Origin of the sequence: Chryseobacterium sp. BIGb0232 (assembly GCF_024810195.1) — a bacterium.
GTDB classification, from domain to species: Bacteria; Bacteroidota; Bacteroidia; order Flavobacteriales; family Weeksellaceae; genus Chryseobacterium; species Chryseobacterium pennae.
Genome location: NZ_JANUEH010000006.1, coordinates 1 through 57,671 on the forward strand (window position 1 = coordinate 1; position 57,671 = coordinate 57,671).

Annotated in this window: 47 protein-coding genes, 2 tRNA genes and 1 riboswitch (1 of these 50 running past the window's edge); of the genes, 34 read left to right on the forward strand and 15 right to left on the reverse strand. The window is 36.1% G+C overall.

Annotated elements, in window-relative coordinates:
- Positions 1 to 183 (forward strand): hypothetical protein (locus tag M2372_RS14685; RefSeq protein ID WP_228455783.1); only part of this gene is annotated, 183 nt, incomplete at its 5' end.
- A gap of 891 nt (positions 184 to 1,074) precedes the next feature.
- Here M2372_RS14685 and M2372_RS14690 read toward each other — a convergent pair.
- The 4 genes from M2372_RS14690 to M2372_RS14705 form a co-directional block, all read right to left on the reverse strand.
- Positions 1,075 to 1,148: transfer RNA gene (locus tag M2372_RS14690), tRNA-Asn, on the reverse strand.
- A gap of 965 nt (positions 1,149 to 2,113) precedes the next feature.
- Positions 2,114 to 2,187, reverse strand: a tRNA-Asn gene (locus M2372_RS14695).
- 80 nt (positions 2,188 to 2,267) lie between these two features.
- Positions 2,268 to 3,749, reverse strand: coding sequence for an RIP metalloprotease RseP (rseP, locus tag M2372_RS14700; protein ID WP_123321004.1), 1,482 nt, complete (start codon positions 3,747 to 3,749; stop codon positions 2,268 to 2,270).
- Between the two features lie 106 nt (positions 3,750 to 3,855).
- Positions 3,856 to 4,296, reverse strand: a complete 441-nt coding sequence (locus M2372_RS14705; protein ID WP_115969672.1) for a DUF6646 family protein — start codon at positions 4,294 to 4,296, stop codon at positions 3,856 to 3,858.
- A gap of 185 nt (positions 4,297 to 4,481) precedes the next feature.
- On the opposite strand from M2372_RS14705, the gene M2372_RS14710 reads away from it, so the two are divergent.
- On the forward strand, positions 4,482 to 5,234 hold the full coding sequence (locus M2372_RS14710) for a nitrilase-related carbon-nitrogen hydrolase (RefSeq protein WP_123321005.1): 753 nt from the start codon (positions 4,482 to 4,484) through the stop codon (positions 5,232 to 5,234).
- Between the two features lie 42 nt (positions 5,235 to 5,276).
- Here the strand turns inward: M2372_RS14710 and M2372_RS14715 are convergent, their stop codons facing one another.
- The 5 genes from M2372_RS14715 to M2372_RS14735 form a co-directional block, all read right to left on the reverse strand.
- Complete coding sequence (locus M2372_RS14715) at positions 5,277 to 5,576, reverse strand: co-chaperone YbbN (protein ID WP_115969676.1); 300 nt, start codon at positions 5,574 to 5,576, stop codon at positions 5,277 to 5,279.
- A gap of 17 nt (positions 5,577 to 5,593) precedes the next feature.
- Positions 5,594 to 5,965, reverse strand: coding sequence for a rhodanese-like domain-containing protein (locus M2372_RS14720; RefSeq protein ID WP_123321006.1), 372 nt, complete (start codon positions 5,963 to 5,965; stop codon positions 5,594 to 5,596).
- 4 nt (positions 5,966 to 5,969) lie between these two features.
- A complete protein-coding gene (locus tag M2372_RS14725) occupies positions 5,970 to 7,379 on the reverse strand; it encodes a rhodanese-like domain-containing protein (protein ID WP_115969680.1) in 1,410 nt (469 codons plus the stop codon).
- A gap of 645 nt (positions 7,380 to 8,024) precedes the next feature.
- Positions 8,025 to 8,504, reverse strand: coding sequence for a hypothetical protein (locus M2372_RS14730; protein WP_115969682.1), 480 nt, complete (start codon positions 8,502 to 8,504; stop codon positions 8,025 to 8,027).
- Between the two features lie 28 nt (positions 8,505 to 8,532).
- Positions 8,533 to 9,717 (reverse strand): hypothetical protein, encoded by a 1,185-nt coding sequence (locus tag M2372_RS14735; protein ID WP_123321007.1) that lies wholly within the window; start codon positions 9,715 to 9,717, stop codon positions 8,533 to 8,535.
- 1,686 nt (positions 9,718 to 11,403) lie between these two features.
- Here M2372_RS14735 and M2372_RS14740 point away from each other — a divergent pair.
- The 15 genes from M2372_RS14740 to M2372_RS14810 all read left to right on the forward strand — a co-directional run bounded on the left by M2372_RS14740 (position 11,404) and on the right by M2372_RS14810 (position 30,535).
- On the forward strand, positions 11,404 to 12,930 hold the full coding sequence (locus M2372_RS14740) for a helicase HerA-like domain-containing protein (RefSeq protein ID WP_123321008.1): 1,527 nt from the start codon (positions 11,404 to 11,406) through the stop codon (positions 12,928 to 12,930).
- A 72-nt stretch (positions 12,931 to 13,002) separates the two neighbouring features.
- A complete protein-coding gene (locus tag M2372_RS14745) occupies positions 13,003 to 14,541 on the forward strand; it encodes a T9SS type A sorting domain-containing protein (protein ID WP_123321009.1) in 1,539 nt (512 codons plus the stop codon).
- Between the two features lie 6 nt (positions 14,542 to 14,547).
- Positions 14,548 to 16,983, forward strand: coding sequence for a delta-60 repeat domain-containing protein (locus M2372_RS14750; protein WP_123321010.1), 2,436 nt, complete (start codon positions 14,548 to 14,550; stop codon positions 16,981 to 16,983).
- A gap of 156 nt (positions 16,984 to 17,139) precedes the next feature.
- Complete coding sequence (locus M2372_RS14755) at positions 17,140 to 18,363, forward strand: PolC-type DNA polymerase III (RefSeq protein WP_123321011.1); 1,224 nt, start codon at positions 17,140 to 17,142, stop codon at positions 18,361 to 18,363.
- 261 nt (positions 18,364 to 18,624) lie between these two features.
- The gene (gene lysA, locus M2372_RS14760; RefSeq protein ID WP_185018915.1) at positions 18,625 to 19,827 is read left to right on the forward strand and encodes a diaminopimelate decarboxylase; all 1,203 of its coding nucleotides are present in this window, start codon (positions 18,625 to 18,627) and stop codon (positions 19,825 to 19,827) included.
- A gap of 335 nt (positions 19,828 to 20,162) precedes the next feature.
- On the forward strand, positions 20,163 to 21,896 hold the full coding sequence (locus M2372_RS14765) for a thiamine pyrophosphate-dependent enzyme (RefSeq protein WP_123321013.1): 1,734 nt from the start codon (positions 20,163 to 20,165) through the stop codon (positions 21,894 to 21,896).
- Between the two features lie 136 nt (positions 21,897 to 22,032).
- Complete coding sequence (locus M2372_RS14770) at positions 22,033 to 22,512, forward strand: energy transducer TonB (protein WP_123321014.1); 480 nt, start codon at positions 22,033 to 22,035, stop codon at positions 22,510 to 22,512.
- Between the two features lie 109 nt (positions 22,513 to 22,621).
- The gene (locus M2372_RS14775; protein WP_123321015.1) at positions 22,622 to 23,035 is read left to right on the forward strand and encodes an energy transducer TonB; all 414 of its coding nucleotides are present in this window, start codon (positions 22,622 to 22,624) and stop codon (positions 23,033 to 23,035) included.
- Positions 23,036 to 23,204: 169 nt separating this feature from the next.
- The gene (gene miaB, locus M2372_RS14780; RefSeq protein ID WP_123321016.1) at positions 23,205 to 24,641 is read left to right on the forward strand and encodes a tRNA (N6-isopentenyl adenosine(37)-C2)-methylthiotransferase MiaB; all 1,437 of its coding nucleotides are present in this window, start codon (positions 23,205 to 23,207) and stop codon (positions 24,639 to 24,641) included.
- A gap of 76 nt (positions 24,642 to 24,717) precedes the next feature.
- Positions 24,718 to 25,167: a hypothetical protein gene (locus tag M2372_RS14785; protein WP_123321017.1), complete on the forward strand. Its 450-nt coding sequence runs from the start codon at positions 24,718 to 24,720 to the stop codon at positions 25,165 to 25,167.
- The gene (locus tag M2372_RS14790) at positions 25,139 to 25,936 is read left to right on the forward strand and encodes a tetratricopeptide repeat protein (RefSeq protein ID WP_123321018.1); all 798 of its coding nucleotides are present in this window, start codon (positions 25,139 to 25,141) and stop codon (positions 25,934 to 25,936) included. The genes M2372_RS14785 and M2372_RS14790 overlap by 29 nt, the downstream gene beginning before the upstream one ends.
- Before the next feature lie 36 nt (positions 25,937 to 25,972).
- Positions 25,973 to 27,259 (forward strand): sigma-54-dependent Fis family transcriptional regulator, encoded by a 1,287-nt coding sequence (locus tag M2372_RS14795; protein WP_123321019.1) that lies wholly within the window; start codon positions 25,973 to 25,975, stop codon positions 27,257 to 27,259.
- Positions 27,260 to 27,275: 16 nt separating this feature from the next.
- Entirely contained in the window at positions 27,276 to 27,983 is a 708-nt protein-coding gene (locus M2372_RS14800) for a hypothetical protein (protein ID WP_123321020.1), read from the forward strand.
- Entirely contained in the window at positions 27,973 to 28,524 is a 552-nt protein-coding gene (locus M2372_RS14805) for an LptE family protein (protein WP_123321160.1), read from the forward strand. The genes M2372_RS14800 and M2372_RS14805 overlap by 11 nt, the downstream gene beginning before the upstream one ends.
- Before the next feature lies 1 nt (position 28,525).
- On the forward strand, positions 28,526 to 30,535 hold the full coding sequence (locus M2372_RS14810) for a hypothetical protein (protein ID WP_123321021.1): 2,010 nt from the start codon (positions 28,526 to 28,528) through the stop codon (positions 30,533 to 30,535).
- Positions 30,536 to 30,579: 44 nt separating this feature from the next.
- Here M2372_RS14810 and M2372_RS14815 read toward each other — a convergent pair whose 3' ends face one another.
- The 4 genes from M2372_RS14815 to M2372_RS14830 all read right to left on the reverse strand — a co-directional run bounded on the left by M2372_RS14815 (position 30,580) and on the right by M2372_RS14830 (position 33,216).
- Positions 30,580 to 31,182 (reverse strand): DUF4126 domain-containing protein, encoded by a 603-nt coding sequence (locus M2372_RS14815; RefSeq protein ID WP_115969710.1) that lies wholly within the window; start codon positions 31,180 to 31,182, stop codon positions 30,580 to 30,582.
- A gap of 318 nt (positions 31,183 to 31,500) precedes the next feature.
- Positions 31,501 to 31,872 carry a ribonuclease P protein component gene (gene rnpA / locus M2372_RS14820; protein ID WP_115969711.1) on the reverse strand — a complete coding sequence of 124 codons (372 nt, stop codon included), beginning with the start codon at positions 31,870 to 31,872 and terminating at the stop codon, positions 31,501 to 31,503.
- Complete coding sequence (locus tag M2372_RS14825; RefSeq protein WP_115969712.1) at positions 31,872 to 32,597, reverse strand: ThiF family adenylyltransferase; 726 nt, start codon at positions 32,595 to 32,597, stop codon at positions 31,872 to 31,874. The genes rnpA and M2372_RS14825 overlap by 1 nt, the downstream gene beginning before the upstream one ends.
- The gene (locus tag M2372_RS14830) at positions 32,590 to 33,216 is read right to left on the reverse strand and encodes a TatD family hydrolase (RefSeq protein ID WP_123321022.1); all 627 of its coding nucleotides are present in this window, start codon (positions 33,214 to 33,216) and stop codon (positions 32,590 to 32,592) included. The genes M2372_RS14825 and M2372_RS14830 overlap by 8 nt, the downstream gene beginning before the upstream one ends.
- 96 nt (positions 33,217 to 33,312) lie before the next feature.
- Here M2372_RS14830 and M2372_RS14835 point away from each other — a divergent pair, with 96 nt between their 5' ends.
- From M2372_RS14835 to M2372_RS14865, 7 genes are all read left to right on the forward strand, one after another.
- Complete coding sequence (locus M2372_RS14835; RefSeq protein ID WP_066693165.1) at positions 33,313 to 33,942, forward strand: TetR/AcrR family transcriptional regulator; 630 nt, start codon at positions 33,313 to 33,315, stop codon at positions 33,940 to 33,942.
- Positions 33,943 to 34,045: 103 nt separating this feature from the next.
- Positions 34,046 to 35,041, forward strand: a complete 996-nt coding sequence (locus M2372_RS14840) for an outer membrane protein assembly factor BamD (protein WP_115969714.1) — start codon at positions 34,046 to 34,048, stop codon at positions 35,039 to 35,041.
- A 42-nt stretch (positions 35,042 to 35,083) separates the two neighbouring features.
- Entirely contained in the window at positions 35,084 to 35,407 is a 324-nt protein-coding gene (locus M2372_RS14845) for a DNA-directed RNA polymerase subunit omega (protein ID WP_034681463.1), read from the forward strand.
- A 126-nt stretch (positions 35,408 to 35,533) separates the two neighbouring features.
- The gene (coaBC, locus tag M2372_RS14850; RefSeq protein ID WP_123321023.1) at positions 35,534 to 36,739 is read left to right on the forward strand and encodes a bifunctional phosphopantothenoylcysteine decarboxylase/phosphopantothenate--cysteine ligase CoaBC; all 1,206 of its coding nucleotides are present in this window, start codon (positions 35,534 to 35,536) and stop codon (positions 36,737 to 36,739) included.
- Positions 36,740 to 36,775: 36 nt separating this feature from the next.
- Positions 36,776 to 37,681 carry a DUF4835 family protein gene (locus M2372_RS14855; RefSeq protein WP_123321024.1) on the forward strand — a complete coding sequence of 302 codons (906 nt, stop codon included), beginning with the start codon at positions 36,776 to 36,778 and terminating at the stop codon, positions 37,679 to 37,681.
- Positions 37,682 to 37,821: 140 nt separating this feature from the next.
- Positions 37,822 to 37,995, forward strand: coding sequence for a hypothetical protein (locus M2372_RS14860; RefSeq protein WP_165852180.1), 174 nt, complete (start codon positions 37,822 to 37,824; stop codon positions 37,993 to 37,995).
- A gap of 476 nt (positions 37,996 to 38,471) precedes the next feature.
- Positions 38,472 to 40,121 carry a DNA repair protein RecN gene (locus M2372_RS14865; protein WP_123321025.1) on the forward strand — a complete coding sequence of 550 codons (1,650 nt, stop codon included), beginning with the start codon at positions 38,472 to 38,474 and terminating at the stop codon, positions 40,119 to 40,121.
- 71 nt (positions 40,122 to 40,192) lie between these two features.
- Here M2372_RS14865 and fumC read toward each other — a convergent pair whose 3' ends face one another.
- Positions 40,193 to 41,587 carry a class II fumarate hydratase gene (gene fumC, locus M2372_RS14870; protein ID WP_123321026.1) on the reverse strand — a complete coding sequence of 465 codons (1,395 nt, stop codon included), beginning with the start codon at positions 41,585 to 41,587 and terminating at the stop codon, positions 40,193 to 40,195.
- Positions 41,588 to 41,782: 195 nt separating this feature from the next.
- On the opposite strand from fumC, the gene M2372_RS14875 reads away from it, so the two are divergent.
- Together M2372_RS14875 and M2372_RS14880 are read left to right on the forward strand one after the other, a co-directional pair.
- A complete protein-coding gene (locus tag M2372_RS14875) occupies positions 41,783 to 43,390 on the forward strand; it encodes a fumarate hydratase (RefSeq protein ID WP_123321027.1) in 1,608 nt (535 codons plus the stop codon).
- Between the two features lie 170 nt (positions 43,391 to 43,560).
- Positions 43,561 to 43,845, forward strand: coding sequence for a hypothetical protein (locus M2372_RS14880; protein ID WP_181575077.1), 285 nt, complete (start codon positions 43,561 to 43,563; stop codon positions 43,843 to 43,845).
- A gap of 93 nt (positions 43,846 to 43,938) precedes the next feature.
- Here the strand turns inward: M2372_RS14880 and M2372_RS14885 are convergent, their stop codons facing one another.
- Complete coding sequence (locus tag M2372_RS14885) at positions 43,939 to 44,856, reverse strand: AraC family transcriptional regulator (RefSeq protein ID WP_123321028.1); 918 nt, start codon at positions 44,854 to 44,856, stop codon at positions 43,939 to 43,941.
- 99 nt (positions 44,857 to 44,955) lie between these two features.
- Between M2372_RS14885 and M2372_RS14890 the strand changes: the two genes are divergently transcribed.
- The 8 genes from M2372_RS14890 to M2372_RS14925 form a co-directional block, all read left to right on the forward strand.
- On the forward strand, positions 44,956 to 45,984 hold the full coding sequence (locus M2372_RS14890) for a T9SS type A sorting domain-containing protein (RefSeq protein WP_123321029.1): 1,029 nt from the start codon (positions 44,956 to 44,958) through the stop codon (positions 45,982 to 45,984).
- A gap of 197 nt (positions 45,985 to 46,181) precedes the next feature.
- Positions 46,182 to 49,016: an alpha-amylase family glycosyl hydrolase gene (locus M2372_RS14895; protein ID WP_123321030.1), complete on the forward strand. Its 2,835-nt coding sequence runs from the start codon at positions 46,182 to 46,184 to the stop codon at positions 49,014 to 49,016.
- Positions 49,017 to 49,114: 98 nt separating this feature from the next.
- Positions 49,115 to 49,219, forward strand: a riboswitch (SAM riboswitch).
- 93 nt (positions 49,220 to 49,312) lie between these two features.
- Positions 49,313 to 51,757, forward strand: a complete 2,445-nt coding sequence (locus tag M2372_RS14900; protein WP_123321031.1) for a TonB-dependent siderophore receptor — start codon at positions 49,313 to 49,315, stop codon at positions 51,755 to 51,757.
- Between the two features lie 7 nt (positions 51,758 to 51,764).
- Positions 51,765 to 53,063, forward strand: coding sequence for an APC family permease (locus tag M2372_RS14905; RefSeq protein WP_123321032.1), 1,299 nt, complete (start codon positions 51,765 to 51,767; stop codon positions 53,061 to 53,063).
- Positions 53,064 to 53,210: 147 nt separating this feature from the next.
- Positions 53,211 to 54,296, forward strand: a complete 1,086-nt coding sequence (gene prfA / locus M2372_RS14910; RefSeq protein ID WP_115969735.1) for a peptide chain release factor 1 — start codon at positions 53,211 to 53,213, stop codon at positions 54,294 to 54,296.
- An 82-nt stretch (positions 54,297 to 54,378) separates the two neighbouring features.
- Entirely contained in the window at positions 54,379 to 55,044 is a 666-nt protein-coding gene (locus M2372_RS14915; RefSeq protein ID WP_123321033.1) for a hypothetical protein, read from the forward strand.
- A 106-nt stretch (positions 55,045 to 55,150) separates the two neighbouring features.
- Positions 55,151 to 57,253, forward strand: a complete 2,103-nt coding sequence (locus M2372_RS14920) for a prolyl oligopeptidase family protein (protein WP_115969739.1) — start codon at positions 55,151 to 55,153, stop codon at positions 57,251 to 57,253.
- Between the two features lie 138 nt (positions 57,254 to 57,391).
- Positions 57,392 to 57,671: the 5' end (the start) of a reprolysin-like metallopeptidase gene (locus M2372_RS14925; RefSeq protein ID WP_123321034.1), read on the forward strand. Its footprint extends 2,780 nt past the window's final position; only the first 280 of its 3,060 coding nucleotides appear in the window; it begins with the start codon at positions 57,392 to 57,394; the stop codon falls past the right edge of the window.

Below are 57,671 nucleotides of genomic sequence, written 5' to 3' on the forward strand. Positions count from 1 at the left end.
GCCGCCGCCAGTTTTTATTTTATTTTTAAAAATCCTTTATCGAAAGATAAAGGATTTTTTTTTGCTCTATACTCAGGGATCAAAATACTCAGAGATCCCAATACAACCCCAACCCAAAATCTAAGCTACAACTCCAACTCTCCAAGTATTCAAATACCCCAATACAATGGTGATAAGCAATAAGTATTGAATATTATCTATTATCTATGTTTTGGCTAAAGCCCATTTCTATTGAATGCTGAGCCTGTAGAATCCCAGCTGCTTATTTTCTCTTTACCGTGTCTTTACTTTTATCCCCCCATCCTTTATTTTATCAAGTTATTTCCTGGTATCATTGGACTCGTTTGTCTTACCGTATTCTGTCATCCTGAAAGATCCAGGTTATGCCATAAAAAGTATCTCTAATGAATGCTGGAGAAATGAAACTATGAAGAAATAGCAAGTAACCTTTCAGTCGACAACAGCCATGATGACAAAGCTAATGAATAAGTGACCGTTAAGGTTTGCAATATGATTATTCGTTAGTCAATCATTCATTCATTCATTATAAAAGCAAATAAATCTCATTAGACAAACATTGATTATCTGTCTGCCGCTCAACTAGGTGCTAATAAAGATTGGAATGAAAGCTAAATTTATACTAGACAAAGAACATGTTATTAGCTTTATTACTAATCTATTTATTATTTACGCTTATTTAGCCTTAAAATTAGATTACCAATACCAATTTGTATCGGAGCTGTAATTATGGCAAAAAATAGCTTATTTGAGGCTGTAGCGAAATGACTATATAGGTTGCCATGCTACAGTACTTTATAGGGATGAAATTTTAGAATATGATTTAGACACACTTGGAAGAATTACTGGCTATATATCTTTTAAAAGTAATAAGATTGTTTGAATTCGATTATAGTTCATGTTTGATGATTAAAGGTATACAATGTGCAGAGCTGTGATCTGAATGAAAAAATAATTTTATCCAAATTGTGAATTAGATCCTATAAGATTGCTGGTTGTTTTTATCTTGGAATGAATGGAAATAAAAAAAGACCTACATTTCTGTAAGTCTTTTTGCTCCTCCTGCTGGGCTCGAACCAGCGACCCTCTGATTAACAGTCAGATGCTCTAACCAACTGAGCTAAGGAGGAATGTCCTTTGTTTTAAGTGGTGCAAATATAATATGAATATCTGTACTAAGCAAGTTTTTATTCCTTAATATTTAACGAAAATTGCTATCGTTTTATTTTTCAATAAATTAAAATTACATAAAATAGTTAGAATTAAAAATGTACATGAGAAAAACGGTCTTTAGGGGGGCTTTTTTCATAAAAAAATCTTTTATATCAGTAGACGGAGGCATTGGATTGGATCATGAATAGTAAGTAATCAATATCTTTTGATATGTTTTTAGGAAAAACTGCTTGAGTGATTTCTTTTCCCAGCTGACCTTATCAATCTTCCCCCATATGTGGTGAAGCCATTAATATGATTATTACGGTTCAGAGAATGAATTTGTGTGGCTTTAACCAATAGAATATTTTCAATCATAAACTTACTCTTGGGGAAACCATTTAATTCTGTAAAAGAATAATGTTTCTTTTATCTCTGAAATTAGCTAATAATTAGCTTAATTCGTCTGGTTTTATAACATTGAAAGGGAATGTCTTCAAATAATTTTTTAAGCTCCCTGATGGGCTTATAAAAGTCCTGCATATCAAATACGGTAAAAAGAATTTTGGTATTGTTTCAGTTCTGACTAAGAAAATAATAAAGCTACAGCACAAGGAATGATATCAAAAAGTATTATTGATGTTACTTTAAATTCTACATAAAGCTTTAGTAGATGTCTAAAGGTCAAATGAATGAAATTTATTCTTTCCAGGCAGATAGATAAGACTATCGTTTCATCAATATGTTATCGTGATTCTTAGGATTCCTAAAATAAAGCGGTTGAATATTTGTTCTTTGATTGGGGAGCATAAATTTTTGTATATCCCCAAGTTTTGTATCTGATCCAAATAATTTAGCCTTGTATCTTATAAAATTTCTCAGTGTTCTAATTTTGGAATAAGTAGAAATAAAAAAAGACCTACATTTCTGTAAGTCTTTTTTGCTCCTCCTGCTGGGCTCGAACCAGCGACCCTCTGATTAACAGTCAGATGCTCTAACCAACTGAGCTAAGGAGGAATGTCCTTTGTTTTAAGTGGTGCAAATATAGGACGAATATTTATACCCTGCAAATATTTTTAAGAAAAATTTTCAAAAAATTATAAAGTTCCCGTAATGGCTTTAATAATATCGCTTCCAAAGATCAGTGCCATCAATCCTAAAAGGAAGATAACTCCCACCATCTGAGCATTTTCCAATACTTTTTGAGGAACCGGTTTTCCTACGATCATTTCATATAGCGTAAATAAAACATGTCCGCCATCAAGTCCCGGAATAGGAATAAGATTCAGGAATGCCAACCATACAGAGAACATTGCTGTAAAGCCCCAGAATGCAGACCAGTCTATGGAAACTCCACCTTTTGCATCTTTACTTACTGGCATATTCTTAACAATAGCAAGTGGCCCACCTACTTTTTTATATCCCTGAACTTTTTTGTTGAAAATTAATTTAAACTGCTTGATCTGATACGTTAAACTTTCAATGGTAAGGGTAAACCCTCTTTTTATAGAACCAAAGAAGTTGTATTCGTTATGAACCATAAATTTCTCAGCTTCCTTGAAAGAAAGAATTCCAATAGTTCCTTCTTTAGATACCGGGATTTTAAGGTCTTCAGTCTGATTGTTTCTTACTACCTGGAAATCTACTACTTTTCCTGCATTAGGAACTACCAAAGGCTTTACTTCATCATAATAGGAAACAGGAGTTCCATTGATGGCAACAATTTTATCACCTAGTTTTAAACCTGCGTCAATTGTAGATTGAGTAACAATGGTATCAATAATAGGATTCATTCTTGGGGTTAAGAATGATCTTGGTTCCGGATCATGAAATGCCATTACTTTTCCATCATCATTCGTTGGGAAAGTAACGTCTTTTCCATTTCTGGAAACAGTTATTTCATCACTTAATAAAACATCTAATGCCAGTTTTTTGAAGTCTTTCTGGACCTTTCCGTCTACTTTCAATATTTTATCTCCATCCTGGAATCCCATTTTCTTAGCCGCAGCAGTATAATGAAGAGGAGTTGTGATTTTATCAGCGTCAAAAATCGTTTCCCCATTTTTTCCAACTAAGGCTGAGAATATTAACCAGGCTAAGAAGAAGTTTACCGTAACTCCACCCAACATGATGATAAGTCTCTGCCAAGCCGGTTTAGATCTGAATTCCCATGATTCTGCCGGTTTTTTCATCTGAGCAGTATCCATACTTTCATCTACCATTCCGGCAATTTTTACATATCCACCGAAAGGAAGCCATCCGATACCATATTTGGTTTGCTCCGGATATTTTCTCCAATCATGATCAGAAAGTTTTGATATATCGATAGGAACTTCTTCCTTTTTTCCGTTTACCTCAGTTACTTCCGTATCAGGCAGATTCTGTGAGAAGAATTTATACTTCCATTTTCCGTTAATTTTCTTCATCGAGAATATGGAGAAGTAAGGATCAAAGAACAGGAAGAATTTTTCTGCTCTGGTCTTGAACCATATTGCCGGTAAGAAGTGCCCAAGCTCATGAAGAACTACAAGTATAGAGATACTCAGAATGAACTGGAAGAGTTTGATTGCTATTTCCATTAATAAATTTTAGATTTTAATTTGCAAAGGTAACAATTATCAAAACTATGCCAAATAAAAAAGCCCCTCGAAACGAGAAGCTTTGTCATATTTCAGGACTATTTGATTATAAATTGAAAGAAACTCCCAGACTTCCGTTATTACCTACCTCTGCAAATACCCCAATTCTTTCTGTAAAGAAGTAGCGTGCTCCGATATGAGCTCCTATTCCAAAGTCTTTTCCAACAACTCCTACGTCAACGCCAGGATAAATATCCAACTTTGGCGGAAGGCTTAAAGCTTCCTGAAGGTGGAAATTCAATCTGCCAAAAACAAACACCCGGTTATCCTTATCGTTGTTCTTATAATTACTGAAGTAACCATTAAGACCTGCTCCAACGGATATGAGTTTGTTCAGTCCGTAGTCGTAAGTTCCTGTTACCCCGGTTCCATATCCCCAGGCGCTCAGACCCAGTTGGATTTTTTGATCTCCTTTTCCAGTCCATGCCTGAGCATTAGCTGTGATTCCGAAAAAGAACATCATCACCATAAAAACCAATTTCTTCATAAGTTTTATAATTTTTAATGATATTAATAAAAATTACCTGCATCAAAAATGAAACCGAAAGATGTTGAATAGTACAAAAACAGAAGACTTTAATAAATATTAAGAATTATAGGCCTCCTTTCTTTATTCAACATAAAAGGCGTATTTTTATCCTTTAGATATTGAATTAATTTAAAATAAAAAAGATGAAGATTGTAGGGCTCAATTTGGATATCATCTGGAAAAATAAAGCTGAAAACTTTAAAACAATAGAGAACGAACTTGAAAACCTGGAAGCAGATCTGTTTTTACTTCCTGAAATGTTTTCAACAGGCTTTTGTATGGATGCATCAGAAGTTTCTGACAGAAATGAAGAATCTCTGAAGTTTTTAAAAAAGATCTCGAAGGAGAAAAATGCAGCATTCTGTGGAAGTGCTCCGGTAGAGGAACAGGGTAGTTTTTACAACAGAATGTATTTTGTACAACCGGATGGAGAAGTTGCTTTTTATGATAAAAGGCATTTGTTTTCTTTCTCAGGAGAAGATAAAGTGTATACTCCAGGGAAAAATAGGGTCATCGTAGAATATCAGGGGATACGGTTTTTGCTCCAGGTATGCTATGATCTTCGTTTCCCGGTGTTTGCACGGAATAATGATGATTATGATGCTGTTTTATATGTTGCGAATTGGCCTGAAAAAAGAGTAGGAGCCTGGGAGCATTTACTAAAAGCAAGGGCTATCGAAAATCTTTCTTTTGTATTTGGTTTAAACAGAATAGGAACGGATGGAAACAATCTGTTGTATCAGGAGAGCTCACATTGTTTCTTCGCTGATGGAAAAGAAATTTCAGATAAAAAAGGAAATATTGTCTCAGCAGAACTGGATATGAATGAATTGAAGGATTTCAGAACACACTTCCAGTTTTTAAATGACCGCGATCATTTTTCAATGGATTTATAAAAATAAGGCTGAGTTTTAGTGAACTCAGCCTTATTTTTAGTCTTAACTATATTGTTGCAGAAGATTGGTCAATGTATTGACATCATGCACTCCGCTTTCTTTCCAGAGAAGCTCTCCGTTTTTGAAAACAGCTAAAGTAGGCACACCTCTTACCCCATATTGTGCTGCTAGAGCAGGGTATTGGTCTACATCTACTTTGATGATTCTGGCTCCTTCGCCTATATTTTCTTTTACTGTATTTAAAACCGAAGACTGAACTTTGCATGGTTGGCACCAGGTGGCAAAAAAGTCAATAAGTACCGGTCTTTCGGAATTGATGATTTCCTGAAATTTTTGTGACATAGTTTGAGTTTTATGAATTACTTTTTATCAGCTTCGTTCTGGATGCCTTTCACATTTTTCCAGCTCGTTCCATCATAGGCTTCCACTCCGTTTTTCTTTAAAATTTCCATAGCCTGATCAGCCTGTACTCCTTTATTACAGAAAACAACCACTTTTTTACCCTTCAGGGTTTCAATATTGTTCTGAATTTCTGCCAAAGGAATATTGATAGCATTCTTTGCTGTTCCTGCAGCGTATTGCTCAGGAATTCTTACGTCTACCAATGTTACATCCGAACTGGTCACAACTTCCTTAATGTTAGCCTTGGGAGCTTCCGCATAATGAGTTGTTTTACAGCTGCTTAATGCTAAAAATGAAACTAAGGCAATTCCAAAAAAATTAACTTTCATGAGGTTATGATGTTTTGGATTGGCATACAAAGTCTGTTGTAGGAAGTTTTTCTGTTTTTTTAATACCGTTAAAACCTCCTTCTATTTCAGTGAAGTTTCTGATTCCGTGCGAATTAAGTATGCTTGCTGCAATCATGCTTCTATATCCTCCTGCACAATGAAGGAAGAAATGTTCCGAGCTGTCAAGATTTCGGGCCCAGTCGCTGATGGAATCCAAAGGTCTGTTATAAGCATTATCAATATGCTCAGCAGAATATTCCGTTAGTTTTCTGACATCAATTACTTTTGCATCAGTTGTAAACTGTTCTGCAAATTCAGAAGGGGAGATTCTTTTCACTTCGTCGATTTCTTGGCCCGCATTTTTCCAGGCTTCAAAACCTCCTTTCAGATATCCTACAACATTATCAAATCCCACTCTGCTTAATCTGATGATCACTTCCTCTTCAGTTCCTTCCTCCGTTATCAATAATAGAGGATGTTTTACATCTACGATTAATGTTCCTACCCAAGGGGCAAAATCACCTTTTAATCCTATATTAATGGAATTGGGCACAAAACCTTTATGGAAATCTGCAGCTCCTCTTGTATCCAGAATCAAAGCTCCCGTTTCTTCAGCCAATGCTTCGAAATCTTCAGGAGACACAGGTTGCAGTCCTTTGTCCATTATTGTATCCAGACTTTCATAACCTCCTTTGTTCATCGCTACATTCATTCCAAAATATTTTGGTGGTGCAGTCAGTCCGTCAAGTACTTCTCTGATAAAAGAAGCTTTATCCGGTTGATTAAGAGCGTAATTTGTTCTCTTTTGGTTCCCTAAAATATCAACTGTTTCCTTCTGCATATTTTTTCCACATGCGGAACCTGCTCCATGAGCCGGATAAACAGTTATGCTGTCATCCAATGGCATAATTTTGTTCTGAAGACTGTCATACAGAATACCTGCAAGATCTTCCTGAGTAAGATTGGTTGCTTTCTGTGCAAGATCTGGTCTTCCCACATCTCCTAAAAACAGAGTATCCCCTGTGAAGATTGCTGTCTCCTTACCATCTTCATCAATTAAAAGATAAGTAGTACTCTCCATAGTATGGCCTGGAGTATGAAGTACTTTTATTTTTATTTTTCCAATTTCAAAAACCTGGTTGTCTTCTGCGATAATGGCTTCAAATTCAGGAGCAGCAGTGGGGCCGTACACAATAGGAGCTCCGGTTTTTTTACTCAGATCCAGATGCCCTGAAACAAAGTCAGCATGGAAATGAGTTTCAAAAATATATTTTAAAGTGACATTATCTTTTTCCAGACGATCCAGATAAGGTTTTACCTCTCTTAATGGATCAATAATGACAGCTTCGTTTTCTGATACAATATAATAGGCACCCTGAGCCAGACAGCCCGTATATATTTGTTCAATTTTCATTGGGGTATTTTTTTAATAGTTAAAGATACAAAGTATTAGATAAATTCTAAATCAAATGTTAAATTCCATTGATAGTTTCTTTCAATACTTGTTAAACAAATGTTTAAGTTTCTTTGTTTTTTTCAGCAAAAAGAATGCCTTATATAAGGTTGAGTGATAAATGCTGTTTTTTATCATGTTCTTTCTGTGGTTAAAGGTTTGTATATGACTGTTTTATATTATAATACTACAGGATGTAATCACTCAGTTTTCAATTTTCACTATAATGTTTATACAATATTGAAATCCGGAGTATTCAATCAGCCCATACCGTAAAGCTACAAATAATATAAATTATTCTTGTTGATAGGTTTATTTGTCTAGTAATGAGAAGGTTTTTTCTAAACACACTGCGAGGTAAGATATTAATTTTCAAGAAAGAGTTATTTTAGATGAAAAGCTTAATCATATTATTAAAAATATTGAAATATCTGACAGTTCTCAAGTTGTTTATATCAAATTTTAAAACTAGATGCATAAAAAAACCAAAGCAATAATTTTATTGCTTTGGTCTAATTAATATTTTTAATTAAAAGTCTATTATAGACTTTTAGGACTTATCAGTGTTTTTTATTACAAACATCTGATTACGTGTTGCTTATTGCTTTATTTTTCTTTAAAGTCTTTAGGATTTGCGGGATCTTTAGGTTCCTTTGTTTCTGTTTCGTCATCCCATCCACCTGGTTTATCATTTTTAGGTTTAGGAGGAGGAGTAACGTCTGTATAAGAAGCTGGAGTATCATCCTTAACCTTATCAGAAGTTTCTCTCGCTTTACCCATAACCCCTGCTGCTGGACCGGTTACTGTTGCTGGGTTACCCATTGATGTCTCTACACTGTCATTAGATCCTTTAATATCAGAAGTCACAGATTTGATAAAATTGAATATAATATTGGACTGTGGTGATGTTTCTCTCACAATTTTTGGGTCTTGTTGTACTTTTTCTTGAGGCTTAAACGGATCATGAGGAGGAGTACTGATTGATTCATTTTCTTCTTTTGGTATGAATCCAGAAAGTTCCTGCTCTGATTTGCTACCTCCCGCAGCCGTACTGCGGCCAAAATTAAATATATCTTGAAATGCCATATTTTTGTTTATTAATAAGTTACTGAATTTATAAATTATGAGGACGAACCACAGAGAAAGTCTCTTTACTACTATCAATGTTAGGAATTTGCTTAGTCTCGAAAATAGTATGGTTGACATCCAGAGCGGATACTTTTTCTGCCATTCCTTTTGCTCTGTATTTATCATTCGCTGCCAACAGCTCTAAAGCGGATATATGAACAGGGAATGTTTTAATTCCAATATCCTTAGTAAACATAGGATGACGAGGTGGACTAGATTTCTTATATGGATTAACTAATTCCTCAAAATTCAATCCAATATATCCGTCAAATGTAATAGGTATTTCGTAAGTAAATTGTTTTACCTGACGTCTTTGTGTTGCTAAAGTTTCAACACGAGAGTTTTTCGGAATAGATCCTGAAACATTAGAATTTGATTTCCATGCTGTTGTTAGGGTACCAGAAATCGTTCCTGTTAAAGAAAGTCCTAAGTCTGCACTTAATTCTCCACGACCGATAGCCGTACCTGTTCCTGTATAACTTAATCTGTTTGAATTGGTGAAAGTAAAATTAGTTGTTTTAGTCGTTGCTGATTGAGCTGCAGCAGAAATTACGCTTTGGGTACCTTGGTTGTCTTTATGATTGTGCAAATGCTTGGTTTTCGTGATGGTATTGCTATCATATTTTGCTAAACTATTAGATAAGCTCTCTGTTAAAATGGTCTCTATAGTTTTTGAAATTTGTCCTTGTAACTCTCCAGCAATCAATCCTCCAAAGGTAGAGCTTCCCATACCTGCCAAAGTCCAATTGATGGTATTTCCTACGGTAAATTCAATATTGTCAGAAAATTGACGGTCGAGATCCGATCTGTTTTCATAGCTTCTCGTAGATAATATATCTGCCACGGGCTGAATAATGTTTGACCTTTCTTCAAACAAAGGAGCTCCAATCTCAAAAAAAGCCATCCATCCTCGTTTTGCCGCGTTTGGATCAGGAAAATTACCAAATTTTCTATCATTGATAGATATTCCTATTGGTGATAATTCGACAACCTTATCATTTACTTTAACCTCCTGTCCATTCTCATTTACTTGATTATAGGTTAAACCAATTAGTTTTTTATTCATGATTCCCTTAATCAATTCATCAGTTATTCCTAACTCTTCCATATTTTCAACCGTAAGGATGCGGCGTTTCGCAGGATCCACAGTATATGTTGGTATTTTTGCCATATTTTTTAAATTATAATTTGATATTCTAATAACCCTTGAAAGCGGGGAATTAGTTGTTAATGATTTGTTTTGTCGTATGCTCCCGACATAGAGTTTTATAATCAATTTATTTATATTCTGTACTGCGCACATACAAAATATAATATTGATGTATTGACTAATTTTTAAATGAAAAGACCAGCCTGGGATATCTTTTTAACTACTATTACGAAAATAGAGGTGGCTGGCATCAAAACTTGTAGTATAAAATAAAATTTCTGAATAAAATTTTAAGTGACGTTTCGCAAGAGTCAACAGTCTATATCGCTTGTAGTACTCTATTTTTATAATCAATTTATTCATATATGTTCTGTACTGCGCACATACAAAATATAATATTGATGTATTGACTAATTTTTAAATGGATAAGAACAGCCTAGGATCTCCTTTTAATTACTATTACAAACATAGAGGTGACTGTCATCAAAACTTGTAGTATAAAATAAAATTTCTGAATAAAATTTTAAGTGACGTTTCGCAAGAGCCAACAGTCTATATTGCTTGTTGTACTCTATTTTTATAATCAATTTATTTATATATATTCTGTACTGCGCACATACAAAATATAATATTGACGTATTGACTAATTTTTAAATGAAAAGACCAGCCTGGGATATCTTTTTAACTACTATTACGAAAATAGAGGTGGCTGGCATCAAAACTTGTAGTATAAAATAAAATTTCTGAATAAAATTTTAAGTGACGTTTCGCAAGAGTCAACAGTCTATATTGCTTGTTGTACTCTATTTTTACAATCAATTTATTTATATTCTGTACTGCGCACATACAAAATATAATATTGACGTATTGACTAATTTTTAAATGAAAAGACCAGCCTGGGATATCTTTTTAACTACTATTACGAAAATAGAGGTGGCTGGCATCAAAACTTGTAGTATAAAATAAAATTTCTGAATAAAATTTTAAGTGACGTTTCGCAAGAGTCAACAGTCTATATTGCTTGTTGTACTCTATTTTTACAATCAATTTATTTATATTCTGTACTGCGCACATACAAAATATAATATTGATGTATTGACTAATTTTTTAAATAAAAAGGACAGCCTAGGATCTCTTTTTAATTACTATTACAAACATAGAGGTGGCTGGCGTCAAAACTTGTCGTATTAAAAAAAAATCTGAATAAAATTTTAAGCGACGTTTCGCAAGAGTCGACAGTCTATATTGCTTGTTGTACTCTATTTTACAATCAATTTATTCATATATATTCTGTACTGCGCACATACAAAGTATAATATTGATGTATTAACTAATTTTTTAAATAAAAAGACCAGCCTAGGATCTCTTTTTAATTACTATTACAAACATAGAGGTGGCTGGCGTCAAAAATTGTCGTATAAAATAAAATTTTTAAATGCCGGTAGATTATTTAATGAATACAAGTTTTTAAAGTGCTAATATTTCTATTGTCCAACTTGTTAATATATTTTTTAATAGTTGTTTTCATGGTGTTGGATCATGTTTTGTTCTTGAATGCCTCAAAGAATTTAGCATAATTTCTCCTAATCATAAACTGATCATACGATTGCGAAAATAAGACATCGATACGCTTTCTGGATTTTCCGAAAATAATTATTCGAAAATTATCCAAAAAAAATTATATTTTTAAGCTTTAAAAGCGATCAAATGGCAGACAAAGCACAATTTATTGAAGAATTAAATGCTAGATACACTCCTAAGGGAGATCACATCATATTAGGAAAAGGAATGTTGGACGGAGAAGTAGTACCGGAAGTGAATGTAACGATTCCTCTAAAAACAATCAACCGTCACGGCCTTATTGCCGGAGCAACCGGAACTGGAAAGACCAAAACGTTACAGGTATTTGCAGAACAGCTTTCTCATCAGGGAATCCCATCACTGGTGCTGGATATTAAAGGTGATTTTTCAGGAATTGCAGAAGCTGGGCAGATGAATTCCATTATTGAAGAGAGATATGCAAAAACTCAGTTGCCTTATACACCACAAGGATTCCCGGTAGAATTGATGAGCATTTCCGGAGGAGAAGGGGTAAAGCTGAGAGCAACCGTAACGGAGTTCGGACCTGTTTTATTAAGTAAAATTCTTCAGCTTAATGATACCCAGCAAAGTATCATGTCTATTGTCTTTAAATATTGTGATGACAAAGGACTTCCTTTGATCGACCTTAAAGATTTAAAGAAAGTTCTGCAGTATGTTACAGATAATGCACAGGGAAAAGCTGAGCTTGCCGCTAACTACGGATCAATAGCACCAGCTTCTTTGGGGGCTATTCTAAGATCTATTGTAGCTTTAGAGCAGCAGGGAGCGGGAGATTTCTTTGGAGAATTAAGCTTTGATGTTCAGGATTTGCTGGAAACCAGAGATGGAAAAGGAGTTGTAAATATTTTAAGAGTATCAGATATTCAGAATAAGCCACAGCTGTTCTCTACCTTCATGCTTTCACTTTTTGCAGAGATCTATATGACTTTCCCTGAGGAAGGTGATAGCGGAAAGCCGAAACTGGTGCTCTTTATTGATGAAGCACACTTGCTTTTTGATGAAGCTTCAAAGACTCTCCTTTCACAGATTGAAACAATGGTAAAACTTATCCGTTCAAAAGGAGTGGGAATTTATTTTATTACCCAGATTCCTGGTGATGTACCGGAAAGTGTTTTGTCTCAATTAGGATTGAAGATACAGCATGCTTTGAGAGGCTTTACAGCAAAAGATAAAAAGGAAATTTCAAAAGCAGTTGAAAATTATCCAACCACAGAATTTTATAACGCTTCCAATCTGATTCAGAATATGGGAATTGGAGAAGCATTTGTAACCGCTTTAGATGAGAAAGGAATTCCTACACCATTAGTTCATACCTATCTTATTTCCCCGGAATCAAGAATGGATGTTCTGAGTGGAGCAGAAATTACAGAATTAACGTCCAGCTCAGCTATGGTAGCCAAATATGAACAGGCAATAGACCGGGAATCTGCTTATGAAATGCTAACCAACAGAATGGAGCAGGCCGCTCAGAATCCAGCACCAAATCAACGAACAAAGCCGGTAAAAGAAGAGCCGGGAATGTTTGAACAGGTACTGCAAAGCCAGGCAGGCAGAACATTCACCAATACATTAATGAGGGAGGGCGCAAAAGCTATTCTCGGGATGTTTGGTTTAGGAGGAAGGAAAAGATGACAAAAAATAAAATAGGGAAAAGAAATTTTCCCTATTTTTATATAAACTATAATAACACAAATTAAAACACATATGAGAATACAATTATTTATTGTGCTTATGTCGCTATCCCTATCAAAAGCGCATGGGCAGAACCAGTACCTGGACTCCAATTTTAACGGAGCAGGTTTTTTACAAACCGATTATAAATCTAAAAGTTACGACGAACTATCCAATATTAAGCTTTCCAATAATGGCTTGTATGCATTCGGGAGAGTAACAATAGAAGATTACAAGTCCTATGAAAGTGGTTTTGGAGTTCTGAAACACAACCTTACTTCAGGGTTGAATCCTACATTTGGCAACCAGGGAAAAGCAAATTATTATTTTGATTCCTATCACTATGCCGATTCCACAAGGGATGTATATCCTTATGCTGACGGATCATTTTTAATTCTTTCCGATTTGGGCTTAACTAAAATAGACCAAAACGGAGTACTGGACCCCAATTTTGCTTTTAATGGAAAACAGGAATTTGAATATGGACAAAAAACCTACACCAGGCTGTTGGTTCTACCCAACAATAAAATTTATGTTTTCGGGCAAAAAGGAGATGATCTGTATATTGAAAGATATAATCCGGATGGATTTTTTGATTTCTCGTTCGGAAATCAGGGAACCCTTACGATAGATGTAGGCTCACTAGATATCATTAACGATGCTAAATTGCTGAATGACGGCAGGATTTTGATTACAGGCTACAGCCAAAAACAGGTTAATAGTAACTCTTCAGGAAATACAAGGTACAATTTTATAAAAAAAATAAATCAGGACGGAACACTTGATCCCACTTTCAATTATGATGATATTCCAAGCATCTACGATAATCCGGGATATTTCAAAAAAATGCTTGTAGACGATTCTAATACTTACGCATATATTATCAATAAAGTAAGTGAATGTGACCATAGAGTTTTAAAAGTTAATTTACAGACATTAGCATCTTCTAAACTTTTTGTAAACCTTAGCGGAACCCCTTGGCTGTGTAGTAATTTAAATCCTAAATATATTGTAAATGATATTATTCTTGATGGAGATAGAATGTATATTGCCGGAACAGAAAAAGTAAACGCAAACAACTCTATGTGGGTGACCCGCTACAATTTAGACGGATTTATGGACACAACCTTTGCCAATCAGGGGAAGTTCAATTATTTTACTTATTCTGGTAATCCGAATTCTCCGGTAGATGACGTGGTAAATCTGGAAAGCATACAGCTGGCTCCAGACGGAAGCCTTTATGGCGGCGGAAGATTGAATAATGATTTTCTGGTTTTTAAAATTTTAAAGACTCTTACGTTGGAGGTAAATGAATCGAAATCAGATAAAACTCATATTTTGAACGTATATCCCAATCCTGTAAAAGATTTTTTATTTGCTGAAAATAAGAATCTTACAGGGAATATTCAGATTTCGGTTTATGATATGTCTGGAAAATTGGTGAAAAAACAAAATTCAGATTCCCGCAATGAAAAAGTTTCAATTGATCTTTCTGACCTGATGTCAGGAAATTATGTAATAAAATATGAGGCTAAAAACTTTTCTCAGTCTGTAAGGATTATAAAAAAATAACACAAAATGAAAAAAAATATACTATTACTTCTTTTTTCAGGGGTCTTTCAGCTGGGTTTTTCTCAACAGGGAGTTCTTGAAACTAATTTTGGTCTTGGAAAGTTCAGCTATGTTGAAAATGATAACGAAAAACAGATTCTGAATGCTATTGAATATACTAATGATACCGTTTTTGCCGCAGGATATTCGGGCCCTGTAACGGATGTATCTCTTCCTAATGCAGAAGGTCGTTTTGTATATAAAGACCGTTTCTTTTACTATAACAACAAAAATCATAATAAGGTAGCGGTCTCTATTGGTGATGAAGGCTCAAGAGCCAATGCCATTAAGTATAGTAAGGGTTATGTTTATCTGGCGGGCTATTCAAAGGATAAAAACAGGAAAAGCTTTGCAGTGGTAAAAATTCATGCAAGAACTGGAGCTTTAGTTGTTTCTCCAAGCTTTAACAGGGATTCTAAAGTTATTACAGATTTTACAGGAAATGATGAAGCCAATACCATTGATATCAAGAATAATAAAATCTGGGTGGCAGGTAAAGCCGGAGTCAATGCCGTAATTGTTCGGTATAATCTCACCAACGGTTACGTAGATAAAACTTTTAACCAAAAGGGATTCATGCTGTACCCGATTGGAACACAATCTGAAATTAAAAGTCTCAAAATTCTTCCTGATGATAAAATGCTGATTGCAGGAACTACAAACAATGGAGCGCAATCAGATTTTTTTATTGCAAGACTGAATCCTGACGGAACTTATGATTCTTCTTTTGGAACGAACGGGATTAAAACGATAGATTTTTTTGGCGGGAATGACCAGCTCAACGTGATGAAGATTTTATACAATGGCAAAATCATGCTGGGAGGCTCTTGTACAAGGATGGTTAACAATATTGATGCAGCATTGGTAAAGCTTAATGCTGACGGAAGTTATGATACTTCTTTTGGCGGAGCTGGAAAAGTTACTTATGATGAGGGAACTAAAGAAGATGTAGTGAATGATGTAGATGCTAAGGTAAATGCCAGTAGCCAGGAAATTATTTATGCTATAGGGTATAAAAAGCCAGGAGTATACAAAGATGTTTTATACAGGGAGTTCGATGCTGACGGAAGTACATTTGCCAGTGGACCAGCCGTTAATAACTTGAGTAACTACGATGATTATCTGGTTGCAGGAGCATTTGATGTTTTGCCTGTAGGGAATTTTACAAGTCCAATGACAATGTATGGTAATCTGTTTTGTAGGGAAGCTACGGGGAATTATATTCAATTTAATAAGCTTGGCAGTAGTATGACCATGTTACCTGTAGAATGTGGATCTTCTTATGCTACAGAAATCAATAATATTAAAGTAAGACAGGATGGTAAAATATATGTACTGTATCAGAATCAGCTGAAAAGATATCTGGACAACGGAACCCCGGATCTGTCTTTCGGAAATAATGGAACCTTTACCGGAATGGCTGCCAGTGAATTCGACCTGTTACCCAATAATAAAGTGGTAGCTAATGTTTTTATCTATGGAACCAATACGCAACGGTATAGTGTTATTTTAGACGATAATGGAAAAATTATAGATAATTTCGAGTTTAAAAACTTACCGGGAGCAGATCAGAGATATATTAATAAAATCATTTATTCTGCTACCAAGAATAAAATGTATGCGTATTATTCCTCATATGGTACTCAATTTTCAAGCCCTGTGATGTGCAGATATAATTTAGATGGCACTATTGATGATTCTTTTGCCAATAATAACAAATATATCCCTGTTATCCAGAAATATGGTTCATATGACGCTGATTTGACCAAATCAGATGTAAACAGCCAGAGAATTGTAACCATTGATTTTAAAACAGATAAAAAAATTATTAAACAATATGATCTTGATGGCAATCCTTCAGGAAGTTTCGGAACTATAGGGACTATGGAAATCCCTTATACTCCTGACACTAATTTTATATTTAAAAAAGTAGCTCTGGATAATTTGAATAATGTTTATATCATTACAGAGAAAACAGAAAACTTCAATACGACTCTGCTTGTAGAAAAATATAATTCAACAGGGACTTTGGATACATCTTATGGAAATGGAGGGATTTTCGAATATGCTTACAATTCTGCTGATTCAAATGCTCATTTTTATAACATTAATGTTCAGGGTGATAATAAATTGCTGATGGCTGGAAAACGCGGAAAGTTATTTGTAGATAATGACGGATATACAATAAGGGTAAATACTAATGGTACTTTAGATACCAGTTTCAGTATCCAGAATGATGGCGTGTTTTCTGATAGGGAAGATGGTAATCCCAATGACTTCTTTGAAAATATCAGTGCTATGGGAATCACTCCAAATAACGAGATAATTATAGGAGGACTTAATAAGAATAGAAGTACTGGAAATGCAATAACTTATACCGCAAAAATCAAAAAATTGAAATAATTTTATATATTAGTGAATAAGTGGTAAGCTTTTTGGGTAACTTATTTTGATATATTTTTTACTATTTTAGCAGGTTATCTTCACTGACGGTAAAAGAATATCAGATGAAAGAGTTAAAATTTTTAATAATAAACACAGCAGTTAAAGGGAAAATCAATGTATTCAATTATAGACATAGAAAGTAATGGTGCAGGTTATAGAAATGAATGCATTATAGATATTGCCATCTACAGATATGATGGGCAGAAAATTACAGATCAGTTTATATCGCTTGTCAACCCGGAAGGAGATATTACTCCTTTTGTTCAGAAGCTGACCAGTATTACACCAAAAATGGTGAAGACAGCGCCGAAATTCCATGAAATAGCCAAAAGAGTTATTGAAATTACCCAAAATACAACATTGGTGGGGCACAATATTGATTTCGATTACAGAATGCTTCGTCAATCATTTAAAAGGCTTGGTTATGATTTTAAAATCAATACTTTAGATACTATTCCATTAGCGAAAAAACTGATTCCTGATGAAGTGAGCTATTCTCTCGGTAAGCTGGTAAAGTCACTGGGAATCCCCTTGACTAATCATCACAGAGCTGATGGAGATGCCAGAGCAACCCTGGAACTGTTTAAACTTTTAGTATCAAAGGATACTGAAAATGAAATTATTCAGAAGCAACATGATGAAACCAATGCCAAGACCTATATCAATAGGATTAAGGTGCTTACACAGGATCTTCCGAATGAAAAAGGATTTGTTTATTTTCAGGATGAATCCGGAAGAATTATTTTTTCCGATTATGTTCAGGATATCAATAAATTTTCAAAAAAGTTATTCAATTCCAAATCAAAAAAATGGGAACAGGTTCAAAAGGATGCTGAACAGATTAATTTTGAGCTTACCGGAACAGATATTATTGCCAAATTAATCCTGAACTCTAAAAATAGTAAGAAAAAAGAAGTTCTGCCATTCGGACTTTATTTCAGAAACAAGAAATATGTTGTTGAAAAAAATACGCTCAATAAAACAGAAAAAGCAATTCTGAAATTCAGGTCATTTACTCAGGGTACAAAAGCCGTTCAGTTTATTGGTGCTCAGGAAGAATACAATGATGTAGCAGTGTTAAAGCAGAAGATAGAGTTTAGAAAAAGAAACGAGCTTTGGCTGGGTACCGGAAGAAAATTAGGTGAGAAGCTATTTTTAATTATTGAAAACGGAAAAGTAATATCCTTTGGTTTTTATGAGCTGTTTACACAGATACAGACATTAAGTAAGCTTGCCAAATTGAAAATTGATCTTCAGTTGTCTTCAGCAGATTTGAATAATGAACTGCAGCTTGCCCTTTTGCGTGGTGATTTTGAGACATTACCCTTGCCTAAATAATTAAAAAAATTAGATGTTAAATTTTGATTAGGAAGAAGATACTTTTTAAATCAATTATCTTAAAATAAAAAATAAATAGTATTTTTGCAAAAAATAAATCGAAGCAATGCAAAATTTTAAACAAATAAAAACTGGAAAAAAGGGAGCTGTTAAGTTCTCTAAGGTTTGGAATATTTAAAAGAGTTGTCTTGCATAAAAAATAATCAATGTGGCAGACTCTTTTTTTGAAGAATCTGCCTTTTTTTATGTTAAAATCAAATTATGAATTCACAAGAATTATTAAAGATTGCCAATGAGTTTGGCACACCAGTGTATGTTTATGATGCTGAATCCATCAAAGTTCAATACGAGAAGCTTACGTCTTCCTTTTTAAAACATACTAAGTTCTTCTATGCGGCGAAGGCGTTGACGAATATCAATATCCTTAAATATGTCAAGAAACTGGGTGCATCTTTGGATTGTGTATCTATTAATGAAGTCAAACTAGGGCTAAAAGCAGGATTTCCAAAAGAGAAAATATTGTTTACTCCCAATTGTGTTGACTTGGCGGAAATAGAAGAAGCAATGTCTTTCGGAGTTCATATTAACATTGATAACATTTCCATTCTTGAACAATTTGGGAATAAATACGGAAACTCTTACCCTATCTTTGTAAGAATCAACCCACATATCTTTGCCGGAGGGAACTACAAAATTTCAACAGGTCACATCGACAGCAAGTTTGGGATCTCTATCCATCAGCTTCGTCACATTGAAAGAGTGATGAAAAGTACCAACCTTAACGTTGAAGGACTTCACATGCACACAGGAAGTGAGATCAAAGATCCTGAAGTTTTCCTTCAGGCACTGGATATCATGCTTGAACTTTCTGAGCATTTCCCTAATCTGAAATATCTGGATATGGGAAGTGGCTTCAAAATCCCTTATCAGGACAATGAAGAAGAAACAGATGTTAAAACATTAGGGAGAAAAGTAGAAAAAGTTTTAGGCGAATTCTCAAAAACAACCGGAAGGAAATTCGAATTATGGTTTGAACCGGGTAAGTTCTTAGTAGGAAAAAGCGGATACCTTTTAGTGAAAGCAAATGTCATCAAGCAAACTACTGCTACTGTTTTCGTTGGAGTAAACTCTGGATTTAACCACCTGATTCGTCCAATGTTTTACGATTCTTACCACGCTATTGAAAACTTGTCTAATCCAAAAGGTGCAGAAAGAATTTATACGGTAGTAGGAAACATCTGCGAAACAGATACTTTTGCATGGGACAGAAAATTGCACGAAGTAAGAGAAGGTGATATTCTTGCATTCCACAACGCAGGAGCTTACGGTTTTGAAATGAGTTCAAATTTCAATTCAAGATTAAAACCTGCTGAGGTGTTATTCCTTGACGGGAAAGCCCACCTGATCCGTAAAAGAGATGAATTTGAAGATTTATTGAGAAACCAGATTGAAGTGGTGATATAAGTTAATAGAAAATAATAAATAAACGGCTGTCCTTTGGGATGGCCGTTTTGTTTTTATGCTAAGCCTCCGGATAAATAATATGAAACCTATATTCTACGTTTGCAAAGGTGCTGAGTAAAATATATTTACAACTTAAAAATCATCATACTTAAATTACAGACCTTAGCGACCGCTACGTTAAAATAAAAGTCATTGAGTTAAGATTTAAAGAAAAATTTACAAGTTTTTTAATATTTATGATGGCTGGGTTTATCAATTAATTAGCTAAATTTGATAGGCTTAGGTTCTTTTTATCCTAATCACACTACAGAAAAACAATACCAAATCTATTAATTATGGCCAAAAATATTGCAGAGCAAATTGTTGAAATGCTCGAAAATGCCAATGTGAAAAGAATTTATGCAGTTACCGGGGACAGTCTCAATCACCTAAATGTTGCGGTAAAGAAAAGCAGCATTCAATGGATTCATGTAAGACATGAAGAAGTTGGAGCTTATGCCGCCGCCGCAGAAGCTGAACTTGATGGGCTCGCAGTATGCGCAGGAAGCTGTGGTCCCGGCCATGTTCATCTGATTAACGGGGTATATGAAGCGCATAGATCTCATGTTCCGATGCTGGTAATTGCCTCTACGATTCCCAGTGATGAAATGGGCATGGATTATTTTCAGGAAACTAATACCATAAAGCTTTTTGACGATTGCAGCTATTATAATCAAATGATCACAAGGCCTGAACAGGTGCAGCGAACATTTCAGACCGCTATTCAACATGCAATTTCCAAAAAGGGAGTTGCGGTGATAGGCCTTCCGGGTGATGTTTCAGAATTGGAGGCACAGGAAACAACAACTTCCACCCAGATATTTAAGACCAATCCATTAATCAGACCATCGGATGATGAGTTGAAAAATTTGGCTACTCTCATCAATGAAAGTAAAAAAGTTACCCTTTATTGTGGAATCGGTGCTGCTGAAGCCAATGCTGAGGTTGTACAGTTGTCTCAAGTCTTAAAAGCACCTGTAGGATATTCATTTCGGGGAAAAATGGCTATTCAGCCTAATAATCCTAATGAAATCGGACTGACAGGGCTGTTGGGATTTCCTTCAGCTTATCATGCCATGCACGATGCAGATCTTGTTATTCTTCTCGGAACCGATTTCCCATATCAGAAGTTTATGCCTGTGAAAAATAAAATTGTTCAGATTGATGAAAGCCCGGAAAGGCTGGGAAGAAGAGCAAAGCTTGAATTGGGGCTTACAGGAGATGTTAAACAAACTATTATGGCCTTACTTCCAATGCTGAATGAGAAAAAAGATGTCGACTTTCTCAATGAGCAGTTAGCGTTTTATGATAAAGTAAAAGAGAACCAACTTGAATATGTAAGAGATTCAGGAAAAGAAGATGCCATTCAGCCGGAATATGTTGCCCATACATTAGATCAGTTAGCTAAAAAAGATGCCATTTTTACGGTAGATACAGGAATGTGCTGTGTTTGGGGAGCAAGATTCATTACAGGAACCGGAGAACGGAAGATGTTGGGATCATTTAATCATGGATCAATGGCTAATGCAATGCCTATGGCTATTGGAGCATCCTTGTCACATCCAGAAAAACAGGTGATTGCGATGTGTGGGGACGGAGGATTATCTATGCTGCTGGGAGATATGGCCACTATTTTCCAGTATAAACTTCCGGTAAAGCTGATCGTATTCAATAACAGAACCCTGGGGATGGTAAAACTGGAAATGGAAGTGGGTGGAATGCCGGATAATGAAACAGATATGATCAACCCGGATTTTGCATTAGTTGCTCAGGCGATGGGGTATCCCGGGAAAAATGTTCATAAGCCTGAAGAAGTAGAAAATGCTATTAAGGAATGTCTTGATCATGACGGACCCTATCTTCTTAATATCTTTACAAATCCTAATGCATTGGCACTACCACCGAAAATTGAACTGGATCAGGTGTTGGGGATGACCAAATCTATGGCTCAGCTAATGTTGGGTGGGAAAATGGATGAGGTGCTTGAAACAGTGAAAAGTAATTATAAACATATTAAAGGGCTGTTATAGAGATTATTTTAAATGTTTTAAACAAATACTATAGAAAACATTTTTTTAGAACTTCACACATTGTGTGAAGTTTTTCTTTTTTGTAAGACATTTAAATATTTACCTTTGTTTATTAATTTAATGAATAGATCAGGCTATGAGAACGATACTTTTATTTTTTGCTCTTTGTTTTACAAACTTAGTTTTTGCCCAGGAGCTTGAAGATAGAGATGAGTCTTTTATTATAGAAAATAATAAAAATCTTTTTAAAATAGACATCAAAGAACCTTTTATGCAGGTTGCTGTAAAGTGTAATGATTTTAAACCGGCTGCTTTCGAAGGAGGAGCTTCAGCATACAAAGATATCCTGAGCAAATATATGTATACCTATCTGAATGCAGATTTTTATACGCTGAGCGGGGACTTTACATTTACTTTGATTATAGATGAAACAGGGAAAGTAATTGATGCCGTTGGTAATCCAAAAGTTCTGCATAGCGAAGCTTTTTTTGATGATATGCAGTATGTAGTAAGAAGAATCAAAAGAAGTTGGAAGCCTGCAACCTGTAACGGACAACCCGTAAAATCTCAGATGAAAGTGAAAATGAATTTCTCTTCCTTATCAATAGACATGTAAATTCCACATGGATAAATATCAATCATTTTTCTTACTGTTTTAAGGTAAAATCAGGGATGATAGATTGTTCTCTGGGCAAGCTACCTTTTATTATTGGCAAACTATAACTATGAAACAAACCATTTTAATTGTACTTCTGTTTTTCGGATTTATGGGATATTCCCAGGAATCACAAGCTCCCAAAGAAAAAGTAATGACTTCACAAAATGTAGAATTTCCGGGAGGAGATGATGCTTTTGCTAAAGAGTTTTTGCAAATGGTTCATTCTTATATTGATTTGGGGAAATATGCAGTAAACGGACAGTTTGTTTTTGTTTTTGATGTGAATACAAGTGGTAAGATAGAGAACCTTGATGTGTTGCCAAAAGTAAAAAACAGCGAAATGTTTATTGATGATATGAAATTTGCGATTAAAAAAGTAAAGAAAAAATGGAAACCGGCAGTTAAAGATGGACAGCCTGTAGTTTCTAAGAAAATCATCAAAATTAACTTTACATCAGATCATTTTGATCACGGAGATTAATACTCATAAAGCAGAGGAAAATCACATCTTTTATGAGTTTAACAGATCATAATAATCCTCCTGCCATTCTGTCACAATATTTTGTATCTTTGCAGACTCATCTGTTCGTAGTTTAAAATTCACGGAACAAATCCCTGTGTTTTAATCCCGAACCTTTAAATTGATTATCGTGCAGGAAAAATATATAGACGAGACAAAACAGGGTGAAGCATTTGCTATTGCCGAAAGACCTGAAAACTCTAAAAAACTGTTTTTAGAAAGCTATGGCTGTCAGATGAACTTCTCTGATTCAGAAATTGTTGCCTCCATTCTTAACGAACAGGGATATAATACAACAATGAAAGTTGAAGAAGCTGACCTGATCCTGTTGAATACATGCTCTATCCGTGAAAAAGCTGAGCAGACGGTAAGAATGCGTCTTGCCCAGTTCAAAAAACTTAAGAAAGAAAAACCAAATATGACGGTAGGTGTTCTTGGGTGTATGGCGGAAAGATTGAAAACTAAATTTTTAGAAGAAGAACAGCTGGTTGACCTTGTAGTAGGACCGGATGCCTATAGAGATTTACCTAATCTATTGAAGGAAACTGATGATGGTAGAGATGCTATCAATGTAATTCTTTCCAAAGAGGAAACTTATGCAGATATCAATCCGGTTCGTTTAGGCGGAAACGGAGTAACAGCTTTTGTTACCATTACCAGAGGTTGTGATAATATGTGTACATTCTGCGTTGTTCCTTTTACAAGAGGTAGAGAAAGAAGCCGTGATCCACATTCCATTATTGAGGAATGTAAAGACCTAGCCAATAGCGGGTATAAAGAAATTACCCTTTTAGGACAGAATGTAGACTCTTACTTATGGTACGGGGGTGGTCCTAAAAAAGACTTTGCAAAAGCATCTGAAATGCAGAAGGCAACTGCAGTAAACTTCGCTCAATTACTTGATTTAGTAGCGAAAGCAGTTCCTGAAATGAGAATCAGATTCTCTACATCAAATCCTCAGGATATGAGCCTTGATGTATTCAGAACGATGGCAAAACACGATAACATCTGTAAATATGTACACCTTCCTGTTCAGAGTGGAAGCAATAATATGCTTGAAGCAATGAACAGACAGCATACCCGTGAAGAATATCTTGAACTGATCAGAAAAGCTAAGGAAATTGTTCCGGAAGTAGCCTTTTCTCAGGATATGATCGTAGGATTCTGTAATGAAACAGAAGAAGATCATCAGGATACATTAAGCCTGATGAAGGAAGTGGAATATGACTATGGGTATATGTTCGCTTATTCGGAAAGACCGGGAACCCCTGCCCACAAGAAAATGGAAGACAATATTCCTGCTGATGTGAAACAGAGACGTCTTGCAGAGATTATTGCCCTTCAGGGAGAGCTTTCCAGAATGAGAATGAAGTCTTATGTAGGAAGAATGCATAAGGTTCTGATTGAAGGAACTTCCAGAAAAAATGAAAACCAATGGAAAGGAAGAAATTCCCAGAATGCCGTTTGTGTCTTTGATAAACTTGAAGAACAGAAAATAGGTGACATTGTGGAAGTTTTTGTGTATGATAACACTCAGGGCACACTTTTAGGAAGAATCACAGAATAAATTTAAGTTTTTGAAAGCGGCTTTTCTTTTTACTCTGTTTTCTTTTGCATTGTTTTCCTGCCAGGCAGAGAAAACCATGAGCAAATATCCTGATATTGTAGGTGATATTACCTTTGATGAAAAACTGGATGAAACCGATTTTAAGAAATGTGGAGCAGGAAAGGACAAACCTTTCAGTTTTCAATATTATAATGTATCCCAGCAGTTCGATTATAAGGGAGAAAAGATTGCTATTGAAGAAAGGCTTAAAAAAGAAAATATTTCCTCAGAAAAAAAGATCAAGGGATATATTACCGTGAGATTTTTAGTAAATTGTGAAGGAAAGGCAGGATTGTTCAGAGTAAAGCATCTGGATTCAGATTTGAAAGATATTGCTTTGGATGGAGAATTTGAAAATAAGCTGCTAAAGTTTACAAAATCATTGAATGGCTGGAGGCCAAAAAAGATAGAAGGTTTAAAAATAGATTACTATCAGTATTTAACCTATAAAATTGAAGATGGACAAGTTTCAGAGGTATTACCTTAGCTTTTTGTTACTTATCGTGTACACCAATACTATTGCACAGGTCAACTGTAGTGCAATAGAGGGTGAGGACTGTAAAAAAGCTTGTGAACTTTATAATCAGGCTTCAGGTTTACAGGGGTTCAGAGCATCTCAGGAAGGTTTTGACAGAGCGATTGAGCTTTGTCCGGACTTCTCCAATGCTTATATGGAGAAAGCAGTGCCTTATCTCAAAAATGGAGATTTTGCATCCTGGAAAATATTGATCGATAAAGCCGTTGCTTTAGATCCTAAAAAACATTTGGGGTATAGAGGATGGTGTAAATTTCAGTTTTTAAGAGACTATAAAGGAGCTGTTCTGGATCTGGAAGAGCTTAAAAAATATTATCCCGAAGATCTAGGAAGATCACAAAACGGAGATTATAATCTGGATGTAGTGAAAGCTATGTCCTACAGTGCTTTAGGACAGAAGGGAAAGGCCGTCGGAATTATTGAAAAACTGCTGGTTACAAGAGGGTATGTAAAGGGAATGTTTGACCATTACCAGCTTGGAGTAACCTATTTTGAACAGGGAAAATATGATAAAGCCCTGGAAAATTTTGAAAAACAAAGCAAAGAATACGACTTTGCCGAGAATATATACTTTAAAAGTAAAGTTTCTAAAATCAGAAACAAAGATTATTTGGATTTAAAAATGTTAGCCTTAAAAACGTATGATGAGGGAAAGACCATGAAAGATGGCTATACACATCATTTTAACAAAGTCTACAGAAAGCAGATTGAAGAGCTGTAGAACAATAACATTAAATCAATAATCAAAAATTTACTTATGAGCAACGAGCTACAAAACATAAAAAACCGCTTCGGAATTATCGGGAATTTTCCGGCACTCAACAGAGCCCTGGAAAAATCGATACAGGTTGCACCTACAGACATTTCCGTCCTTGTTATCGGAGAAAGTGGAGTAGGAAAAGAATTTATTCCGAAGATCATTCATTCAGAATCCAGAAGAAAACACCAGCCTTATATTGTAGTCAACTGTGGAGCTATTCCTGAAGGAACCATAGATTCAGAACTTTTTGGACACGAAAAAGGAGCTTTTACAGGAGCTACAGCTACCAGAAAAGGATATTTTGAGGTGGCAGATGGCGGAACAATCTTTTTGGATGAGGTAGGTGAGCTTCCTTTGCAGACCCAGGTTCGTCTTTTAAGAGTCCTGGAAAGCGGTGAATTTATGAAGGTAGGATCTTCACAGGTACAAAAGACCAATGTAAGAATTGTAGCAGCTACCAATGTCAACATGATGAAGGCTATTCATGATGGAAGGTTCCGTGAGGATCTCTATTACCGTTTGAATACCGTTCAGATTGATATGCCGCCTTTAAGAGAAAGAAAAGGAGATACTCATCTGTTGTTCAGGAAATTTGCCATCGATTTTGCAGAAAAATACAGAATGCCTGAACTGGAACTGGAGCAAAGTGCCGTTCATTATATAGAAAATTACTCTTTCCCAGGGAATATCCGTCAGTTAAGAAACCTTGTTGAACAGATGACCGTTGTGGAAAGGAACAGAAATATCACTGCAGAAAAACTTGCAGAATATATTCCGATGGAAACCCATCTTCCAATGGTGGTCAGCAATCAGAGTACACCAAAACCAAATGATTTTGGAAGTGAAAGAGAAATCATGTATAAAATTCTCTTTGATATGCGGAATGATATTAATGATTTAAAATCCTTAACTTCGGAATTAATAAAGAACAGAGGAACAGCAGATCTCAGCAATCATGAAAAAAATCTGATTAACAGAATTTATACCCCTGAAGCTCAGCCACAAATCAACTCAGGATCATTGCTGTATTTTGAGAATAATGAGGCGCCGACAGTACAAAACCCGACCATTATTTCAAGCCCGGATGATAGTTACGAAGATATCGAGGACATTGAAGTAGAGGAAAACAGACCAGAATCCCTTTCTCTTCAAAATAACGAAAAAGATTTGATTATCAAAGCGTTGGAAAAACATAAAGGAAGAAGGAACAGGGCAGCGGATGAGCTGGGTATTTCACAAAGAACTTTATATAGAAAAATAAAACAGTATAATCTGGAAGATTAGAAAAGCGCAATCAATCATGGATATAAATTTAAAACCAAAGCCGATTAATTTTAAATTCGGGGAATATATTAACAAAGGATTCGAACTTTTGAAGAAAGATTTCGGAAACGTATTTACCGCATTTTTAGTGTGCGTTGTGATGTCGATTATTCCTTTTTGCGGGTTATTAGGAATGGGTAATATGTATAGATATCTTCATAAAATCAATAAAAATCAGCCAGCAAGCCCGGGAGATATTTTTGATTTTAAAGACTTTATGCCTTACTTTATTCTACAGTTAATTGTTTTTGGAGGAGTTTTACTCATTTACATTCCATTGGTGATTGTATTGGCTTTAACAGGAGCATTGTCTAATAATGGGAATGATGCTGGGCTACTTGCAATGATTTTTATAATTCCTTATGTAGTTTTTATTATGGTAGCGGTCTACTATTTTGCACTGAAAGCATTCTACATCGTTCCATTAATCAGCCTTAAAGGAATTAAAGATATCAAAACAGCCTGGAATATTTCAAAAGTAATGACTAAAGGGAATCTTATAGCAATTCTTCTTTTTTCATTTGTAGTAAGCCTTTTGGCTCAGATTGGGTTTCTTGCTTGTGGGATTGGGATTTTTCTTACCATTCCATTAGCATATACTGCTAATTATTTTGCTTACGAAGATGCTATTCAACAGATTGAGTATGATGAAATCACTGAAATTGGATCTAAAAATGAATTTTAAAATTAAAAACATCCGTCTGAAACAGCCATTTTTGGTAGTGATGCTCTTTGCTCTGCTGGGAGTATTAAAGTCATGCTACAGCTTTACCGGATCATCTCTTACAGACGAGAAAACCGTCCAGATCAATGAGTTTCCAAACAATGCACCTCTTGTAAACCCTGCATTGTCACAACAGTTCTCTACAGATATTCAGAACAGGTTTTTACAGAGAACCACATTGAAAGGAACAAAATCAAATCCTGATATTCTGATAGAAGGTGAGATTACAGATTACTCTATTTCGCCTACTACGATCAGTTCCAATACCCAGACCAATCCGTCTGGCGGAGTAATACAACAGGCTCAGAATAGACTTACAATTACTGTAAAAGTACACTATGAAAATAAAGTACACCCGGATTCCAGTTTTGACAGAACCTATACGGATGAGGCTGCTTTTAACAGTAACTTATCTCAGAGTGATATCGAAAGTCAGCAAGTAAAAATTGTGACTGAGAGAATTATTAACAAGATTTTTAACGACATTGTAGCGAATTGGTAAGATGAATCCCAGAGTTTTAGAATTAATAAAAAATCCAAAAAATATTCAGTCAGAAGACCTTGGCCTTTTGAAGGAAGAGATTCATGCATTTCCCTATATTCAAAATATCAGGGCGCTTCATCTGTATGGAGTACACCTGTATGAGAAAGAAAATTATCAGAAAGAACTTTCTATTACAGCGGCTTATACCACTGATAAAAAAATTCTTTATCAACTGATAAACGGGAAGATTCAGCAGGAAGTAACTGAAGAGAAACCCTCTGTAATAGTGGCTGATAAGCCTGTTAAATATAATTATAATGTCAAGGGTTTCCCAATAAAAAGAGAAGAAACGGAGCCTTCTGTAAAAGCAGCAGCAGAAAAGGAAACATGCATATTGCCAACAAACCAGGAGGTTCAGCATATCTATGTAAACGGAGAAAGAAACAGAATTCTGTTTGAAGGTGAGGAAAACTTCCTTGATGAGAAAAATGCTGAAATAATTGATCTTGAATCTACATTAGAGTCAGGAACATTGGTCACTCAAAAATCCGAACCTGAAGTAAAAGAGGCAATTCAACAGGAAGTAGAAGAGGTACAGCAGGGAGCAGAAGAGAATGCAGGAGAAAACTTTACACCGGAAACGGTTGTTGAGGAAAACGAGATTACCTCAGAAGCTATAGAAGAAAAAGTAGAAGAAGACAAGAGCCTAAGCTTTGAGGAGACAAAATCCTTATTGACCGAAGCAGAGGTTAAAGAAAATATAGCTGAAGTTTCAGAAGAGGACGCTGAAGCTGTTGCGGATGAAGAAATTCCAGTTTCTAAAACTGAAAAAGAAGAGCCGGATGCCGAATTAAGTTTCCACGGAACAGATGCATTCCTGCCGGATGTTAAGATCCAGGGCACTAATGATAACATCACTGAAACAGTTGAAGTTCCTTTGTCTAATGTAAATAAGCATGAGGAGGAAATGAGACGTCTGATTGAGGAGGTTGAGAAAAAGATGAAGGAAACCAAATCTGCTCCTCAGGAAGAAGAAACAGAACCGAAAGCTGCTGAAGATCACGGGATAAGTTTTGCGGAAACTCAAAATTTCCACTTCTGGTCAACAGGAGAAGACAGTCCTGAACAGGCAGAGGTTAAAGAAGAAGAAGAACCACATGAAGAAGCGATTGAACAGCCGGAACCGGAAATAGAAGCTGCAAGAGAAGTTGCAGAAGAGTCCGTTCCTGAAGTTCAGACAGCCTGGAAGCCTATGAGCCTGGAATCTCATATACCTGATTCTTTGATTAATAAACCGGTAGTAGCCGTTGTTCCTGCCACAGCTATCCCTGTAGCAGCAGAAGCCCCTGTGGTAGAGCCAGAAGCAAAAAATATAGAGTCTGTTGAAGAAACGGAAGAAATAATAGAGCCTTCTGCTGAAGATATTTTGCCGGCTGTAGAAGAAGCTCAGGAATTATCGGAAGAAAAATCTGAGGATAGTTCAGAGGAGGTACAGGAAGCTCCTGAAACGGTTTCGCAGGAAAAGAAAGAAGAAGTTCCGGTGATGAATGTTTCATTCTTTGGTACGGATATTTCGAGCCTGAAGGTTGGAGAAGGACAGAAGGAAAAGAAAGAAGAGCCTGCAAAAGGAGAATCAATGAAGGATACAGTAGCGGAAAATACAGCTCAATCTTCAATTAACAGTAATGTTCCGGGGTTTATCAATACCTGGCAAAGCTGGTTGAAAATAGACCGAGTAGATGAAGTTGTAAAAGAAAAAGAGGAGATCAAAGAAAAGGCAATTGAAAACTTTATTGAAAACAATCCTAGAATCAGCCAGTTAAAAGAAGAAAGCTCTTATGTGGTGAAAGAAAAGAATGATGATATTTCCCACCTGATGACTGAGACATTGGCGAATCTTTATGTTGAACAGAAACTATACTCCAAAGCAATTAAAGCATTTGGAATACTGATCAAAAAATATCCGGAGAAGAAAGAATATTTCGAAACTAAAATTAAAGAGATCAAAGACTTTAGAAGTAAAAACTAAAATATAAAAGGTACAGAAGTAAAAGCTGTACCTTTTGTTTTATATTAATTTGAGGGCACTTTTTTGTTCCTAAGTTTTCTCCATGCTTTCCTTCCATAGACAATTACCAAAAACAATAAGATAATAGCCAGAACGGCGGCTATAATAGGCGCTACCATGGCAAGGATGGTCATAATGCCAGCTCCTGCTGTTTCGGTAGTTCCTACTACAGAATTACCCAATCCACCGGTAGTTGCCGTAGAAGCAGCCCGTATTCCTGCGAAACCTGAGCTGATGGTAGCTGCCGTTCCTCCACCCGCAATTAAAGCCAGGGCCCATTGCGGAAATGTTCCCAGTTCGGCAAACTGACTGGCAAATAAAACAGAGCCGGCCACTGTAGCCATCGGAATGGAGACCGTATCCAGTAAATGATCAATAAAAGGAATATAGTACGCCAGAATTTCAACCACTGTCGCAATACCTGTGGTGATTAATGTGGGCAAGCCCGCAAGCCATTCAAAATTTTCATTCATTGGAATCCAGTGAAAATAAGACGCCAGACTAACGGCAAACATGGGAAGAAAAACCCTGAAGCCTGTGGCTGCTGACAATCCAATGCCAATGAATGCACTGATGACATACGAAAGATAGGGAACTTGATCTAACATATTAATTTTCAGATTTATTGTTTCCTATAAAAATACAAAAAGTATGCGAGATTTGAAGGATTGTAAGGGGAGATTTGGGAATGGGATTACGAAGTATAAACTTCAAACGCTTCACAAGAATAAATTTGAATAATCAGCAAAGTCTGTGAAATATAGACTTTATAGAAACTTGTATCCGTAATCATCTGTGCCAATCTGTGTTATCAGTGGTGAGAAAAAATAAAATGAAGAATGAAATCTGTGAGAAATATTAACTACAGATTTTCACAGATTTCTATTGTAGATAAGTAATTAAATGAATAATCTGTCAGATTAAAATTACTTTTTCTGCGTTTCACAAAGCCTGATAAATTGTGCTTCCACTTCCTGAAATTTTGGAGGCATCTCAGAAGAAACCCAAAACAGCATTGCCATAGTCTTTTCTCCAAAAGCTTCTTTAAATAAATCCTTATTCAATCGATAACATTCCCTCAGTAACCTCTTGATACGGTTTCTGTGAACAGCTTTTTTAAAATATCTTTTAGAAACAGAAACACCAAGCTTTCCGTTTTCTACCGGGAGAGTAGGTTTGTCTTTCAGAATAATAATTCTCAGATTTCCGGAAGTTTTCCACTTACCCTTTTCAAAAAGCAAGCTGATCTCTGTATTTTTTTTGAGCTTTTCCGCCCTGGGGTATCTGGAATTCTGCATTAATCTTGTTTCAGTAAATGATTAATCACTTCAGCGGCAGCATAAAGCCCAAAAATGGCAGGCATATAGCTGATTGTTCCATAAAAAGATCTTTTATAATTGGTTCCGTCTGTCATTTTCAGACTTTCCTCATCCTGAATATCGTTGGCAAAAACACAACGTACCCCTTTGTCGATTTTTACTTTTCTCAGCCTTTTTCTTATCTGTCTTGCAAGGTGGCAATGCTCGGTTTTGCTGATGTCTCTCACCAATACCTTACTTGGATCGGTCTTTCCACCAGCTCCCATTGAGCTTATTATTTTTATTTTTTTTCTTTTAGCAGCTATAATTAAGCTTAATTTTGGAGTCACACTGTCTATACAATCCAACACATAATCAAATGGAGAAGAATCCATTACTTCATCCATTCTTTCAGGATTCAGAAACTCATTGATTTTAGTTAATTTAAGATCTGGATTGATGTCTAACAGCCTTTCAGCAACAACTTCCACTTTATGTTTTCCAACAGTGGACCTTAGAGCAGGGAGCTGTCTGTTTACATTGGTAATATCTACAGTATCACCGTCTACTATTGTCATACTCCCTACGCCGGCTCTAGCCAGAAATTCAGCAGCAAAGGAACCAACACCTCCTAATCCTACAACAAGAACAGTTGCTTTGTTCAATTTTTCCAAACCTTCTTCCTTAATGAGAAGTTCTGTTCTTTCCAGCCAGTATTTATCCATTTTTTATCGTGTGTAAGTTTTCTAAAATTTGTTCGTTGAGATCATCCAAAGAAATTCCTTTTATTTCCGAAACTTTCAGGTACAATTCTTCGATCTCAAAATCTTCATTGTCAGTTTCTAAAAAGAATTTGTCTAAGGGAGTAGTTTTTAAAATATCCTGCAAAGATAAATTATACAAAACAGCTTTTCCAAAACTCAGATAAAAATTATTGGCCAGAAGATCCTCTGCAATTTGCCGTTTTTTATTAAAACCATGGATGATCATAGGTTGTTCCGCCTTTTTTTTAAAAGAAATCACTTCGTAAAATTTTCTGACACAGTGTACAATAACAGGTTTCTTTACTTCATTGGAAATCCTAATCTGTTGTAAAAAGACTTCCTCCTGAATTTTCTGATCAGTTGGTACCAAAGAATCCAGGCCACATTCACCAATGGCAAAACAATTCTGAAACATCATATCCTTCATCCATACCATCTGATGGTCTATATCCGCAATATCAATGTCATTCGGGTGAATTCCTATTGAATAAGGGAAGTCCGGTGGAATTTGTTCAATATCCAAATTGTAAATTCCATTTCTGATGTTTTTTTTATGGTGATGAAAATCAAAAAATTTCATATTCAAAAATACGACTATTTGGAATTAATATAAAATTATTAAACGATCGTTTATAAATGTGTTAAAAATTTCTTAACTTTACTCAAAGTACACTTCATGAAAAAAAAATTTACTGAAAAACAGATTCACATCCTGGACATTGCAGAAGAATTGATTGCAAAGAAAGGGTACGAGGGAACTTCTGTAAGGGATATTTGCTCTAAGGCTAATATCAATGTCGCTATGATCTCCTATTACTTCGGTTCCAAGGAGAAAATGATGTCTTATCTCTATCAGTATAGAGTATTGAAGACCAGGGAAAATTTTTCAGAATTTGCGGATACCATTAAGGAAGGAAAGCCCGAAATGCAGATGCGCGAAATGATAAAATATATTGTTTCCCAGCTGTTCAAATACAATTATTTTCATGGGTTTGTTACTCAGGAACTCCGTCATACAGAGAATTTAAAAGACGAATTGCTGGATTTTTACCAGCTGTTTGTAAAAAAACTGGATGAAGTCATTAAAAAAGGAGTAGCCTCCGGAGTGTTTACTTTTACCCCAAAGCCGGAAGATATTCTTACGATGATTATTGGTTCTACCTTATTTGTGATCCGGAATAAAAATTTTTATGAACTTTACGTACCAAGCAAAAACGAAGAAGCCTATGCAAAAGAGGCTGAAAAGAAAGTGAGAATGAATCTTTTATTAAGTGTTTTTGCAATTTTAGGATACGCTGCAGACTAAAATTACGTTAAATATTCATAAAAAAAAATCTATTGACAAAAAAGTTATATTTTTGCAAATTAGTAAATCGGCTGTATAATCCGAAAACTGTTGAACTTTTTATATGAAAAAATATATTTTAGGTCTTTTCGCTGTAGCAGTGATGGCATCATGTGCTAGCCAGCAGGAAAGAGCAATGAAGAGTGCTGATAAAGATTTTATCTTAAAAGCCGCCAATGAAAACTTCGCCAAGAAAAAGTGGAAAAATGCGTTGGCTCTTTATGACAGACTTGCGAACCTTGTAGCAGGAACGGATGATTTCCCTAACGTAGGTTTCAATACAGCTTATGCCAATTACTATGATAAAAGTTACAAACTGGCTGGGCATCAGTTTAAAAACTTTGCTGTTAACTTTCCAAAAGACCCAAGAGCTGAAGAAGCGGCTTATATGTCTGCATTATGTTACTATGAGGGATCTATGGATTACAACCTGGATCAGTCGAGTACAGAACTGGCGATCAATGAGCTTCAGGACTTCCTGAATAACTATCCGAATTCAGAAAGATCAAAAAATATTACTCAGCTTATCGATGAGCTTTCATACAAGTTAGAGTTCAAAGCTTATGAAAACGGAAGACAGTACTTTAAAATGGGAGAATACAAAGCTGCTAATGTTGCTTTGGAAAATGTATTGGAAGATTTCCCGGGTACAAAACTTCGTCCGAAAATTTATGATTATATCATGAAGTCACGTTATGAGTTGGCATTAAAGTCAGTTTATAGTCTTAAGGATGAGCGTATTGAAAGCGCATTGACTTACGTGAGAATGGTTGAAAAAGAAATTCCTAATACAGAATACTCTAAGACCGCAACTGATCTGAGAGTAAAACTGGAAAAAGAAAAGCAAAATTTTGTAGTTGTTAAAAAAGAAACAGAAGCAAGAATTGCAACTTTAACTGCCAAACAGAAAAAAGAGGTTGAAAAGCTTGAAAGCCAGAATAAAAAAGAGCAGCAGATTAAAGATCAGATTAGCAACGAAAAGCAGGCAAAGCAGATGCAGAGGGATAGTGCAGCACTTCAGACCCCTCCACCTGCAGCGACTTTCAAAATTAAAAGATAATTCGTAAATTTGCCATCTTAAAATAAAAATAATTTTCTCAAAATGAGTGTAAAAGATACAAAAGCAGAAGTAAATACTATCACTTACGATAAAGATAAGATTGAAGATAAAGTAGGTTCAATCTATGAAGCTATTGTTATCATGGGAAAGAGAGCAGAGCAGATCAATGCGGAGATCCGTACGGAACTTCACAACAAATTAGATGAATTTGCCGTTCACAATTCTACATTAGAAGAAGTTTTCGAAAACAGAGAACAGATTGAGATCTCTAAGCATTACGAAAAACTTCCTAAGCCAACTTCAATTGCTATTGAAGAGTGGCTAAATGAAGACGTGTATTTCAGAAAAACAGAAGAAAGAAAGTAATCATCATCTGTCTTTTTATAAACAAAGGTCATAAAGGAATTAAGTTCTTTTATGACCTTTGGTGTTTTAAAACCCTGATTGTGGTAAAAAATAAGTATTTTAGTATTTCAAAAAAATTAAAGCTAAATGAGTGTTTCCGGTAAAAAGATCCTGATCGCTGTTTCTGGAGGAATTGCGGCTTACAAAGCTCACTTTCTGATAAGAGACTTTGTGAAAAAAGGAGCTGAAGTACAGGTGATAATGACCCCCGATGCAGAACATTTTGTAACCAAACTCAGTTTGGCTACTCTATCGAAAAAACCTGTTTATTCCGATTTTTATGGGGATAACGGAGCCTGGAACAGCCATGTAGAACTGGCTTTATGGGCAGATGTGATGATCGTGGCTCCCTGTACAGCCAATACTTTATCCAAAATGATTCACGGAATGTGCGATAATCTTGTTATCGCCACCTACATGTCTGCAAAATGCCCGGTGTTTATTGCGCCGGCGATGGATCTGGATATGTATGCACATCCTTCCACAAAGAAAAACTTAGAACTGGCAGAAAATTATGGACATATTATCATTCCTGCTGAAAGCGGAGAGTTGGCAAGTGGCCTGATCGGGCAGGGAAGAATGGCAGAGCCGGCAACTATTTTTAGTACCCTGGAGAATTATTTTTCAGCTCATACCGTTGAGAAAAGTCTTGACGGAAAAACGGTTTTAATTACTGCTGGTCCTACTTATGAAGCCATAGACCCGGTAAGGTTCATCGGAAATCATTCTTCCGGAAAAATGGGATTCTCTTTAGCTGAAGAAGCTTCAAAAAGAGGGGCAAAGGTTATTCTGATCTCGGGACCAAGCTCTCAAACCCTTACCGATAAAAGCATAGAACTGCATAAAGTGACCTCTGCAAAAGAAATGCTTGCCAAAGTATTTGAATTTTATGATAAAATCGATATTGGTATTGCAAGTGCTGCGGTAGCAGATTATGCACCAAAGGATATTGCCAAAGAGAAGATTAAAAAAAATGATGAAAATCTTACAATCGAATTAGTGAAAAATCCTGATATTCTTAAAACGATGGGTGAGAATAAAACCCATCAGTTTCTGGTAGGTTTTGCTTTGGAGACACAGAATGAAGAAGAAAACGCCAAAGGAAAACTGGAAAAGAAAAATCTTGATATGATTGTACTGAACTCTTTGCGCGATGAAGGAGCAGGCTTTAAAAACGATACCAATAAAATCAAGATATTCACCAAAACAGAGAAAAGAGAATTTGACCTGAAGTCGAAAGGGGATGTGGCAAAAGATATTCTCAACTTTGTTGAATCTCAGCTTTTAAAATAATTTTAATAAATTTCCGTTCTCAATTTTTAATAGACAATGAAAAAAATTATAAGTTTATTTTTTCTGTTATTTATCTGTAATCTTGGTTTTTCCCAGGAGTTGTTAGCAACCGTTCAGGTGAACTCCCAGCAGATAGGAGGAAGTAACCAGCAGGCGTTTAAAGCGTTGGAAAAGAGCCTTAGAGATTTTATCAATAATACCAGCTGGACAGGAAAGAAATTACAGAATTTTGAAAAGATCAAATGTGGGTTTTCCATTGTCATTGCTGAAAGAGATGTAAACAAATTCAAGGGAACCATTGTAATACAGGCAGTACGGCCGGTGTATAATACAACATATGAATCTCCTTTACTGAATCTTCAGGATCAGAGGTTCAGTTTCGAATATATTGAAAATGAAAACCTTATTTTCAATGAGAGACAGTTTTCCGGGAAAAACCTTACCGATGTAATAAGCTTCTATATTTATCTTATTTTGGGCTATGATGCAGACAGCTTCCAGTCTATGGGAGGAACTCAATGGTTTTCAAAAGCTCAACAGATCGCTCAGAATTCTCAGAACAGAAATTATGATGGCTGGAATACCGTCAATGAACCTAGAAGCCGTACCATACTGATCAACGAAATTCTGAATCCAAACTGGAACCAGTTGAGATCTACTATGTACACTTATCACAGATCCGGAATGGATAATCTTTTCAGCCAGGACCAGACTCCTGCTAAAAAAGTGATCTTTGATGGTCTGATGCAGCTTAAAACATATGAAAACTCTTTCCAGCAAGGATTTTTCTTCAATCTTTTCATGGATACAAAGAGTGATGAGATCTTCAATGTTTTCAATTCCGGAAACAATGGTGGGCTTATTCTTAATGATCTGAAGCAGACCATGATTATTCTTTCACCAAAAAATATTGATGGTAAGTGGAATAAATGGAAGTCATAGAATTTCTGCTGTGCGAAGAGGGATGCATGAAATAGATTTATTGTTTTTATAGGGTAAATGTTTTGGTTTTTTTATGTGTATTTGATATTGTTTTCTATATTTGTTATTATAATACTTAATTGTTACCAAATCTTAATATTATGAAATCTAAAATCAAAGTACAAAAATTAACCAGAGATCAGCAAAAAAACATTCTAGGTAGTGGCCCAATCTCATATGGATGTAGTGGCTGCTGCATGTGGGCAACTCAAGACGGTGTAAGAACGTGTGTAGGGTATTATCCTCCTAACAGAGATTGTACCTGCATGGTTTAAAATCTTGTATTGAGATGCATGGACGTGATCTCAATCATGCTATATAAAGACAGGAATTGTATCCGTCGTTGGCTGTAATTCTTAAAAGTAATCCTCAAGGGCCTCAAATAGCTTTAAGGATTACTTTTTTTAATATGTTTATTAGGTAGGTGAGATTGTTGTTTCAGGATCTCTAATGGTAAGGTTTCTGGATCAACTGCAAAAGAAAGATGATTCAAACGTTTTATTTTAGGAAGCTAAGATGTTTCGTGGATATATATCTTTCCTTAAGAATATGAGCTAAGATGCTAAAAACTGTATGTCAAATTAAATTCCATAAATACAAACAATATTATCTCCGGACTTTTGAGACTGATTCAGGTTTTCCCTGTTTCAATATGGAGATTTAAAAATTTCACAGGATTTGCTATTCTTAGATATTGAATACTGACTTCTAAAGTTCTATATTTGCATTTAAAGTAACCCGTCGTTTATCCATGCTTTCAAGAATTTACATTAAGAATTTTGCCCTGATTGATACCCTTGATGTATCATTAAATAACGGTCTTCAGGTAATTACCGGAGAAACCGGAGCTGGAAAATCCATCATTCTGGGTGCACTGCGTCTTATTCTGGGAGAAAGAGCAGATGTGAAATCCATATCAAAAGCAGAAGAAAAAAGTGTTGTAGAAACGGAGTTTGCATTGAACAATCAATTCAAGAAATTCTTTATTGAGAACGATCTGGATTATGAACTGCAAACCATCATCAGAAGAGAAATATTGCCATCAGGGAAATCCCGGGCATTTATCAATGATGTACCGGTAACACTGGATATCCTGAAAGAGTTGTCTTCTCAGTTAATTGATATTCATTCCCAGTTTGAAACTTCCAATCTTTTTACTTCAGAATATCAGTTTAAAATTATAGACGGGCTTTCTGAAAATAAAAAAATTATCGATGATTATCAACAGGCATTTTCAGCATTCCAGAATCTTAATACCTTACTTAAAAAGCTGAAAACACAACTTTCAGAGACCAATAAAGAAAGTGACTATAAAGATTTCTTACTCAACGAGCTTGAAGAATTGAAGCTTGATGATGTAGACTATGAAGATATTCAAAATCAGTTATCCATTCAGGAAAATGCAGGGATGATTTCTGAAAATGTAGGCCAGATCCTTTCGAGGTTTCATCAGGAAGAAATAGGAATTCTTTCATTTTTCAATGAGGCAAAAGCTAAACTTTCCAGAATTGCAGGTATTTCCACCAGTTTTGCTGAGCTGGATCAAAGACTTGAAACTTCATTTGTAGACTTGAAAGATATCATTTCTGAACTTGAACATGAAGCAGAAAAACTGGAGATCAATCCGGAAAACCTTCTTGTTCTTACTGAACTGAATAATAAGATCAATGCTTTATTCCTTAAACATAATGTTTCAGATATCAATGAACTGATCGAAATCAGAAATGAACTGGCAGGAGATCAAAGAGGAGCTTCAGAGTTGGAAGCACAAATCATTGAAACCGAAGAAAATATTGCTGAGAAAGAAAAATCCCTTCAGGTTCTTGCTGAAAAGCTTTCCAAAAACAGAAAGAAAAATGTTCCTGTCTTCATCAAAAAAGCAGAAGGATTACTTAAAAAGCTGGGACTTGAAAAAGCCAGAGTTGATATAGAATTGCAGGATGCAGAAGAATTTAACCAATTTGGAAAGGAAAATATTCAGCTTTTATTCCAGGCGAACTCAGGATTTCCTTTAAAACCAATCCAAACAGCCATTTCCGGAGGAGAAAGATCAAGGGTAATGTTGGCGGTGAAAAAGATCATTGCAGAAAGTGATGAATTACCCACATTGATTTTGGACGAAATTGATACCGGAGTTTCGGGAAAAGTAGCCGAAGAAATTGGAAATCTTATGCGTGAAATGTCTGAAGATATGCAGCTGATCGTTATTTCTCACCTCGCACAGGTTGCAGCCAAAGGAAATGATAATTACAAAGTGGTAAAACAGGATATTGCAGGGAAAACCCAATCTACCATCATTTCTTTAAGTGATGAAGAAAAGCTGAATGAAATTGCTCAGTTGCTTTCAGGAAGCAAAATTACTGAAGCAGCTCTTGCCCAGGCAAAAGAATTAATAGGATAGCCTTAATCAAAATAAAGAAAACGCCCCGGAATTTTCCGGGGCGTTTTGGTATTTAATCTATGTTTCTAAAATTATTTCAAGCTTCCTACCATATCTTCAGGTTTTACCCATTCATCAAACTGTTCAGCAGTTAGAAGACCAAGATTAATAGCTTCTTCTTTTAAAGTTGTGCCGTTTTTATGAGCAGTCTTCGCAATTTTTGCAGCATTTTCGTATCCGATATGAGTATTTAAGGCCGTTACCAGCATTAAAGATTTATCTACAAGTTCTTTAATTCTTTCATGATTTGGCTCAATACCTACAGCACAGTGGTCATTGAATGAAATACATGCATCAGCAATAAGTTGTGCAGATTGTAAGAAGTTGTAAGCCATTACCGGTTTGAAAACATTCAGCTCATAATTCCCTTGAGTTCCGGCAAATGAAATGGCAGTGTCATTTCCTAGAACTTGAGCACAAACCATTGTCAGAGCCTCATTTTGAGTAGGGTTTACTTTTCCGGGCATGATGGATGATCCCGGCTCATTTTCAGGAATATGGATCTCTCCGATTCCGGAACGTGGCCCCGATGCTAATAGTCTGATATCCTGAGCTATCTTGAATAGAGAAACGGCAAGTTGTTTTAAAGCACCATGGCTTTCAACGATCGCATCATGTGCGGCTAATGCTTCAAATTTATTCTCTGCAGTGATAAAAGGATGATTGGTGAATTTTGCAATATATTCAGCAACCTTTACATCATAACCATTCGGGGTATTTAAACCTGTGCCTACTGCGGTACCTCCCAATGCAAGCTCAGAAAGGTGGGGCAGGGTATTTTTTAAAGCTCTTAATCCAAATTCCAATTGGGCAACATAACCGGAGAATTCCTGTCCCAATGTAAGTGGAGTCGCGTCCATCAGGTGAGTTCTTCCGATTTTTACCACATCTTTGAAGGCTTGGGATTTTTCAGCAAGGGTATTTTTTAATTTTTCAACCGCCGGAATGGTTGCCTCTACTACTTTTTTATAAGCAGCAATATGCATGGCTGTTGGGTAAGTGTCATTGGATGACTGAGATTTATTCACATCATCATTCGGGTGAATTTCAGATTTTTCTCCCAAAGTTCCGCCATTGTTAACATGGGCGCGGTTGGAAACCACTTCATTCACATTCATGTTGGACTGCGTTCCCGAACCGGTCTGCCAGATGACCAAAGGAAACTGATCATTCAGTTTTCCTTCAAGGATTTCGTCACAAACTTTAGCGATCATATCTCTTTTTTCGGAAGGAAGCACTCCCAGATCAGCATTGGTATAGGCTGCTGCTTTCTTTAAATAAGCAAAAGCTTCAATAATCTCGTGAGGCATAGATCCTTCAGGACCAATTTTAAAATTATTTCTTGAACGTTCTGTCTGTGCACCCCAAAGCTTATCTGCAGGTACCTGCACTTCTCCCATGGTGTCTTTTTCTATTCTGTAATTCATTGTGGTTGAAATTTTATAGTCTTTTTACTTCTGAAGCCATTTTTACCTTTTATGGATTCATTATTGGATTAGCATAAAGGTACTTATAAACTCAAAAACTCGCAATTTATAATCATTATAAATATCAATTTTAATGACTGATTTTGCTCATCTTTTTTTAAAGGAAGCCGTATTTTTGTACAAACAAAAAATTGAATGGACTTTAGATATCAGGATCCGTATCCAATTCAGAAAGATGATACGGTGTATAAAAAGCTTACATCAGATTATGTAAAGGTTGAAAAACTGGGTGACAGAGAAATTTTAACAGTTGACCCAAAAGGATTGGAACTATTGGCTGAAGAAGCTATGGCAGACGTTTCTTTCATGTTGCGTTCTTCCCATCTGGAAAGCCTTAAAAGAATCATTGATGATCCTGAAGCTACCGACAATGACCGATTCGTTGCGTATAACTTGTTACAAAATGCTGCAGTAGCGGCTGAAGGAGCACTTCCTTCTTGCCAGGATACAGGAACAGCAATTGTAATGGGTAAAAAAGGAGAAAATGTATACACAGGAGTGGATGATGGTGAATTCTTAAGCCGTGGAATCTACAATACTTACCAAAAAAGAAACTTAAGATATTCTCAGGTTGTTCCTTTAACGATGTTTGATGAGAAAAACTCAGGATCAAACCTTCCGGCACAGATCGATATCTATGCTAAAAAAGGAGATTATTACGAATTCTTATTCCTAACAAAAGGGGGAGGTTCTGCAAATAAAACTTTCTTGTATCAAAAGACTAAATCTTTACTGAACGAGAAATCTCTGGAAGAATTCGTCAAAGAAAAGATTTCAGATCTTGGAACAGCTGCCTGCCCGCCTTATCACCTAGCATTAGTAATTGGAGGGACATCTGCTGAAGCGAACCTAGCCGCTGTAAAAAAAGCTTCTGCAAAATATTTTGACAACCTTCCAACTGAAGGTAATGAAGCAGGTCAGGCATTCAGAGATCTTGAATGGGAAGCCAAAGTTCAGAAAATCTGCCAGGAAAGTGCTATCGGAGCACAGTTTGGTGGAAAGTATCTTACACATGATGTAAGAGTAATCAGACTTCCTAGACACGCTGCTTCTTGTCCGGTAGGAATGGGCGTTTCTTGTTCAGCAGATAGAAATATCAAAGGAAAAATTACAAAAGAGGGTATCTTCCTTGAGCAATTGGAGGAGGATCCAAAAAGATTTTTACCAGCTACACCACCACATCTTGAAGAAGCGGTTGAAGTTAATCTGAATAAGCCAATGCCTGAAATACTGGCTGAGCTTTCAAAATATCCTATTAAGACAAGATTAAAACTTAACGGAACTTTGATCGTAGCAAGAGATATTGCTCACGCTAAGATTAAAGAAATCCTCGACAGTGGGAAACCAATGCCCGAATATTTCAAAAACCACCCGATCTATTATGCAGGGCCGGCAAAAACACCGGAAGGAATGGCTTCAGGAAGTTTCGGGCCTACTACAGCAGGAAGAATGGATGTGTATGTGGATGAATTCCAGAGTCATGGAGGAAGTATGATTATGCTGGCAAAAGGAAACAGAAGCAAAGATGTTGCTGATGCCTGTAACAAATACGGAGGGTTTTACCTTGGATCTATCGGTGGACCTGCAGCTATCCTGGCAAAAGATAATATTGTATCTGTAGATGTAGTAGACTTCCCTGAACTGGGAATGGAAGCAGTAAGAAAAATCGAAGTAAAAGACTTCCCGGCGTTCATCATTACTGATGATAAAGGAAATGATTTCTTCGCTGACCTTGCCCATTAATCAGAATAAAAAGACCTTGAGAGTGGAGATATAAGATGTTGTATAAGTCTTAAATCTCCTGTCTCATAGGCTTGAAATCTATATAGAATTAAAATAAATTAAAAAATAGAGCCAGTATCTTTTGTGTAAAAAGGAAAAAAGCTTTATTTTTGCCTAAAATCTTTAAGAGAATGATAACTATTTTATCAGCATTTTGGCCGTTCTACCAGTTCCTTTGGACAGTATTTTTCATTACTATGTTTTTAGTAGGGTTCTGGTGTATTTTTATGTTCTTCGGATTAGTAATCCCAATGTGGCTAACTGAAGGTTTGAAAGAGTACTTCGGAAAAGTGAAGCCTTTCGATCCTGAAGATATCAGAAGAAAGCTTATTACTGAGCAGGAAGGTGTAGAGACTATCTATAGCCAGCCTAAAGGAAACGGACCTTTCCTTCACGATCACGGACATCATCATTAATTGATTGTCATTGCTTTTTCACCTGAATTCTGAAAAAGTAATATCAAAGCAAAACAACATATATAAACCGCTTAATTTTTTTAAGCGGTTTTTCTATTTATTGTTCCTAAGATGTTCCGGTGATATTCCAAACTTCTTTTTAAAGGCCCTGGTGAAATTCTGCAGGTATTCATAGCCGCATTCAATGGCAATCTCTTTTATCATAATGTCTTTGTCTGTAATAAGTTTTCGGGCTTTCAGCATTCTGAGTTCAGAAATGTAATGGGCAATCGTTGTGTGATATTCCGCTTTAAATTCCTTCCTGATAAGGTTTTGATTTATACCGATCAGCTTTCCGATTTCTTCTGCTTTTATATTCCGGTGATAATTTTCATCAATGAATCTTTTTATCATTTCGGGAGTTTTTGAAGTTGCCTCCATTCTGTTTTCTTCATTGAACTGTTCAAAAATGAGGATAAGGAGCTTGATGATCTTTGCTTCAATGAATAGTTTCTGCATCACTCCCTTTTTAGAATAGCTTAATATCTCCTTTACAATGATATGCATTTCAACAGTCATGGTAGGAGGTGTAGTTTCCTGAAGAAAGATAAAGTGATTATGGATCATGTTTTTCAGAATTTCCTCACCTTCTCTGTTAGATTTCGGGTTGATAAGATTTGAAATATATTGATATTGAAGCTGAATATGAAGGTATTTCAGTTGCTCATCACTATCTGTCCATATTTCTGCCTTACTTTTCTGAGGTGAATAGTAAAGAATATACTGATTCTTGTTAAATAAGAATGCTTCAGCACAGTTATGAGCCTTTAGATGAATATCCGGACTTAATAAAAAAAGGAGATTGAAACCTGATGTCCTTTCTAAAAGGTCCGTTTTTGAAAACCTTTCTGCATTTGGTGCGTTCTGAACGACGATTTCAATGTTTTCAGAACTGAACACAATTTCATTTTTCGGTTGATTCCCCATACAACACTCTTTTACAGCCATAGTACCACTTAAAGCACGCTTCATAGGATAACTAAAAGTTGGGAAATGATAACCCGGAATTAATTACGTAAGGTACTTTTGTGCAAAATTAAATTAAATTTAGAATAAATAAAAATAATATTAATGATTGAAGATTTATATTTTGCAGTGCGAAATCTGGGAATAGGGATATTGCTGTTGACAGGAAGTGCATTGAATGCCCAGCAAACCTGTACTAATACAAATCCTGGAGGTAATCCTGGTGATATTGGGTGTGTGAGCTTTACTTATCATGGGCAAGCAATCACTTATACTACAGTAAGGTCAGCGGATGGAAATATCTGGCTTCAGCAAAACTTAGGAAGTGAAAGAGTTGCAGAATCTATGGATGACGAAAAATCATACGGGGATCTGTTTCAATGGGGAAGATGGGATGACGGGCATCAATTGCGAACATCTTCCACAACCTCAGCTCCTTCTGTCAATTCTCCGGATGGCTTACAGGGAAGTTCTTTTATTACAGGATCTCCTGCGTGGTGGTCAACGAATGGACTTAGTGATCAATGGACAGGTACGGGGTTCTCAGAAATAACAGAGACTGTTGGAGTTGATCCATGTATGGCAATAGGTGATGGCTGGAGATTACCTACCCAGGCAGATTGGGCAGATATTGTTCAGGCAGAGGGAATTCACTCACCTTCAAAAGCCTATGATGGAAATTTGAAATTACCAATGGGAGGTTTTCGTGGTTCCTCAGATGGAGGTTTTACTTCTGCCGGGCAAAAAGGATACTTCTGGAGTTCTACTCCTACGGGAATTGGAGGGAAATATCTGTATATAGGAACTACGGTGACGAATGCCTCTGCAGGAGCTCCAAGAGGACAGGGGGCTTCAGTAAGATGTATGAAAGTAGCATCAGAATTAGGAACTTCAGATATCAATCTCAAGAAAAAGACTGTTGAGGTTTTCCCAAACCCGGTAAAAGGAATCCTTACCGTTAAAAGTGATTCTGTGATTGAAGGAATAAAGATAATCAATGCCGTTGGGCAGAGTTTAGGAAATTCGTTTTCAAATAATCAGATTGATATGAATAATCTTCCCTCAGGCTTATATATGATAGAATTAAAATTAAAGAACGGAGAATCTGTGGTAAAGAAAATTATGAAAAATTAATTTTTTTTAACATTTAAATCAATATATCTGATTGATTTCCGTTACATACAATAGTTCATTACAATTACTTTTATTGAAAGGCTCATGGAATTTTTTCATGGGCCTTTTTTATGATTTATTGATACTTCTTTCCTTAAAATAGAATAAATTCCTCATGGTGAAGAAAAATTAATATTATATTCGATAAAAATAAAGATATGAAAAATTTCTATTCCGTTGTTTTACTATTCATTACAATGGTTGTTTTTGGGCAGATTAACTATACGGTTTCACCCAATCCGTTTAATGAAACAGATACAGTTACCCTTACAGTTCCTGGTGATCAGATAGATGAATCAGCCTGGGGAGTAACCAATAATTCAATTTATATCTGGTCCTGGTCATTCGATACCAATTATCAGAACAGTCAGGATTGTCCAACCAACGGAAGCTGGAATAATTCTAATGATTTAAATAAGCTTACTTATAATGATGTAACAGATACCTATTCTCTGACATTGACGCCTACTGCTTTTTTTGGAAGAACAGGAATCGGAAGGTTTGGATTTTTATTAAAAGATAAAACCGGATTACATCAGACTTCACCCGATATTTTTGTCAATGTAGGAGTCCTGAACTTAAGTTTGACCAATCCTACAGCAAATAGCCTTACAACAGTTCCTGCAGGAAATTCAATCAATATCACTGCAACAACGAATGTGAATGCTACTTTCCAGCTTAAAGCCAACGGAGCAGTAGTCAACTCTACATCTACATCCTCTCAGTCTTATTCTTACAATTATATAGTTTCAGAGGATAGTAATATGGAACTTGTTGCTATGGAAGGAAGCCTTTCTAAAAATGCGACATTCATGTTGCAGGTTCCCAGAAATGTGGTTTCTGAAGCCATTCCGAACTGGATCAGACAGGGAATAAATTATGATCCGGCAGATCAGACTAAAGTTGGATTAGCTCTTTATGCACCTCACAAAAACTTTATTCACGTGATCGGAAGTTTCAATAATTGGGTGGTGAATGATACCTACCTGATGAAACGGGATACTGCCAACCCGGATCTTTACTGGATAGAGCTGAACGGATTGACTGCACAGCAGCTTTATACATTTCAGTACAGGACTAATGATTTGAGAAAAGTAGCTGATCCTTATTCTTCTCAGATTTTATCTTCTTATGATGATCAGTGGATTTCAGCTTCCACTTATCCTAATCTTCCTGCATTTCCAGCCGGACAGGGTTTTGAAGTTTCAACATTCAAAACAGGGCAGACTCCTTACAACTGGCAGGCGACCAATTTTCAAAGACCTGCAAAGGAAGATCTTGTGGTGTATGAACTGCTGCTAAGAGATTTTACACAGGAAAAAAACTGGCAGTCCCTGATCAACAAAATCTCTTATTTAAAAAACTTAAAGATCAATGCCATTGAATTGCTTCCGATTATGGAATTTGACGGAAACCTTTCATGGGGATACAATACTTCTTTTCATTATGCTTTAGATAAAGCTTATGGAACGCCGGAGAAATTCAAAGAATTTGTTGATCTGTGCCATCAGAATGGGATTGCTGTCATTCTTGATGTCGCTTTTAACCATGCAACAGGACGTTCTCCCTTGGCGAGACTTTGGAATATAGATCCGGACGGTGATGGTTACGGTGATGTGGCAGCTAATAACCCTTATTTTAATCAGGTTCCGAAACATTCTTATAATGTTTTTAATGATTTTAACCATACAAGTCCTTCAACTCAATATTACGTTGAAAGATGTCTTCAGCAGTGGCTCACAGAATATCATATTGATGGATTCCGTTGGGATTTAACGAAAGGTTTCACCCAAAACTGTTCTGAAAACGATGAAAACTGTACCAATGCCTATCAGCAGGATAGAGTGGATATTATGAAGAATTATGCGGATAAACAATGGGCAATTGACCCTAATTCTTATATGATATTTGAACATCTGGGAACAGATCAGGAAGAACAGCAATGGGCAAATTATAGAGTAGCAGAAGGAAAAGGAGTAATGCTTTGGAATAAACAGACAGAACCCTATAATCAGAATACAATGGGATATAAAGAAAACAGCAGTTACGACCGTATGAATCACAATCTTCATGGTTTTGCAGAAATGCGTGCAGTAGGATATGGTGAGAGTCATGATGAAGAAAGACTGATGTTTAAAAACCTGGCTTATGGAGCTGTTAATGGAAGTTACAGTGTGAAGAACTTGAATACGGCTTTAGAAAGAATGAAAACATTCGGAGCAACATTCTTTACCATTCCCGGTCCAAAAATGATCTGGCAGTTTGGAGAGCTGGGTTATGAATTCAGTATCAACAGGTGTGCGGATGGAAGCATCAACAACGGCTGTAGAACTGATGAAAAGCCTGTTGCGTTTACCTTAGGATATGATACTGATGCCAATAGAAAAGCAGTTTATGATACTTGGTCGAAGATTATCGATATCAGAAATACCAACCCTGTATTCAAATCAAAAACATACAGTATAGAATCAAATAATCTGGCCAACGATCCGGATGGATTGATCACGAGAATCTATGTCTATGACAACACTATTAACGGAATGAAAAATGTAGTAGTTCTTGCCAATTATTCCACTTCTGTACAAAATGTAATTCCTTATTTCCCTTACGTTGGGCAATGGAAAAATTTGATGGATGATACCTTTTCAAATATTAGCTCTACAATTGCTCCGATTACTTTACAGCCAGGAGAATTCAGAATTTTTGGAAATTCTGCCGGAACTTTATCTACTTCTGATGTGAATGCTACCAACAAACTATCTCTTCAGATTGCTGATAACCCCATTAAAAATGGCTCTGCAAAATTAATTTTTAATAAAGCTAAAAATGGAGAAATTCTTATTTTCGATATGAGTGGTAAAAAACTGGACGCATTCAAACTGGATAAAGAAAACGGAAACTATGAGCTGAAGGTTAATTATCCACGGGGAACCTATCTGGTTCATCTGAAATCAGAAACCGGAGTGGCTATTCAAAAGATGATTGTCAAATAAATACAAAGGCAAATTTGCAGACCTGCAGATTTGCCTTTTTTCTTTTGGGTGATTCTTCAATTTTTGCAGATTTGAAAAATTAGTCTACCTTTGCACTAGATTTATCAAGAAAGGTGGAGGGATTTGGCCCAATGAAACCTTAGCAACCTACACGATTCCAAAAGTGTAAAGGTGCTAATTCCAACCCGATGGGGAGATAAGTGAAGTCAATATTTCTTATATGAATTCCATTTCTTGAAGTCTTGTGTATCTGCAGTATAATCTGTGGAAGAATATTTTAATTGGCAAGAATAAAGATGAAAAAATTAAGCACCGCTGTATTACTGATAGGGACAATTTTGGTTGCTGGCCAGGAGCAGGAGGAAAAAGGAAAACAAATCGAAGACATTATCATCGTCGGAAACCGTAACGTCAAAAGAACAAAGCTGGAGACACCTGTTCCTGTAGATGTGATCAATATTGATAAAATTCAGAAATCATCTCCACAAATGACGGCTCAGGATCTCCTGAATTATGTGATCCCTTCATTTAATTCTGTGAGACAATCGGCTTCTGATGGGACGGAACATATTGATCCGGTAACATTAAGAGGTATGGGGCCGGATCAGGTTTTAGTATTGCTTAATGGGAAAAGAAGGCATACAACTTCCCTGGTCAATTATCAGAATACAGTAGGGAACGGATCTGTAGGAACGGACTTAAGTACTATTCCTGTCATTGCCATTGAAAAAATTGAAGTGTTAAGAGATGGTGCTGCAGCACAATATGGTTCTGATGCCATCGCAGGAGTAATTAATATTATTTTAAAAAAGAATGCAGGGGCTTCCGCAAGCTTAACCTATGGATTAAGTGGAAGAAATGATGGGGATACTTACCAGGCGGGAGTGAATTATGGAACTTCTTTGGGTAAAAATGATGGGTTTATCAATCTTTCATTGCAGCTAAGCCACAGAGGAAAAACTACGAGAACCCAAAATCATGATCTTGATATTTACGGGAATAATTTTGCCTATGAATTTGCAGATAATCCGGATGTTGCAAGACAAAATGATGATGATGAGATCAGAAAAAGAGGATTGACAAGAGATGACTTTAATTTCCAGATCGGAGACGCACAAATCAGACAGGGGCAATTGTTTTTCAATTCAGAATATCCTTTGAATGATAACTTTAAATTCTATTCCTTTGGTGGTTTCAGTATTAAAGAAGGAAAAGGATATGGCTTCAGAAGGCTTCCGAATGAAAGTTTTAATATTGTGAAAGAAATCTACCCCAACGGTTTTCAGGCAGTCCTGAATTCTCAGATTTATGATATTTCTTATGCTGTGGGTGCTAAATATAATGTCAACAGCTGGCTGATTGATCTGAGTAATACATTCGGAAGCAATACATTCAATTACAATGTTGGCAATACCAATAATGCTTCTCTGGGAATAAAATCTCCCACCCGTTTTTACGCAGGGGCACACAGTTTTCTGCAAAATACCGTTAATCTTGACGTTTCAAAGAAGATAAAGAACTTCAATATTGCCTTTGGGGGAGAATTCAGGTTTGAGCAGTATCAGATCAAAGCGGGAGATGAAGCTTCCTATACCCAATATGATGAGAGCGGAAATGTTGCCACAAAAGATTCTAAAGTGATCGGAGCAGGAGGTTCACAATCTTTTATTGGTTTTTCACCGGATAATGCTTTGAAAAAAGACAGGCACTCAACAGCAGTATATGCTGATGTTTCCTATGATTTGGATAAAAAACTGAATATTGATGCTGCTGCAAGGTTTGAAAACTATTCAGACTTCGGAAATACCCTGAATGGAAAGTTAGCAGTAAGATACGAGTTTGTGAAAAACTATGCGGTGCGGGCGGCAGTAGGAACAGGTTTCAGAGCTCCGTCACTTCAGCAGCAGTATTTTAATAATTCTTATGCCGATATCTCCACTTCAGGAGATGGTATTGTAAGAAAAGGGATTTTTAATAATGAAAGCATCGCTGCACAGGTTCTGGGATTTGATAAATTAAAACAGGAAACATCAGTAAACGGAAGTGTGGGATTCACCTTAAAACCTGCTAAAGGGCTTTTCATTACGGTAGACGGATATATCATTAAAGTTAAAGACAGAATAGTAATTACCAGTAACATTACAGACTCCAGATTATCTGATATTTCAGTGGTAGGAGAAGGAAATGCGGTAGAAAGTGGCAGATTCTTTGCGAACGCAGTTGATACCGAAACGAAAGGAGTAGATGTAGTTGTTTCCTATGACTGGAAACTTGGTGGCGGAAACTTAAATATCAATCTTGCCGGAAATTATACAGAGACAAAAATTACAGACTTTCACTTTCCTGATAAATTAGAAACTCCTCAGAATGAATTCTTTGGTCCGGATCAGATTAATATTATTGAAACCTTATCACCCAAGACAAAAGCTTCATTAGGACTTACCTATGGAATCGGAAAGCTCAATTTTCTCGTAAGAAATACCTACTTTGGTAAAGTAATAAGAGATGGCTTCCCTTTCGGAATCGTTCAGGAGTTTTCTCCAAAAGCGGTTACAGATGTGAGTGTGGGATATGATATCACAAAAAATATCAACCTTACTGTAGGTGCGAATAACGTATTTGATGTCTTCCCGGATCTTCAGACCTATAAAAATTCATACTATGGAGTATTCAAATATGCGCCGGTTCAGATGGGAACGCTGGGGAGTTATTTCTTCGGAAGGCTTAATTTTAATTTTTAATAAGTAAATGAGTACTGCTTCACATCAGATCGGCTGGAAAACAGCTGCTGCCATTGTCGTTTCTAATATGATAGGAACCGGGATTTTTACTACCCTGGGCTTTCAGTTATCCGATATTACCAATACCTACAGTATTTTTCTGTTATGGGCAATCGGAGGTGTTCTGGCTTTATTCGGGGCTTTCTGTTATGCGGAATTAGGATCTCATTTTAAAGGAAACGGTGGCGACTTTATTTATCTTAAAGAAACCTATCATCCTTTATTCGGGTATCTGATAAGCTGGATTTCCCTGATAATAGGATTTTCTTCACCTGTTGCGCTGGCAGCACTGGCCATGTCAAAATATCTTTCCGTATTTGATTATTCCTTTGGAAATGGCTTTGCTATTGGTGCTATATTTTTGGTTGCTATCACTTTGTCCTTTAGCTTAAAAACTTCAAGCAGGTTTCACAATTTTTTCACATTGATCAAGATAGCTTTTATCATTGTGCTTGTGATTCTGGGTATTGGGTTATCAGAATCTCCTCAGACCGGTAACAGTCTTAACTTTAGTGAAAGCTGGCAGAATGAAATTATGCTTCCCGCCTTTGCAACCTCAATGGTTTTCGTTACCTATTCCTATACCGGATGGAACTCGGCATCCTATATTGCCGGGGAAATAAAAGATGTCCAGAAGAATCTTCCCAAATCACTGATTATAGGAACTGTCTTTGTCACAGTAAGTTATATTCTTGTCAATTATATTATGCTGAAACATGCTCCGGTAAATCAATTGGCAGGTAAGGAGGATGTAATGGGAGAAGTTGCCGTGAATATGCTTGGGATTTCCTTTGGTAAAATCGTCAATATTTTTATCGCATTACAGCTGATTGCAACTATTAGTGGATATTTATGGGTAGGATCAAGGCTTACGCAGGCTTTTGCAAAAGAAACCCGTATCTGGAAGCCTCTTTCAGTAGGAAATAAAAAAGGAATTCCGGTAAGAGCCATCTTTGCCCATGCAGTGATTGCTACGATCATTATCCTAACCGGGAGTTTCAAAGAAATTTTCGTTTATACTGCTTTTATCCTTCAATTATTTGCAAGTTTGGCGATTTCAACGGTGTACTTTCTTAAAAAGAAAGATAGAAAGATATTTAAATCCAATACCTTTTATATTTTTCCTACCGTTTTTCTTCTATTCAGTTTCTATATCCTTTATTTTACCTTTATTCATAACCCTAAAGAAAGTTTAATAGGGCTGGGAATTATTGCAGTAGGACTTATTTTATACTGGATAGACAGAAGACTTTCCAAAGGAATTTAAAGGAATATTGAAAACATACAGAAGCTGATAGACCCATTTGTAAATGTATCTTTTTGCCGTTTTGTTCCCTTGATCCCTAATGCTCAAAAATTTATACTTTAATTTTGAATTTTTAATTCTTATCTTTGCACCCACAAAAATTCGACAATGTCTAAATCATTAATTCCAAAATTAGAAGCTATAAAACAAAGATATAATGAGGTTGCAGACCTTATTATACAGCCTGATGTCATTTCAGACCAAAAAAGATATTCTTCTTTGAACAAAGAATACAGTGATTTGGGGAAAATTGTAAGAGTTTACGATCAGTATAAAGGTGCTTTAGACAGCATTGAAGAATCTGACGAAATTATTGCGGATGGCTCAGACAGAGATCTTGTAGATCTTGCCAAAGAAGAAAAGCTGGAAGCTCAGTCCAAAATTCCTGGTTTAGAAGAAGAACTTAAAGTTCTGTTGATCCCTAAAGATCCTGCAGATGACAAAAACGTTATCGTTGAATTACGTGCCGGAACTGGTGGTGACGAAGCAGCAATCTTTGTGGAAGATGTTTACAGGATGTATACCATGTATTTCAAAACAAAAGGATGGAGACATGAAGTGACAGATTCCAATGAAGCAGCAAAAGGATACAAGGAATTGATCATGAAAGTGGAAGGAGAAGGTGTGTACGGAATCATGAAATTCGAATCAGGAGTTCACCGTGTACAGCGTGTACCGGAAACAGAATCCCAGGGTAGAGTTCACACTTCTGCAATTACTATAGCCGTTTTACCGGAAGCAGAAGAAGTAGACTTCGAACTGAATCCTGCAGATATTGAAATGCAGACATCCCGTTCAGGAGGAGCCGGAGGTCAGAACGTAAACAAAGTTGAAACGAAAGTACAGCTGACTCACAAGCCTTCAGGAATGGTAGTAGTTTGTCAACAGGCTCGTTCTCAGCTGGCTAACCGTGAGTTGGCAATGGAAATGCTAAGAACCAAACTATACGATATTGAACTTCAAAAAGTACAGGGAGATATTGCAGCACAACGTAAATCTATGGTTTCTACAGGTGACCGTTCTGCAAAGATCAAAACATATAACTATCCACAGGGAAGAGTAACAGATCACAGAATCAACAAGTCTATGTATAATCTGGATGCCTACATGAATGGAGATATTTCTGAAATGATTGATGCCGTAATTATGGCAGAGAATGCAGAAAAAATGAAAGGAGAAGAAGAAAACTATTAAAAGTTTCAAAAAATAAAACGAAGCCTCTGATTTTTTCAGGGGCTTTTCTTTTAACCATAACAATGAATTCAAAATATAAACTATGAAAAATTACAAAATTATTTTTTTGCTGTTGCTTACCATGATGGGGCAGAACCTTATAGCACAGGCAGAAGTAAAGAAACCAAAAGAAGTATTTGAACTTTTCTTTGGATCTTTTTTGAATAATGATGAAGCCACACGTCTTAAACTGAATGATTATCTGAGACCTACCGTTGAAGGAAAAGATGCTTTTGATATCAACTTTAAAGAAAATGCAGAAGACATGGTAAAGACAAGTGCAGAGAGTTTTCTGTCTGTATTTCCAAAAGCAGCCGCTTCAGCCTGTCAGAAAGAAGCTGAAGATTATTTCAAAGTCTTATTTGCCAATTTCAGGAATGCTAAACTTACCATTAAGAGTATTAATGTTATTCAGAATGAATATATAGAAGATCAGAAAATTGCTGAGGTGAAGTATACTGTAAGTTTTAAGATACCTGCCACTCCAACACCGGAACCAAAGGTAGAACCTAAAAAAATAAAAGCTGATGATCTGAAAAAATATATACTTCAAATGACTCAGAATTTTAGCAATGCTGATAAAACAATCACTACAGATCAGGAATTTAGTTTATATGAACTGAAGGAAGGCGATAAAATCTATTACTGGAATGGAAGTCCGGATCAAATTGTAACGAATCTTACTGATTTCTATTTTGATAGCCTATAGTCAGTGATAAACTGATTAATAACTCATTAAATAAGTAAAAGTCTCGCGAAAACGGGACTTTTTTTATTTCACATACTTTATGTATTTTTGGTAAAAACTGTTCAGTATGAATTTTAAACCTATGTTATTAACGGCTGGAGTTCTGTTTTCAGCATCTTTTTACTCTCAAACAATGAATTATCCAAAAGCATTAAAGGGTGCTCAAACCGATACTTATTTTGGAACCGCAGTTTCTGATCCGTACAGAGATCTGGAAAATGATTCTGATGCCACTAAAAAATGGGTAGATGAAGAAGTGGCTTACAGCCAGAATTATCTTTCAAAAATTCCATTCAGGGATAAAATTAAGAACCAACTGAAAGAAATCTGGAATTATGAGAAAATTTCAGCCCCTTTCAAAGAAGGAGATTACACCTATTATTCTAAAAACGATGGTTTACAGGCTCAGTCTGTTTTATACAGAACCAACAATAAAACCAAAGCTACAGAAGTGTTCTTAGATCCGAATAAATTCTCAGAAAAAGGAACTACTTCATTGTCTAACCTTTCTTTTAACAAAAAAGGAACTCTTGCTGCTTATTCTATTTCTGAAGGTGGAAGTGACTGGAATAAGATCATCATCATCGATGCAGTTACCAAAAAACAGATCGATGAGACCTTGGTGGATGTGAAATTCAGTGGAATTGCATGGCAGAATGATGAAGGTTTCTATTATTCAAGCTATGACAAACCGAAGGAAGGGACCGTACTTTCCGGAATGACAGATAAGCATAAAGTGTATTTTCACAAGCTTGGAACAAAGCAGTCTGAAGATAAACTGATCTTTGGAGGAGAGAAAACACCAAGAAGATATTTGGGAGCCAGTGTTTCAGATGATCAGAGATATTTAATCATTTCAGCTGCCAATGCAACCAACGGAAATGAGTTATTTATCAAAGATTTGAAAAAAGGAGGAGACTTTGTACAGATTAATAAAGGATTTGATATCAATGCTCGTATTGTAGATACTCAGGGAGATGAGCTTTTTATTTCGACAGATAAAGATGCTCCGAATATGCGTCTTGTAAAAACTACAATCAGCAACCCGGCTCCGGAAACATGGAAAGATGTTATTCCGCAAACAGAAAATGTATTGGGGATATCTTCAGGGGGCGGATACTTCTTCGCAACTTATATGGTTGATGCTATTGATCAGGTAAAACAGTATGATAAAACCGGAAAATTAATCAGAGAAATTACACTTCCAGGGAAAGGGAATATATCAGGTTTTGGAGGAAAAGAAAAAGAGAAAGACATTTATTACTCTTTCAGCAACTATATTACACCAGGAACTACTTATAAATTCAATGTAGATTCAGGTAAATCCGAAGTATACCAAAAACCGAACGTGAAGTTCAACCCGGATGATTATGTTTCTGAACAGGTATTCTATACTTCTAAAGACGGAACTAAAGTTCCGATGATGATCAATTATAAAAAAGGAACTAAGCTTGATGGTAAAAACCCTACTATTTTATACTCTTACGGAGGATTTAATATCAGTTTACAGCCATCTTTCTCAGTAGTGAATGCTATCTGGATGGAAAATGGTGGAATCTATGCTGTTCCAAACATCCGTGGAGGAGGTGAATATGGTAAAAAGTGGCATGACGCAGGAACAAAGATGCAGAAAAAAAACGTTTTTGAAGACTTTATTGCTGCAGGAGAATATCTACAGAGTAAAGGCTATACGTCAAAAGAATATATGGCACTTTCCGGAAGATCAAACGGAGGTCTGTTGGTAGGTGCAACTATGACTTTACGTCCTGATCTGGCAAGAGTAGCATTTCCTGGAGTTGGAGTATTGGATATGTTAAGATATAACAAATTTACAGCTGGAGCCGGATGGTCTTATGACTATGGAACTGCGGAAGACAGCAAAGAAATGTTTAATTATCTGAAATCATATTCTCCGGTACACAATGTAAAGGCAAAAACATGTTATCCATCCACAATGATCATTACCAGTGACCATGATGACAGAGTAGTTCCGGCGCACTCTTTCAAATTTGGTGCTGAGCTTCAGGAAAAACAGGCTTGTAAGAACCCTATTCTGTTACGAATTGAGAAGAATGCAGGACACGGTGCCGGAAGATCAACAGATCAGGTAATTGGTGAAAATGCAGATCTGATATCATTTGCTTTATATGAGATGGGAATAAAGAAATAATGATTAAAAAGTAAAATATTTAATGTAACGGCTAATTTTATTGAAAATTAGCCGTTTTTTTAAATGTTATTCTGATTATAATTACTATTTTTATGGCGGATATTTAAAGTTTATTAATCTTGGATTAATTAAGTAATTATGAAAAAAAGAATTTTACTGGTTTGTGCATTGGCAGCAGGACTGTCTAGCTTTAATGCACAGAGGTGGACGCCGGCCTCACAAAAAACGTCTGAAGTAAGAAAAGAAGTGGAAGTTCAGTATTCTTACAGATTGGATTTACAATCTCTTAGAAGCTCTTTAAAAGAAGCCGTAGAGACAGGGAAAGGAGCTCAGGCTGTTATTATTTCCTTACCTACAGCAGAAGGGAAAATTGAAAAATTTGCTGTATATAGTGATCCTGTAATGGAAAAGTCCATGG

Bases quoted from the DNA above. Each gene is read 5' to 3' on its own strand.
- rseP (WP_123321004.1), bottom strand. From the start codon at position 3,749: ATGGAAATAGCAATCAAACTCTTCCAGTTCATTCTGAGTATCTCTATA.
- M2372_RS14705 (WP_115969672.1), bottom strand. From the start codon at position 4,296: ATGAAGAAATTGGTTTTTATGGTGATGATGTTCTTTTTCGGAATCACA.
- M2372_RS14710 (WP_123321005.1), top strand. From the start codon at position 4,482: ATGAAGATTGTAGGGCTCAATTTGGATATCATCTGGAAAAATAAAGCT.
- M2372_RS14715 (WP_115969676.1), bottom strand. From the start codon at position 5,576: ATGTCACAAAAATTTCAGGAAATCATCAATTCCGAAAGACCGGTACTT.
- M2372_RS14720 (WP_123321006.1), bottom strand. From the start codon at position 5,965: ATGAAAGTTAATTTTTTTGGAATTGCCTTAGTTTCATTTTTAGCATTA.
- M2372_RS14725 (WP_115969680.1), bottom strand. From the start codon at position 7,379: ATGAAAATTGAACAAATATATACGGGCTGTCTGGCTCAGGGTGCCTAT.
- M2372_RS14730 (WP_115969682.1), bottom strand. From the start codon at position 8,504: ATGGCATTTCAAGATATATTTAATTTTGGCCGCAGTACGGCTGCGGGA.
- M2372_RS14735 (WP_123321007.1), bottom strand. From the start codon at position 9,717: ATGGCAAAAATACCAACATATACTGTGGATCCTGCGAAACGCCGCATC.
- M2372_RS14740 (WP_123321008.1), top strand. From the start codon at position 11,404: ATGGCAGACAAAGCACAATTTATTGAAGAATTAAATGCTAGATACACT.
- M2372_RS14745 (WP_123321009.1), top strand. From the start codon at position 13,003: ATGAGAATACAATTATTTATTGTGCTTATGTCGCTATCCCTATCAAAA.
- M2372_RS14750 (WP_123321010.1), top strand. From the start codon at position 14,548: ATGAAAAAAAATATACTATTACTTCTTTTTTCAGGGGTCTTTCAGCTG.
- M2372_RS14755 (WP_123321011.1), top strand. From the start codon at position 17,140: ATGTATTCAATTATAGACATAGAAAGTAATGGTGCAGGTTATAGAAAT.
- lysA (WP_185018915.1), top strand. From the start codon at position 18,625: ATGAATTCACAAGAATTATTAAAGATTGCCAATGAGTTTGGCACACCA.
- M2372_RS14765 (WP_123321013.1), top strand. From the start codon at position 20,163: ATGGCCAAAAATATTGCAGAGCAAATTGTTGAAATGCTCGAAAATGCC.
- M2372_RS14770 (WP_123321014.1), top strand. From the start codon at position 22,033: ATGAGAACGATACTTTTATTTTTTGCTCTTTGTTTTACAAACTTAGTT.
- M2372_RS14775 (WP_123321015.1), top strand. From the start codon at position 22,622: ATGAAACAAACCATTTTAATTGTACTTCTGTTTTTCGGATTTATGGGA.
- M2372_RS14785 (WP_123321017.1), top strand. From the start codon at position 24,718: ATGAGCAAATATCCTGATATTGTAGGTGATATTACCTTTGATGAAAAA.
- M2372_RS14790 (WP_123321018.1), top strand. From the start codon at position 25,139: ATGGACAAGTTTCAGAGGTATTACCTTAGCTTTTTGTTACTTATCGTG.
- M2372_RS14795 (WP_123321019.1), top strand. From the start codon at position 25,973: ATGAGCAACGAGCTACAAAACATAAAAAACCGCTTCGGAATTATCGGG.
- M2372_RS14800 (WP_123321020.1), top strand. From the start codon at position 27,276: ATGGATATAAATTTAAAACCAAAGCCGATTAATTTTAAATTCGGGGAA.
- M2372_RS14805 (WP_123321160.1), top strand. From the start codon at position 27,973: ATGAATTTTAAAATTAAAAACATCCGTCTGAAACAGCCATTTTTGGTA.
- M2372_RS14810 (WP_123321021.1), top strand. From the start codon at position 28,526: ATGAATCCCAGAGTTTTAGAATTAATAAAAAATCCAAAAAATATTCAG.
- M2372_RS14815 (WP_115969710.1), bottom strand. From the start codon at position 31,182: ATGTTAGATCAAGTTCCCTATCTTTCGTATGTCATCAGTGCATTCATT.
- rnpA (WP_115969711.1), bottom strand. From the start codon at position 31,872: ATGCAGAATTCCAGATACCCCAGGGCGGAAAAGCTCAAAAAAAATACA.
- M2372_RS14825 (WP_115969712.1), bottom strand. From the start codon at position 32,597: ATGGATAAATACTGGCTGGAAAGAACAGAACTTCTCATTAAGGAAGAA.
- M2372_RS14830 (WP_123321022.1), bottom strand. From the start codon at position 33,216: ATGAAATTTTTTGATTTTCATCACCATAAAAAAAACATCAGAAATGGA.
- M2372_RS14835 (WP_066693165.1), top strand. From the start codon at position 33,313: ATGAAAAAAAAATTTACTGAAAAACAGATTCACATCCTGGACATTGCA.
- M2372_RS14840 (WP_115969714.1), top strand. From the start codon at position 34,046: ATGAAAAAATATATTTTAGGTCTTTTCGCTGTAGCAGTGATGGCATCA.
- M2372_RS14845 (WP_034681463.1), top strand. From the start codon at position 35,084: ATGAGTGTAAAAGATACAAAAGCAGAAGTAAATACTATCACTTACGAT.
- coaBC (WP_123321023.1), top strand. From the start codon at position 35,534: ATGAGTGTTTCCGGTAAAAAGATCCTGATCGCTGTTTCTGGAGGAATT.
- M2372_RS14855 (WP_123321024.1), top strand. From the start codon at position 36,776: ATGAAAAAAATTATAAGTTTATTTTTTCTGTTATTTATCTGTAATCTT.
- M2372_RS14860 (WP_165852180.1), top strand. From the start codon at position 37,822: ATGAAATCTAAAATCAAAGTACAAAAATTAACCAGAGATCAGCAAAAA.
- M2372_RS14865 (WP_123321025.1), top strand. From the start codon at position 38,472: ATGCTTTCAAGAATTTACATTAAGAATTTTGCCCTGATTGATACCCTT.
- fumC (WP_123321026.1), bottom strand. From the start codon at position 41,587: ATGAATTACAGAATAGAAAAAGACACCATGGGAGAAGTGCAGGTACCT.
- M2372_RS14875 (WP_123321027.1), top strand. From the start codon at position 41,783: ATGGACTTTAGATATCAGGATCCGTATCCAATTCAGAAAGATGATACG.
- M2372_RS14880 (WP_181575077.1), top strand. From the start codon at position 43,561: ATGATAACTATTTTATCAGCATTTTGGCCGTTCTACCAGTTCCTTTGG.
- M2372_RS14885 (WP_123321028.1), bottom strand. From the start codon at position 44,856: ATGAAGCGTGCTTTAAGTGGTACTATGGCTGTAAAAGAGTGTTGTATG.
- M2372_RS14890 (WP_123321029.1), top strand. From the start codon at position 44,956: ATGATTGAAGATTTATATTTTGCAGTGCGAAATCTGGGAATAGGGATA.
- M2372_RS14895 (WP_123321030.1), top strand. From the start codon at position 46,182: ATGAAAAATTTCTATTCCGTTGTTTTACTATTCATTACAATGGTTGTT.
- M2372_RS14900 (WP_123321031.1), top strand. From the start codon at position 49,313: ATGAAAAAATTAAGCACCGCTGTATTACTGATAGGGACAATTTTGGTT.
- M2372_RS14905 (WP_123321032.1), top strand. From the start codon at position 51,765: ATGAGTACTGCTTCACATCAGATCGGCTGGAAAACAGCTGCTGCCATT.
- prfA (WP_115969735.1), top strand. From the start codon at position 53,211: ATGTCTAAATCATTAATTCCAAAATTAGAAGCTATAAAACAAAGATAT.
- M2372_RS14915 (WP_123321033.1), top strand. From the start codon at position 54,379: ATGAAAAATTACAAAATTATTTTTTTGCTGTTGCTTACCATGATGGGG.
- M2372_RS14920 (WP_115969739.1), top strand. From the start codon at position 55,151: ATGAATTTTAAACCTATGTTATTAACGGCTGGAGTTCTGTTTTCAGCA.